The 57,671-nt window shown below is 57.9% G+C and carries 45 protein-coding genes and 1 riboswitch (2 of these 46 cut by a window edge); of the genes, 31 read left to right on the top strand and 14 right to left on the bottom strand.

The genetic code is table 11. The features are described 5' to 3' along the window. On the bottom strand, positions 1-2,599 hold the 5' portion of the coding sequence (aceE, locus tag G3M63_RS19260; RefSeq protein ID WP_150299566.1) for a pyruvate dehydrogenase (acetyl-transferring), homodimeric type. The gene continues 59 nt to the left of window position 1, outside the view; only the first 2,599 of its 2,658 coding nucleotides appear in the window; the start codon lies at positions 2,597-2,599; the stop codon falls past the left edge of the window. A 233-nt stretch (positions 2,600-2,832) separates the two neighbouring features. Here aceE and glnE point away from each other — a divergent pair, with 233 nt between their 5' ends. From glnE to G3M63_RS19190, 14 genes are all read left to right on the top strand, one after another. Next, the gene (glnE, locus tag G3M63_RS19255) at positions 2,833-5,775 is read left to right on the top strand and encodes a bifunctional [glutamate--ammonia ligase]-adenylyl-L-tyrosine phosphorylase/[glutamate--ammonia-ligase] adenylyltransferase (RefSeq protein ID WP_150299567.1); all 2,943 of its coding nucleotides are present in this window, start codon (positions 2,833-2,835) and stop codon (positions 5,773-5,775) included. Between the two features lie 90 nt (positions 5,776-5,865). Continuing rightward, positions 5,866-6,795 (top strand): branched-chain amino acid transaminase, encoded by a 930-nt coding sequence (locus G3M63_RS19250; RefSeq protein WP_150299751.1) that lies wholly within the window; start codon positions 5,866-5,868, stop codon positions 6,793-6,795. Positions 6,796-6,874: 79 nt separating this feature from the next. Further along, the gene (gene waaF, locus G3M63_RS19245; protein ID WP_163984125.1) at positions 6,875-7,921 is read left to right on the top strand and encodes a lipopolysaccharide heptosyltransferase II; all 1,047 of its coding nucleotides are present in this window, start codon (positions 6,875-6,877) and stop codon (positions 7,919-7,921) included. 3 nt (positions 7,922-7,924) lie between these two features. Beyond that, positions 7,925-8,986, top strand: a complete 1,062-nt coding sequence (waaC, locus tag G3M63_RS19240; RefSeq protein WP_163984124.1) for a lipopolysaccharide heptosyltransferase I — start codon at positions 7,925-7,927, stop codon at positions 8,984-8,986. After that, positions 8,986-10,107, top strand: a complete 1,122-nt coding sequence (locus tag G3M63_RS19235) for a glycosyltransferase family 4 protein (protein ID WP_150299570.1) — start codon at positions 8,986-8,988, stop codon at positions 10,105-10,107. Before waaC ends, G3M63_RS19235 begins: the two co-directional genes overlap by 1 nt. Further along, positions 10,104-10,919 carry a lipopolysaccharide core heptose(I) kinase RfaP gene (gene rfaP, locus G3M63_RS19230; protein WP_163984123.1) on the top strand — a complete coding sequence of 272 codons (816 nt, stop codon included), beginning with the start codon at positions 10,104-10,106 and terminating at the stop codon, positions 10,917-10,919. The genes G3M63_RS19235 and rfaP overlap by 4 nt, the downstream gene beginning before the upstream one ends. Then, entirely contained in the window at positions 10,916-11,662 is a 747-nt protein-coding gene (locus G3M63_RS19225) for a lipopolysaccharide kinase InaA family protein (protein WP_150299572.1), read from the top strand. Before rfaP ends, G3M63_RS19225 begins: the two co-directional genes overlap by 4 nt. Beyond that, positions 11,659-12,423, top strand: a complete 765-nt coding sequence (locus G3M63_RS19220; protein WP_163984122.1) for a lipopolysaccharide kinase InaA family protein — start codon at positions 11,659-11,661, stop codon at positions 12,421-12,423. The genes G3M63_RS19225 and G3M63_RS19220 overlap by 4 nt, the downstream gene beginning before the upstream one ends. Positions 12,424-12,430: 7 nt before the next feature. Then, positions 12,431-13,870 (top strand): lipopolysaccharide kinase InaA family protein, encoded by a 1,440-nt coding sequence (locus tag G3M63_RS19215; RefSeq protein ID WP_163984121.1) that lies wholly within the window; start codon positions 12,431-12,433, stop codon positions 13,868-13,870. 133 nt (positions 13,871-14,003) lie between these two features. Continuing rightward, a complete protein-coding gene (locus G3M63_RS19210; protein WP_163984339.1) occupies positions 14,004-15,128 on the top strand; it encodes a glycosyltransferase in 1,125 nt (374 codons plus the stop codon). A 256-nt stretch (positions 15,129-15,384) separates the two neighbouring features. Beyond that, the gene (locus tag G3M63_RS19205; RefSeq protein ID WP_163984120.1) at positions 15,385-16,545 is read left to right on the top strand and encodes a glycosyltransferase; all 1,161 of its coding nucleotides are present in this window, start codon (positions 15,385-15,387) and stop codon (positions 16,543-16,545) included. Next, positions 16,542-17,552 (top strand): glycosyltransferase family 9 protein, encoded by a 1,011-nt coding sequence (locus G3M63_RS19200; protein ID WP_163984119.1) that lies wholly within the window; start codon positions 16,542-16,544, stop codon positions 17,550-17,552. Before G3M63_RS19205 ends, G3M63_RS19200 begins: the two co-directional genes overlap by 4 nt. Further along, positions 17,552-18,694 carry a glycosyltransferase family 4 protein gene (locus tag G3M63_RS19195; RefSeq protein WP_163984118.1) on the top strand — a complete coding sequence of 381 codons (1,143 nt, stop codon included), beginning with the start codon at positions 17,552-17,554 and terminating at the stop codon, positions 18,692-18,694. The genes G3M63_RS19200 and G3M63_RS19195 overlap by 1 nt, the downstream gene beginning before the upstream one ends. Positions 18,695-18,707: 13 nt before the next feature. After that, positions 18,708-19,916 (top strand): O-antigen ligase, encoded by a 1,209-nt coding sequence (locus G3M63_RS19190; protein ID WP_163984117.1) that lies wholly within the window; start codon positions 18,708-18,710, stop codon positions 19,914-19,916. Here the strand turns inward: G3M63_RS19190 and G3M63_RS19185 are convergent. Further along, entirely contained in the window at positions 19,894-20,487 is a 594-nt protein-coding gene (locus G3M63_RS19185; RefSeq protein WP_163984116.1) for a lipopolysaccharide kinase InaA family protein, read from the bottom strand. The genes G3M63_RS19190 and G3M63_RS19185 overlap by 23 nt on opposite strands. A 92-nt stretch (positions 20,488-20,579) precedes the next feature. Here G3M63_RS19185 and msbA point away from each other — a divergent pair, with 92 nt between their 5' ends. After that, a complete protein-coding gene (msbA, locus tag G3M63_RS19180) occupies positions 20,580-22,370 on the top strand; it encodes a lipid A export permease/ATP-binding protein MsbA (RefSeq protein ID WP_371923493.1) in 1,791 nt (596 codons plus the stop codon). A gap of 33 nt (positions 22,371-22,403) precedes the next feature. Next, entirely contained in the window at positions 22,404-23,834 is a 1,431-nt protein-coding gene (hldE, locus tag G3M63_RS19175; RefSeq protein WP_163984114.1) for a bifunctional D-glycero-beta-D-manno-heptose-7-phosphate kinase/D-glycero-beta-D-manno-heptose 1-phosphate adenylyltransferase HldE, read from the top strand. A gap of 25 nt (positions 23,835-23,859) precedes the next feature. Here the strand turns inward: hldE and G3M63_RS19170 are convergent, their stop codons facing one another. From G3M63_RS19170 to G3M63_RS19160, 3 genes are read right to left on the bottom strand one after another with little or no spacing between them, the layout of a single operon-like run. Continuing rightward, a complete protein-coding gene (locus G3M63_RS19170) occupies positions 23,860-24,735 on the bottom strand; it encodes a metal ABC transporter ATPase (RefSeq protein WP_163984113.1) in 876 nt (291 codons plus the stop codon). A gap of 14 nt (positions 24,736-24,749) precedes the next feature. Beyond that, positions 24,750-25,562, bottom strand: coding sequence for an aldo/keto reductase (locus G3M63_RS19165; protein ID WP_163984112.1), 813 nt, complete (start codon positions 25,560-25,562; stop codon positions 24,750-24,752). Continuing rightward, positions 25,559-26,734: an FAD-dependent oxidoreductase gene (locus G3M63_RS19160; protein WP_163984111.1), complete on the bottom strand. Its 1,176-nt coding sequence runs from the start codon at positions 26,732-26,734 to the stop codon at positions 25,559-25,561. The genes G3M63_RS19165 and G3M63_RS19160 overlap by 4 nt, the downstream gene beginning before the upstream one ends. A gap of 100 nt (positions 26,735-26,834) precedes the next feature. Here G3M63_RS19160 and waaA point away from each other — a divergent pair, with 100 nt between their 5' ends. Then, positions 26,835-28,100: a lipid IV(A) 3-deoxy-D-manno-octulosonic acid transferase gene (gene waaA / locus G3M63_RS19155; RefSeq protein ID WP_163984110.1), complete on the top strand. Its 1,266-nt coding sequence runs from the start codon at positions 26,835-26,837 to the stop codon at positions 28,098-28,100. A 166-nt stretch (positions 28,101-28,266) separates the two neighbouring features. Here waaA and G3M63_RS19150 read toward each other — a convergent pair whose 3' ends face one another. Further along, positions 28,267-29,712, bottom strand: a complete 1,446-nt coding sequence (locus G3M63_RS19150; RefSeq protein ID WP_163984109.1) for a TolC family outer membrane protein — start codon at positions 29,710-29,712, stop codon at positions 28,267-28,269. A 182-nt stretch (positions 29,713-29,894) separates the two neighbouring features. Further along, positions 29,895-29,995, top strand: a riboswitch (TPP riboswitch). Positions 29,996-30,078: 83 nt separating this feature from the next. Here G3M63_RS19150 and thiC point away from each other — a divergent pair. From thiC to parC, 7 genes are all read left to right on the top strand, one after another. Beyond that, positions 30,079-31,962, top strand: a complete 1,884-nt coding sequence (gene thiC, locus G3M63_RS19145; protein WP_163984108.1) for a phosphomethylpyrimidine synthase ThiC — start codon at positions 30,079-30,081, stop codon at positions 31,960-31,962. 84 nt (positions 31,963-32,046) lie between these two features. After that, positions 32,047-32,664 carry an NUDIX domain-containing protein gene (locus G3M63_RS19140; protein WP_223824958.1) on the top strand — a complete coding sequence of 206 codons (618 nt, stop codon included), beginning with the start codon at positions 32,047-32,049 and terminating at the stop codon, positions 32,662-32,664. Continuing rightward, on the top strand, positions 32,664-33,116 hold the full coding sequence (locus tag G3M63_RS19135; protein ID WP_163984107.1) for a DUF1249 domain-containing protein: 453 nt from the start codon (positions 32,664-32,666) through the stop codon (positions 33,114-33,116). The genes G3M63_RS19140 and G3M63_RS19135 overlap by 1 nt, the downstream gene beginning before the upstream one ends. Before the next feature lie 89 nt (positions 33,117-33,205). Continuing rightward, entirely contained in the window at positions 33,206-34,018 is an 813-nt protein-coding gene (gene cpdA, locus G3M63_RS19130; protein ID WP_163984106.1) for a 3',5'-cyclic-AMP phosphodiesterase, read from the top strand. Between the two features lie 480 nt (positions 34,019-34,498). Further along, positions 34,499-36,394, top strand: coding sequence for a DNA topoisomerase IV subunit B (gene parE, locus G3M63_RS19125; RefSeq protein WP_163984105.1), 1,896 nt, complete (start codon positions 34,499-34,501; stop codon positions 36,392-36,394). Positions 36,395-36,433: 39 nt separating this feature from the next. Further along, positions 36,434-36,952 (top strand): TIGR02281 family clan AA aspartic protease, encoded by a 519-nt coding sequence (locus tag G3M63_RS19120; protein WP_371923492.1) that lies wholly within the window; start codon positions 36,434-36,436, stop codon positions 36,950-36,952. Between the two features lie 12 nt (positions 36,953-36,964). Then, the gene (gene parC, locus G3M63_RS19115) at positions 36,965-39,214 is read left to right on the top strand and encodes a DNA topoisomerase IV subunit A (protein WP_163984104.1); all 2,250 of its coding nucleotides are present in this window, start codon (positions 36,965-36,967) and stop codon (positions 39,212-39,214) included. Positions 39,215-39,270: 56 nt separating this feature from the next. Here parC and G3M63_RS19110 read toward each other — a convergent pair whose 3' ends face one another. Then, on the bottom strand, positions 39,271-40,821 hold the full coding sequence (locus tag G3M63_RS19110; protein ID WP_150299596.1) for a hypothetical protein: 1,551 nt from the start codon (positions 40,819-40,821) through the stop codon (positions 39,271-39,273). A gap of 325 nt (positions 40,822-41,146) precedes the next feature. Between G3M63_RS19110 and serB the strand changes: the two genes are divergently transcribed. Then, entirely contained in the window at positions 41,147-42,358 is a 1,212-nt protein-coding gene (gene serB, locus G3M63_RS19105; RefSeq protein WP_150299597.1) for a phosphoserine phosphatase SerB, read from the top strand. A 75-nt stretch (positions 42,359-42,433) separates the two neighbouring features. Here serB and G3M63_RS19100 read toward each other — a convergent pair whose 3' ends face one another. The 3 genes from G3M63_RS19100 to epmB form a co-directional block, all read right to left on the bottom strand. After that, positions 42,434-44,500: an EAL domain-containing protein gene (locus G3M63_RS19100; protein ID WP_163984103.1), complete on the bottom strand. Its 2,067-nt coding sequence runs from the start codon at positions 44,498-44,500 to the stop codon at positions 42,434-42,436. Positions 44,501-44,551: 51 nt separating this feature from the next. After that, positions 44,552-46,348 (bottom strand): molecular chaperone, encoded by a 1,797-nt coding sequence (locus G3M63_RS19095; RefSeq protein WP_163984102.1) that lies wholly within the window; start codon positions 46,346-46,348, stop codon positions 44,552-44,554. 206 nt (positions 46,349-46,554) lie between these two features. Beyond that, positions 46,555-47,577 (bottom strand): EF-P beta-lysylation protein EpmB, encoded by a 1,023-nt coding sequence (epmB, locus tag G3M63_RS19090; RefSeq protein WP_163984101.1) that lies wholly within the window; start codon positions 47,575-47,577, stop codon positions 46,555-46,557. A gap of 118 nt (positions 47,578-47,695) precedes the next feature. On the opposite strand from epmB, the gene efp reads away from it, so the two are divergent. Beyond that, on the top strand, positions 47,696-48,262 hold the full coding sequence (gene efp / locus G3M63_RS19085; protein WP_150299603.1) for an elongation factor P: 567 nt from the start codon (positions 47,696-47,698) through the stop codon (positions 48,260-48,262). Between the two features lie 113 nt (positions 48,263-48,375). Beyond that, positions 48,376-49,335 (top strand): EF-P lysine aminoacylase EpmA, encoded by a 960-nt coding sequence (gene epmA, locus G3M63_RS19080; RefSeq protein ID WP_163984100.1) that lies wholly within the window; start codon positions 48,376-48,378, stop codon positions 49,333-49,335. A gap of 361 nt (positions 49,336-49,696) precedes the next feature. Here the strand turns inward: epmA and asd are convergent, their stop codons facing one another. Both asd and G3M63_RS19070 read right to left on the bottom strand, forming a co-directional pair. Beyond that, complete coding sequence (gene asd, locus G3M63_RS19075) at positions 49,697-50,545, bottom strand: archaetidylserine decarboxylase (RefSeq protein WP_163984099.1); 849 nt, start codon at positions 50,543-50,545, stop codon at positions 49,697-49,699. Between the two features lie 10 nt (positions 50,546-50,555). Then, positions 50,556-51,365 carry a rhodanese-like domain-containing protein gene (locus G3M63_RS19070; protein WP_163984098.1) on the bottom strand — a complete coding sequence of 270 codons (810 nt, stop codon included), beginning with the start codon at positions 51,363-51,365 and terminating at the stop codon, positions 50,556-50,558. A 284-nt stretch (positions 51,366-51,649) separates the two neighbouring features. Between G3M63_RS19070 and motA the strand changes: the two genes are divergently transcribed. Both motA and motB read left to right on the top strand, forming a co-directional pair. Continuing rightward, positions 51,650-52,504, top strand: a complete 855-nt coding sequence (gene motA, locus G3M63_RS19065) for a flagellar motor stator protein MotA (protein ID WP_150299607.1) — start codon at positions 51,650-51,652, stop codon at positions 52,502-52,504. Between the two features lies 1 nt (position 52,505). Further along, the gene (gene motB, locus G3M63_RS19060; protein ID WP_163984097.1) at positions 52,506-53,549 is read left to right on the top strand and encodes a flagellar motor protein MotB; all 1,044 of its coding nucleotides are present in this window, start codon (positions 52,506-52,508) and stop codon (positions 53,547-53,549) included. A 38-nt stretch (positions 53,550-53,587) separates the two neighbouring features. On the opposite strand, the gene rsgA is transcribed toward motB, so the two are convergent. After that, positions 53,588-54,613: a small ribosomal subunit biogenesis GTPase RsgA gene (gene rsgA / locus G3M63_RS19055; RefSeq protein ID WP_163984096.1), complete on the bottom strand. Its 1,026-nt coding sequence runs from the start codon at positions 54,611-54,613 to the stop codon at positions 53,588-53,590. A gap of 84 nt (positions 54,614-54,697) precedes the next feature. Here rsgA and orn point away from each other — a divergent pair, with 84 nt between their 5' ends. Beyond that, on the top strand, positions 54,698-55,240 hold the full coding sequence (orn, locus tag G3M63_RS19050) for an oligoribonuclease (protein WP_150299610.1): 543 nt from the start codon (positions 54,698-54,700) through the stop codon (positions 55,238-55,240). On the opposite strand, the gene queG is transcribed toward orn, so the two are convergent. Beyond that, positions 55,230-56,297, bottom strand: coding sequence for a tRNA epoxyqueuosine(34) reductase QueG (gene queG / locus G3M63_RS19045; protein ID WP_163984095.1), 1,068 nt, complete (start codon positions 56,295-56,297; stop codon positions 55,230-55,232). The two genes, orn and queG, sit on opposite strands and share 11 nt — an antisense overlap. A 75-nt stretch (positions 56,298-56,372) precedes the next feature. Between queG and G3M63_RS19040 the strand changes: the two genes are divergently transcribed. Further along, positions 56,373-57,671, top strand: the 5' portion of a protein-coding gene (locus tag G3M63_RS19040) for an NAD(P)H-hydrate dehydratase (protein WP_163984094.1). It continues 207 nt past the right edge of the window; 1,299 of the gene's 1,506 nt are visible here — the first part of the coding sequence; it begins with the start codon at positions 56,373-56,375; its stop codon lies off the right edge, out of view.

The following is a 57,671-nucleotide window of genomic DNA, read 5'->3' as shown; positions in this document are numbered from 1 at the left end:
CCAGTACCTTGCGTTCCAGTGCGCCGGACTCCACCAGCGCGGTGAGCGCGCTGTAGGCGACCCAGTTGCGGTCCACCTCGAAGAAATAGCGCAGCTTGCGCCGGGTGTCGCTGCGACCAAAGCCGTCCGTGCCGAGCACCTTGAATGGACCCGGCACCCATTGGCGGATCTGCTCTGCGTAGAGCTTCATGTAATCGGTGGCCGCAATGATCGGTCCCTTGCGGCCGGCCAGATTCTGTTCGACAAAGCTGGTACGCGGTTCCTGGTCAGGGTGGAGGCGGTTCCAGCGCTCCACGTCCAGGCCGTCACGGCGCAGCTCGTTGAAGCTGGTGGCGCTCCAGATATCGGCGCTGACGCCGTATTGCTCCTGCAGAATCTTCGCTGCTTCGCGTACTTCACGCAGAATAGTGCCGCTGCCCATCAGCTGGACGTGTAGCTCGCCCGGTTGCTTGGCTTCCTCCAGCAGGTACATGCCACGCATGATCCCTTCCTGGATGTGCTCGCCTTCGGGCAGCGCTGGCTGCGTATAGGCCTCGTTCATGACCGTGAGGTAGTAGTAGACGTTCTCCTGCTCCTCCATCATTCGCCGTGCACCCTCGCGAATGATCACCGCCAGCTCGTAGCCATAGCTCGGATCGTAGCTGCGGCAGTTGGGTACGGTTGAAGCCAGGATGTGGCTGTGGCCATCTTCGTGCTGCAGGCCCTCGCCGTTGAGCGTGGTACGCCCGGCGGTGCCCCCAATGAGGAAGCCCTTGGTGCGGCTGTCGCCCGCAGCCCAGGCCAGATCACCGATGCGCTGGAAGCCGAACATCGAGTAAAAGATGTAGAACGGCAGCATCGGCTGGTTATAGGTGCTATAGGCGGTACCTGCCGCAATCCAGCTCGACATCGCGCCGGCTTCGGTGATGCCTTCCTCAAGGATCTGACCCTGCTTGTCCTCGCGGTAGAACATCACCTGATTCTTGTCGACAGGCTCGTACAGCTGACCGACCGAGGAGTAGATCCCCAGCTGGCGGAACATGCCCTCCATACCGAAGGTGCGTGCTTCATCCGGCACGATGGGGACGATACGTTGCCCCAGCTCCTTGTCTTTCACCAGTTGCGACAGCACGCGGACGAAGGCCATGGTGGTGGAGATCTCGCGGTCACCGCTGCCGTCAAGTATTGACTTGAGCGTTTCCAGAGGCGGCACCGGCACCTTGAAGCTTTCCGCCCGGCGCGTGGGCATGTAGCCGCCGAGCGCTTCGCGGCGCGAATGCAGGTATTTGTACTCGGCGCTGCCTTCTTCCGGCTTGTAAAAGGGCAGTTTCTCGAGATCTTCGTCGTTGACCGGAATATCGAAGCGATCGCGGAAGGTCTTGAGACTTTCAACATCGACTTTTTTGGTGTTGTGCGCGGTATTCTGCCCCTGGCCAGCGCCGGTACCGTAGCCCTTGATGGTCTTGGCTAGAATGACGCTCGGTTGGCCAGTGTGGTTGACCGCAGCGTGATACGCGGCATACACCTTGTAGGGATCATGACCGCCACGGTTGAGTTTCCACACCTGGTCATCCGAAAGGTCCTTGACCATTTCCTCCAGCTCCGGACGCGCGCCGAAGAAGTGCTCGCGGACATAGGCCCCGTCGTTGGCCTTGTAGTTCTGATAATCGCCATCGACTGCTTCATCCATACGCTGTTGCAGCAGGCCGTCTTCATCCTTGGCAAACAGCGGATCCCACAAACGCCCCCAGATAACCTTGATCACGTTCCAGTCGGCGCCGCGGAAGTTGCCCTCCAGCTCCTGGATGATCTTGCCGTTGCCACGCACCGGGCCGTCCAGACGCTGCAAGTTGCAGTTGACCACGAAGATCAGGTTGTCGAGCTTTTCACGGCCAGCCAGGGAGATCGCGCCCAGGGATTCGGGCTCGTCGGTCTCGCCGTCACCGAGGAAACACCAGACCTTCTGCTTGCCCGGCTCGATGAATCCGCGGTGCTCCAAGTACTTCATGAAGCGCGCCTGATAGATCGCCTGAATCGGCCCGAGACCCATGGATACCGTGGGGAATTGCCAGAAATCGGGCATCAACCAGGGGTGCGGATAGGAAGACAATCCATTGCCGTCTACTTCCTGACGGAAATTGTCAAGCTGGTCCTCGCTGATGCGGCCCTCGAGATAGGCGCGTGCGTAGACGCCTGGCGACGCGTGGCCTTGGAAAAACACCAGGTCGCCGCCGTGTTCATCGGTCGGGGCCTTGAAGAAATAGTTGAAACCAATGTCGTAGAGCGTGGCGCTGGAGGCGAAAGTGGAAATATGGCCGCCGAGATCGGGATCCTGCTGGTTGGTCCGCATGACCATTGCAAGCGCGTTCCAGCGCACCATCGAACGGATGCGCCGTTCCATGAACAGGTCGCCGGGCATACGCGCTTCGTGGGTAACCGGGATGGTGTTGCGGTAGGGCGTAGTGATCGAATAGGGCAGCAGCGTGCCGCTGCGGGTAGCCAATTCTTCCATGCGCGTAATCAGGTAGTGCGCGCGGTCTTCGCCTTCGGCATCCAGAACGGATTCCAGCGAGTCAAGCCATTCCTGGGTTTCGAGGGGATCGATGTCTTGCGGCTTCATATTGTCTCCAGACCTTGTGGGCCCAATCAGCCGTATGAGCGGTTGGCCCCTTGCCGGCTGATGCGGTGTTGGTGTTGTGTTTGTAGTTTTACTACAAAAACGGGAGCCATTCCAGCTCGCAGAGAATATTTTTGTAGTGAAACTACAGGCGGTGCGGCTCCAATTCAATGGGGACTTTTCCCTCTGGGCTGCACGTGTCAAGCTGCCTGAATAGTCTTCGTACAGGATAGACCATGCCTTCTTTCTTACCGCGTCCGCTACCTGCGTCGTTGCAGCCAATGGTCGATCATCATCTGCAACAATGGCGCACGGCGCTGCAACACGAAGCGCTCGAAGAGCGCCTCGGTGAGCTGGGCGAGGACTTTGAATCCGCCTTGCCGACGGTGTTGGCCGGCAGTGACTTTGTGGCTGAGCAGCTGCGACGTGACCCGCAGATAGCCTGGCGCCTGACAGAGGCGGGGTTGCTGAGCCGCGATTTGCGAGCCGGTGAAATGTCCGAGCTATTGATAGAAGCGCTGGCCTCGGTGGGGAGCGAAGACGAACTGGGCCAGGCGCTGCGCAAATTCCGCCAGCAGCATCAGGTGCGTATCATCTGGCGCGACCTGACGCGGCAGGCGGCGACCATGCGCACGACGCGTGAACTGTCCGATATGGCAGATGCCTGCATCGAGCAAGCCTATCAATGGTTGTATAAACAGGCCTGCGAAACCCTCGGCACGCCTACTGCCCCGACGGGAGAACCGCAACATATGGTTGTGCTGGGGATGGGCAAGCTGGGCGCACAGGAGCTCAATCTATCCTCCGATATTGATCTGATATTTGCCTACCCCGACGCAGGAGAGACCCGCGGTGGCCGCCGTAGCTTATCCAACCAAGAATTTTTCATTCGCGTCGGTCAGCGGCTGATCCGTGCGCTGGATACTATTACCGTTGATGGATTTGTGTTCCGCGTAGACATGCGCCTGCGCCCCTATGGCGATAGCGGCGCGCTGGTGTTCAGTTTTGATGCCCTGGAGCAGTACTACCAGAGCCAGGGCCGCGACTGGGAACGCTACGCAATGATCAAGGCACGCGTCGTGGCGGGTGATCAACAGGCGGGCGCCGAACTCCTGTCAATGCTCAAGCCATTTGTGTTCCGGCGCTATCTTGATTTTGCTGCGATCGAGGCGTTGCGTAACTTGAAGCTAATGATCCAGCGGGAGGTCAAGCGCAAAGGGCTGCAGGATAACGTCAAGCTCGGCTCGGGAGGCATCAGGGAGGTCGAGTTTATTGGTCAGGCATACCAGTTGATCCATGGCGGTCGTGATCGCGCCCTGCAACAAAAGCCCATCCTGGCGGTGCTCGAGGTGCTGGCGGAAAACGATTACATGCCAGACCCGGCTATTGATGAGCTCAAGCGTGCCTATCTGTTCTTGCGCGATGCTGAACATGCGTTGCAGGCGCTGGACGACCGGCAGACCCAAATGCTGCCCACTGATCAGGAATCGCGAACGCGCGTGGCTTTTGTAATGGGCTTCGAAGACTGGGACAGTTTCCGTGCCACGCTGGATACGCACCGGCAACGAGTGGAAACGCATTTCGCCTATGTCATTGCCGATCCGGATGATGAAACCGACGATGAAGCCCCGTTGCACGCCGAGTGGCTGCCGTTGTGGGAGGGCGCTCTTGAGTCAGAGCAGGCACTCGAACAGCTGGGCGAAGGTGGCTTTCGCCAGCCCGATCAGGCCTGGCGACTACTGCAGGGCCTGTTGAATTCTGGCCGTGTCAGAGGAATGCAGCGTGTCGGTCGTGACCGTCTGGATGTGTTCATGCCGCGCCTGTTAGGTATGGCGGCTGAGCAGGACAATCCCGATCTCGCGCTGGAACGGGTGATGCCCCTGGTCGAAGCGGTAGCACGACGCTCGGCCTATCTGCTGTTGCTGACCGAAAACCCCGGCGCGCTGCACGAGTTATTGGTGTTATGCAGCGCCAGCCCCTGGATCGCTGAACAGATAACCCGTTACCCGGTTGTGCTGGACGAGCTGCTGAACGCGGGTCGCCTGTATCGCCCGCCGGAAACCGAAGAGTTGGTTGACGAACTGCGTCAACAGCTGACCCGCATTCCCGAGGACGATCTTGAGCAGCAGATGGAAGTGCTACGGTATTTCAAGCGCGCGCATGTCCTGCGAGTGGCCGCATCCGAGTTGGCAGGTACCTTGCCCTTGATGAAGGTCAGCGATTATCTGACCTGGATTGCCGAGGCGATTTTGCAACAGGTGTTGCGTCTTGCCTGGCGCGAACTCACCCAGCGCCATGGCGCACCGAAGCGTCGCGACGGCTCAGACTGCGAGCTGGATTTCGTGATAGTCGGCTACGGCAAGGTGGGCGGGATCGAGCTGGGACACGGTTCGGATCTGGATCTGGTATTCATCCATGACGGCGACACCGAGGCGGAAACTGACGGAGCCAAGCCGATCGAAGGCAGCCGCTTTTTTACCCGTCTGGGCCAGCGCATCATTCATATCCTCAACGCGCAAACCACCTCCGGCGCGCTTTACGATGTCGATATGCGTTTGCGACCTTCGGGCGAATCCGGATTATTGGTCAGCTCCCTCGAGTCCTTCTCCCGCTACCAGCGCGAGGGTGCCTGGACCTGGGAGCATCAGGCGCTGGTGCGGGCCAGAGTGTTGGCAGGATGCAAGCGTCTGAATCACCGGTTCCAGAATCTGCGTGCAGAGGTGCTCGGTCGGGAGCGCGATGAAGCCAGCCTGCGAAAAGAGGTGCTGGCGATGCGTGCCAGGATGCGCGACAACCTGGCCACCCGCACCACCAACGCGGGATTCGCTCCGGCTGCGTTTACCACCGAGGCTCAGTTTGATCTCAAGCAGGACGCCGGAGGTATCGTCGATATCGAATTTATGGTGCAATATGCGGTTCTGGCCTGGTCGTGCCGATACCCCGAGTTACTGCGCTATACCGATAACATCAGAATTCTAGACGGGCTGCGCGACGCCGGGTTGATAGCCGGTGACGACGTTCTACGTTTGCAGGAGGCTTACAAAGCCTACCGCGCAGCAGCCCATCGCCTGGCCCTGCAGAAACAGCCGGGCAAAGTGAGTGGCGACCAGTTTCATGATTTCCGACGCGGAGTCATCGCACTCTGGCAGCAATGGCTGCCGGACGACCGAGACGAATGACGGCTTGCAGCCGTGTACACGCGGGCACACCTGGCCAGACCAAGAACCGAATGAATATTAGACAAAGATCAATGAATGGAGCTGGCTGCTATGTCGATGGCCGATCGTGATGGTGTTATCTGGTTTGATGGTGAAATGCTGCCCTGGCGTGACGCTAACGTCCATGTGCTGACGCACTCGCTGCACTACGGTATGGCTGTATTCGAAGGTGTGCGCGCCTACAATACGCCGGACGGAACCGCAATTTTCCGTCTGGATGCGCATACCGACCGCCTGTTCGATTCCGCCCACATCATGGGCATGAAAATTCCCTACACCAAAGAGCAGATCAACGATGCGATCTGTGCCACGGTGCGTGACAACAAGCTTGAAACGGCCTATATCCGCCCGCTGGTATTCTACGGCTCCGAAGGCATGGGTATTCGCGCTGATAACCTGAAGGTGCACGTGACCATTGCAGCCTGGCATTGGGGCGCCTACATGGGTGAGGCGGCGTTGGAGCAGGGTATCAAGATCCGCACTAGCTCCTTTACCCGTCATCACGTCAACATCACCATGACTCGCGCCAAATCCAGCGGTGCCTACATGAACTCCATGCTGGCGCTGCAGGAAGCTGTTTCCGGCGGTGCTGAAGAAGCCCTGTTGCTGGATCCGGAAGGCTATGTCGCAGAGGGTTCCGGCGAGAACATCTTCATCGTCAAGGGCGGCGTTATCTATACACCGGAAGTCACGGCCTGCCTGAACGGCATCACCCGTAGCACGGTGTTGACACTGGCCGGGGAAATGAACATCCCGGTTGTAGAAAAGCGCATCACCCGTGATGAAGTCTATATCGCCGATGAAGCATTCTTTACCGGTACGGCGGCTGAGGTCACCCCGATCCGCGAGCTGGATAACCGTCAGATCGGCGAAGGCCGTCGCGGTCCCATCACCGGCAAGCTGCAGAAGGCTTACTTCGACCTGGTCAACGGTCAGAGCGGCGCCCACGCCGAATGGCGTACGTTGGTGCACAAGCTTTGAGCCGGAAGCTGGAAGAAAGAAGGAGCCGCATTGCTCGGATTGTTCTGGCTTCCAGCTCCAAGCTTCAGGCTTCAAGCTTATGAGAATATTGGTTATCGGTCCCAGCTGGGTCGGCGACATGGTGATGGCGCAGACGCTGTTTGCCTGCCTCAAGCTGCGCCACGGCCCCGATTGCGAGATAGATGTGCTGGCTCCCGAGTGGAGCCGGCCGATTCTCGAGCGCATGCCGGAAGTACGCAATGCGCTGAGCTTTCCGCTGGGGCATGGGGTGCTGGACCTCAAGACCCGTCGCACGATCGGCAAGGGCCTGGCCGGTCAGTATGACCAGGCGATCCTGCTGCCCAATTCCCTGAAATCTGCCCTGGTGCCTTTTTTTGCCGGCATTCCCAAGCGCACCGGATGGCGCGGCGAAATGCGCTACGGCTTGCTCAACGATATCCGCAAGCTGGACAAGGATCGTTATCCGCTGATGATCGAGCGGTTCATGGCGCTGGCCTTTGAGCGGGATCATGAGCTCAGCAAGCCCTATCCGCGTCCGACCCTGCAAATCGATCCTGCCACGCGCGATGCCGCGCTGGCGCGTTTCGGGCTGGAGCTCGACCGTCCCGTGCTGGCGTTGTGCCCGGGCGCCGAGTTCGGCGAGTCCAAGCGCTGGCCCGTTGAGCATTACGCCAGTGTTGCTGATCAGAAGGTTCGCCAGGGTTGGCAGGTGTGGTTATTTGGTTCGAAGAACGATCACCCCGTAGCGGAGGATATCCGCTTGCGATTGATTCCGGGACTGCGCGAGGAAGCGACCAATCTGGCTGGCGAAACCAGCCTGGCTGACGCGATAGACCTGATGTCCTGTGCGTCTGCGGTTGTCAGCAATGATTCGGGACTTATGCATGTCGCGGCGGCGCTGGATCGGCCGCTGGTCGCTGTCTATGGCTCCACCTCGCCGGGCTTTACCCCGCCGCTTGCTTCGCATGTCGAGTCGGTGCGCCTGGGGTTGGATTGCAGTCCGTGTTTTGATCGCGCTTGTCGGTTCGGGCACTACAACTGCCTGCGTGATCTGAAGCCGGCGCTGGTGGTCGATGCTTTGGACCGCCTGGTCGGTGATCCGCTGGCCGACCCGCTGGATGTGTAATTAATGCGTGTACTGCTGATCAAGACGTCGTCCATGGGCGATGTCATCCATACGCTGCCGGCCTTGACTGACGCGCAGCGGGCCATCCCGGGTGTTACTTTTGACTGGGTTGTCGAAGAAGGCTTCGCAGAAATCCCCGCCTGGCATCCGGCGGTCGCTGAAATCATTCCGGTGGCCATCAGGCGCTGGCGCAAAAGTCCGTTGCAAACATTGCGCAGCGGTGAATGGTCACGCTTCAAGGCACGACTGCGTACCACTCCGTATGATCTGGTAATCGATGCCCAGGGCTTGCTGAAAAGCGCCTTGCTAACGCGTTACGTCAAGGCACCGGTCGTCGGCCTGAACAAGGCTTCCGCACGGGAACCGCTGGCCAGCCGTTTTTATACTGACGCTATGGATGTGCCCTGGGGGCAGCATGCAGTGGAGCGGGTGCGCCAGCTGTTCGCAGCGGCGCTGGGCTACAGCGTGCCTGAGCAGACCGGAGATTACGGCCTCGATCGTCGGAGTCTGGCCGGAAACAAGTCTGACCTGCGCTATGTGATGTTTCTGCATGGCACTACCTGGGACAGCAAGCACTGGCCGGAGAGCTACTGGCGCCAGTTGGCTGAGTGGGCGGTGTCGATGGGTATCCAGGTCCGTTTGCCCTGGGGCAACGATGTGGAGAAAGCACGTGCGGAGTTCATAGCCTCTGATTTGTCAGGCGTCGACGTACTGCCTCGCATGTCGCTGGCGGGCATGGCGAGCATGCTCGCCGGCGCTTCTGCCTGCGTCGCGGTCGATACAGGACTGGGTCATCTGGCAGCAGCGCTCGATGTGCCTACGCTTTCGCTCTTCGGTCCGACTAACCCCGGTTTTACCGGCGCTTACGGCGCGTCACAGCGTCATCTGGCCGCTGATTACCCGGCCTGTGTGCCCTGTATGCAGAAGCAATGCACCTACAAGCCCACCGCTGAAGAAGCCCACCAGTTTGATCTGCAGCGCGAACAGCCCTTCTGCTTTACCCGGCTGAAGCCGCAGCGCATTCAGGCCGAACTGCTAACACTGCTGAAACAGGGCGCGAACTGATGCAGTTGGCTTTTGTTCTTTATAAGTACTTCCCCTACGGCGGACTGCAACGTGACTTCATGCGTATCGCGCAGGTTTGTCAGGCCCGTGGGCATGCGGTGCGGGTATATGTTCTGTCGTGGGATGGCGAGGTGCCTGAAGGTTTTGATGTGCAGCTGGTGCCGGTCAAGGCATGGACCAACCATCGTCGCAACGAGCGTTTTGCTGCCTGGGTGCGGGCAGATCTGGCCCGGCGGCCAGTGGATCGGGTGATCGGGTTCAACAAGATGCCCGGGCTGGATGTGTACTATGCCGCTGATCCCTGCTATGAGCACAAGGCGAGGACGCAACGCGGCCCGTTGTACCGGCTGGGTGCACGATACAAGCATTACTCGGCATTCGAAAAAGCGGTATTTTCTCCTGCCACGCGTGCCGAGATATTGATGATCTCCGAGGTGCAGCAGCCGCTGTTCATGCAGCACTATCGCACCCCGGCGGAGCGGTTTCATCTGCTGCCACCGGGTATCGCACCGGATCGCCGGGCGCCTGCCAATGCAGCGCAGATCCGTAGCGCGTTTCGTCGCGAGTTCGAACTTGGCGATACTGAATTGCTGATCGTGCAGATCGGCTCGGGCTTCAAGACCAAAGGCCTGGACCGCTCGATACGCGCGTTGGCGTCGCTACCTGCTGCCCTGCGAGCGCGGACGCGCCTGATGGTGGTCGGGCAGGACGACGCACGCCGCTTTCGTGCGCAGGCCAAGGCGGACGGAGTGGCCAATCGCGTAGAATTCCTTCAGGGTCGTGATGATGTCCCGCGTTTTTTGCTGGGGGCTGATTTGCTGATTCATCCGGCCTATAACGAGAACACCGGCACTGTCTTGCTTGAAGCGTTGGTCGCCGGTCTGCCAGTGCTGACAACCGACGTGTGCGGCTATGCGCATTACATCGAAGAGGCCGACTGTGGCCTGGTGGTGCCGAGCCCGTTCAGCCAGGATCGATTGAACAGTATGCTGGCGCGCATGTTGGAAGATGACGAGGCACGAGGTCGCTGGCATAACCAGGCTCTGGAGTTTGCCGATCAGGCAGATTTGTATAGCCTGCCGGAGAAAGCCGCCGATGTGATTCTGGGAGACATGGATTGAAGCTGATACTGGCCGAACCCTTCAAAACGCTCTGGAGCGGGCGCGATGCCTTTGTTGAAGTTGAAAAGCTTCAGGGTGAAGTGTTCCGCGAGCTGGAGGCCCGGCGTACCTTGCGCACCGTGGTCGATGGCCGAGGCTATTTCGTCAAGATTCATCGGGGTGTCGGTTGGCGGGAGATCTTCAAGAACTGGCTAACCCTGAAAGCGCCGGTATTAGGCGCAGGTCAGGAATGGCATGCGATTCAGGCACTGACGGCTGCGGGCGTTCCAACCATGACTGCCGTGGCCTTTGGTGAGCGTGGTGCCAACCCGGCGGACCAGCATTCCTTCATTATCACCGAAGAGCTGGCACCGACCGTCAGCCTCGAGGATTTTGCTCACAACTGGCGCAGCAATCCGCCTGATCTGGCCCTCAAGCATGCCTTGATCAACGAAGTGGCAACGATGACGCGACGGATGCACGAAGCGGGAGTCAACCATCGTGACTGTTACATCTGCCATTTCCTGTTGCACACCGATACTGAGCCGACGGCAAACAATCTGCGGTTGTCATTGATTGATTTGCACCGGGCGCAGATTCGTCCAAGCGTTCCGCGGCGCTGGCGGGACAAGGACCTGGCCGGCCTGTATTTTTCGGCGTTGAATATCGGGCTGACGGAGCGCGACAAACTGCGCTTTCTACGAGTGTATTTTGATCGGCCGCTGCGTCAGATTCTTACGGAAGAAGCTGTACTGCTGAGCATGCTGGAGCGCAAGGCGGCGCGGCTGCAGACGCGATTCGAGCGCAAATACGCCCCGGGCAGTGATGCATGACCGGCTGGACGCTCAATCCTGAATACGCAACCGGCGTCAGTGGCCGACTGTTCGCTGATCTGGACACGGTTTTCGCCCTGGAAGGGGAGTTGATAACGACAGACCCTATCAGTACGGTTCATCGGGTCTGGGTCGGTAACCGATACTATTACGTAAAGCGTTATACGGGCGCGGGCAAGAATCTGCGGCGCTACATCGGACGACCGCGGATCCAGGCGGAGTGGGAAAACCTTCTGCATTTTCATGCCTGGGGCATTCCCTCAGCTACTGTGGTTGGCTTCGGACTGGAACGGCGGGAGGGCGCTTTTCATCGGGGCGCGCTCATAACCCAGGATCTGCAGGGCACATCGGACATGGCGAATATTGCCAAGAACGGTGATCCTCGTTTTTTATGCAAGCGATGGGTTGCTCACGTGTCCAGGCAAATCGCCCATGCGACGCGCATGATGCATGACCAAAACTTTGCGCATAACGATCTGAAATGGCGCAATATTCTGGTCGATGAGAAGCCCTTTCCAGACGTGTACATGATCGATTGCCCCGGTGGGAATTTCTGGGTGGGGCCCATGTTGAAATATCGAATCATCAAGGATCTGGCCTGTCTCGACAAACTGGGTAAGCGCGTGCTGAGCAGAACGCAGCGGCTGCGTTTTTACCTGGACTATATCGAGAAGCCGAGACTGTCTCCGGCGGACAAGAAGCAGGCTCGGGCAGTATTGAATTTCTTCAAGGGGCGAGAATGAGCGAGTCGCCATTCATTGCAGTCAATGCTCGCGAGGTGCTGGCGCGGCATGGCCTTGATAATTTCGAAGGGCTATGGAATAGCCGATGCAACGCCAGCAGTAAGAGGGTAATGCGCCGCGGCGGCTGGAATACCGTGGTGCGGCTTGAGCTGGAAGACATCAACGGCCATCTGCAGACCTTTTATCTCAAGCGCCAGGAAAACCAGCTGGTTCGCAGCCGATTGCATCCCCTGGGTGAGCCAATCTATGCCCGCGAATTCCGTTTCATCCAGCGCTTCGCCCATCTCGGCATCCCGTCGCTTGAAACCGCATTCTTCGCCCAGCGTCGCGTGGAGGGTAAACACCAGGCCATTCTGCTGACCCGTGCACTGGATGAGTACCGCTCACTGGATATCTGGTTCGAACGCTGGCCAGAGCTGGAATGGCAGGGCAGACAAGACCTGATCATGGCGGCCGCTGCGCTGGTGCGCGCATTACACAACGCCGGTAAAATGCATAACAGCCTGTATCCCAAGCAGATCTTTCTCAAGCTGGACGGGGATGGCGCTGGCGCACGGCTGATCGATCTGGAAGAGACCCGTAGAGCCTGGTTCGGCGAGCGGGACCGTGTGAGAGACTTGAGCAGCCTGCATCGGCGTACCCAGGTTGCCAGCAACAGCCAGCAACTGCGTTTCTTTCTGGCATACATGGGCCGGTCGCGTCTGGATGTTGAAGCGCGCCAGCTGTTGATACGCATACTCAGTCGTCGCTCGCCGGAATAATCAAACGATGAATATCACCGAGCAGTTACGTCGCGCCGAACGCAACCCGCCAGCACCGTTCAGCGTGCCACTTGCGGACGGAGGCGAACTGACCCTCCAGCGCTGGCTGCGGATTTTGCCGGCCAAGCGGCTGGTGGCGCAGGGCGAGTTGGCAGGCAGGACAGTCCTGGCGAAGCTCTTTATCGCACCGGCTGCAGTACGGCATTGTGTTCGGGAGCTGGAAGGCATCAAGGCGGTGCTTGGGGCGGGAATCGCCACTCCAGCCATCATCAGCCAGGGCGCGCTTCCGGGTGGTGGTCAATATTTGCTAACCGATTTCCTCGAAGAGGCAGAAAGCCTGGAAGCGCAGTGGGAAGCGCTGAGCCATGAGCCCGCAGGCAGTGAACCTGCAATGCGTTTGCTGCGCCTGGCTTTGACAGGCATCGCTACAATGCACGCCAAAGGCCTGGTTCAGCGCGATCTGCATCTGGGTAATTTTCTCCTGCACAAGGGTGTGCTGCAGGTCATCGACGGCGACGCGGTGGAGGTTCTCGACCAGTGCCAGCCGATAACCGCCCAGCAGGCTGAAGAAAACCTGGCGGTATTCTTCGCACAGCTGAAACCCGACTGGGACGAGTGGGTGGAACAGTTGCTGCTCGCCTATCTCGAAGCCAACCCCCACCACGCTATTCATCCCGACAATCTGGCAAAGCTGATAAGCGCCAAGCGCCAACTGCGCCTGGAGCACTACCTCGATAAGTCACTGCGTGATTGCACAGAGTTTGCGGTGAAGCGAGGGTGGGGGCGGTTTGAGGTCGTCCAGCGCAACCATGCTGCCGAGCTGGAAGACCTGCTTGAATCGCCAGACGAATGCTTCCGCCGTCATCCGTTGCTCAAGGATGGCGGCAGCAGCACAGTCGTCCTGGCTCCAACCGTTGTCCGAAAGGTTGTAGTTAAACGCTACAACATCAAAGGTGTGGCACACTGGCTTAAGCGCTTTTGGCGGCCAAGCAGGGCATGGCACTGCTGGCTCTCAGCACATCGGCTTCGATTTCTCGGCATCACCACGCCGGCTCCTTTGGCGATGGTGGAACAACGTATCGGTCCGCTCCGCAGCACTGCCTGGTTAGTTACCGAATACTGCGCTGGCGTTAATCTACTGGAACACTTCGGGAAAGAGGGCGACAGGACGCCAACGGCACAAGAGGCTGTAGCTCTGCTCCGATTGTTCGGTCAGCTTTTTCATGCGCGTATCAGTCATGGCGATTGCAAAGCGACAAATCTCTTGTGGCGCTTGAACGAGATCGTTCTGATTGATCTGGACGGGATGCGATTCTACGAAGCTGAGAGTCCGGCCTGGCTCAGAGCGTGGGAGGAGGACCGAGCGCGTTTCCTGCGCAACTGGCCTGCAGGAAGTCCGCTGCGGATGTGGCTTGATTCGCAACTTCCGCGCCCGGTCGCTGGTTGAAATCACTTTTCGCTATTGGTGTGAACCAAAAAGGTCGATTGGGTACTAATGACTCTAGGATTTAAGGCATAGTCTGCTCATGGTGTTCGCCATGGTTTCTGACTCGCAAGCCGAACAAGATCATGGAGAAATCATGAACAATCGACCACAACAGCGCCATATCCTGCAAATTTGCCATGGATACGGGGGCCCCTTTCTGGACTATGCTCGACAATACGCGAGCTTGTTTGCGGACACGCCTTATAGAGTAACGACAATATTTCTTTCGGGTGAACCGAGTGATGAGGTCGTTGCGGCATGTCAGTCTGACGAGGTTATCTTTCTCGAGTACAGATCCAAAGCGTTAAGAGGATTCAAGCTGCGTGCGATTCGCGAAATCCGCCGCATAGTCAAGACCAAAGATTTCTCACTATGCATCGCACACAGGTCCAAACCAGCATATATAGCCTGTCTCGCCACTCGGTTGCCCATCATCTGGGTACACCATGCTTATGGTGCCTACGATCGACTCGACCGGAGGTTATTCGCCCAGGCTTACCGCAAGCGTATCCAGGCACTGGCCGTGTCGGATTCAGTCCGCGACACTATCAGGGCTCGCCTTCCGAACTGGCCAAATGAGCGCATTCAGACGCTCTACTATCACATCGATATTCCTGCGGTACAGGCTCAACAGTTTGATCGTGCGGAGGCCAGACAGCAGCTCAAACTTCCACAGAACGCCTGGATCGTCGGCAATGTAGGAAGGCTGCATCCAGACAAGGATCAAGCGACGCTTATTAAAGGGTTTGCAGCGGCTTTGACTGACCTGCCAAAGAACAGTTGTCTGGCAATTCTCGGCCGGGGACGGCTAGAGAAAGAGCTGAAATCGTTGGCTATACAGCTGAATATCTCCAAGCGTGTTTTCTTCGTGGGTGAAGTCCCCGACGCACGTCGGTATTTCAAGGCGTTCGACGTTTTTGTGTTGAGCTCCGACCACGAGCCATTCGGCATGGTACTGCTTGAAGCCATGGCAGCTGGCGTTCCGGTAGTCTCCAGTGATTGTGGTGGTGCCAGGGAAGTGGTAGACGGCGCAGGACAATTGTTTCGGCAGGGCGATGGGCTAGCGTTATCGGGTTGCCTGGTAAAAGCGTCGGAGACTGGCGACTCGGCCGTTGAGGAACAGCAGCAGGCCATGCGCAAAAAACTGATCAACGAATTCTCTGATGCGGCTGGTAAGAAGCGGTTTTGGGGATTGTCGATGGTCGCAGCTACTGCGTAGAAGACACCGGCCAGAAGTCGGACAACTCGCGACGGCGGTTCCATCCGGATCGCTTAGCAGGATATACTCGCCCTTTTTTCAAGGGCAACGTTGTGATTTCGAGCATTGCGCGACAGGCCTGCGCCCTTAAGTCCTTTCTGAGTAGTTCATGTCACAACAAGTGTTTCCGGAGCCGTAGCGCTCCCGGAAATCGGTTGTCTGTGCGCTGCGTTCGACAAGCATCCCCTATGAGGTTATATCCGCAATGGAGGGTCTCATGATCGCCAGTGACTCAGGTGCGGACGGCGCTCAATGGGTTTTGCAGTTGTGTCATGGATATGACGGACCTTTCATGGATTGCGCGAGGCAGTATGCGGCTTTGTTCAAAGACACTGAATATAAAGTCTGCACGGTTTATCTCACTGGCGCTGCTAGCGAGGAGGTCAGGCGCGGCTCGGCGTCCGATGACGTCGTGTTCCTCGACTATTCCAGTCGTCAACTGAGAGGGCTTAAGCTGGGCGCGATCACCGCTGTCAGAAGACTCGCAGCGGCGCGTGCGTATCAGCTGTGCATAGCCCATCGTTTCAAGCCAACATACGTTGCGCTTCTGGCGACGTCCCTGCCGGTGATAGGGATCCAGCATGCGTTTGATGTTTATCGAAAACGGTCGCGACAACTACTGGCTAACCTTTTTCGAGAAAGGTTATTTCTTCTCTGCGTTTCTGATGCCGTGCGCGATGACGTACGCAGCTGCCTTCGCTCATGGTCATCGCGCAGAATCGAAACACTCTACAATCGCATCGATGTCAGAGCCGTGCAGGCTGATCAGCTTGAGCGCTCGGAAGCCAGAGCCGTTCTCGGGCTACGCGAAGACGGCTGGATTGTAGGTAATGTCGGACGTCTACATTCCGACAAGGACCAAGCTACACTAATCAACGGATTCGCCCTAGCTCTCCCGGCACTTCCATCGCAGAGCCTATTGGTCATCATAGGCACTGGTAAGCTTGAGGCGGACCTCAAACGCCTCGCAATTTGCCTGGGAATAGCTGAGCGGGTTGTGTTCCTGGGGCAGGTTCCGCAGGCACGTCGTTACTTCAAGGCGTTCGACGCGTTTGCTTTGACTTCCGATAATGAGCCTTTTGGAATGGTGCTCTTGGAGGCTATGGCGGCTGACTTGCATTTGATCTGCAGCGATTGTGGCGGGGCGCCAGAGGTGATGGGCGATTGTGGCCAGCTATTCTCCTTCGGTGACGAAGCCGCGTTAGCCTCCTGTTTGATCGAGGCGGCTCGTATCTCGGGTCAAGAATTGAAGATATACCAACGGGACATGCGCCGAAAACTCGATGCGGTGTTTAGCGATCAGGCTGTACGAGAAACGTTTTGGGCGATGCGTGAGTGTTGGGGTTCGGTACATAGCCAGGTAAACAAGAATCGATGAGCTTCGTGAACGCACGCGTTGTTATTATCCCCCTGTCAGCATTAGGCGATTTGACTATTTATATCCATCTCGCTTGGCGTTTCCATTGCGCTGGTGCGAATGTGGATCTATATAGCGATCCGCTTTATTCTGCAAAAGAACACTTTCCTTGGCTGAGCGTGAAAGCTAAAAGGAGAAAAGAGCTGGAAAAGCTGGCTGTCGAAGCGGATCTCGTAATAGCTTGTTTTGAAGAATGCTATGCAGAAGTTAAAAAAACGCAGACGAGTTACTTGCCGGGCAACATCGCTTTCGTGTCGGCAAAGAAAATTCCTCCCAGCTCCGGGATCGTTGGTCGGGAAGTAGTTGTTCGTGGTAAGCGCTATCAAGGAGCAACACGCGCTTTTTGTTTGGACACCCGAGCAGGCCGAAGCATGGCCGAATGGGTAGACCAATACGTTAACTTGGTTTACATGATTGACGTCAACTGTGCGCTTAAGCCATTCATGCGCTCTGAAGCTAGCCGGGCAAGCTCGCTGGTGCTTATCTTTCCTACAACGCCAGTACTAACGAAAAATTATTGGTTGCTTGGCTTTCGTGCGCTCGCTGCCGCCTTAGAAAGGCGAGGCTGGAAAGTGCAGTTCGTGTGCATGCCTCAAGAAACGGTCAAGTTAACGACGGCATTGCCTCGGAGTTCGGTCGTAAGCTGTGCGGATCTAGGGAAACTCATAGAGCTCGTGGCTAGAGCAGGTACGGTCGTTAGTAACGACTCGGGGGGAGGGCACCTTGCTTCCTTGTTGGGTTTGCCTACCTTCACAATAACTCGTCGCCGCAAGAAGTTTGTGTGGCGACCCGGTTTCAATGATTCAAACGTAGTGCTCCAACCCTTTTTCCGCTTCAAGCTATTCGGTAACTATGTATGGCGCCCATTTATACCTCTGTGGCGCATCTTGTTCTTGCTTGGAACGTGTCGGAGCGATGGTGGTGTTTCTGGCTCGCCTAGCATTGAAGAATCAAGAGGTCTCTCGTAATGAGGCGAATCAAAGTATTACAATTACAGCCCTCCTTTAATGTGAAAGCCCACGATTTTGCTGATCTCGCTGAGCAAATTGTTAAAGCGCTGCCAACGAGCCGGTTTCAAGTCGTGTCAGCTTATCTTACAGGGCGCCCCGACGAGAGCGGGCCGATGAGTGTTGCGGAAGAGTCAATGTATTTCAATTTTTCCGAAAGAGATTTGAAGGGGCTTCGCCTGAAAGCTCTTTGGAAGATCTATTGGTACTGTAAAGAGAACTCTTTTGACGTGGTAATCTGCAACCGGTTCAAACCAATTAGTGTTTTCTTAATACTTAACCGGTTACTGAGTATTCCTTTATGCATCGGCATCGTTCACGGGTTTGGCGACTTTGATCGATCCTATCGGCAACGTCAGATCAAACGTCTTGCGGGGAGGGAGTGGTGCTTCGTTGGCGTCTCTGGGGCGGTTCGTCAACACCTGTTGGACTATCGGTGCGGGTTCACCAAAAAAAATACCTTCGAAATCACAAATGCATTAGATATTAATAAGGCCGTAGCGCTGCAATACACTCGCGCAGAGGCCCGCAAACGGCTAGGGTTGAAGGCAGATAGAACGTATATTGGTGCGGTTGGGCGACTAGTTCCTGTGAAGGGTCATGCATATTTAATTCGTGCGTTCGCTCTTCTCAAAGATGAGTATCCTGAGGCTGAGTTAGTTATTGTCGGGGAAGGCCGGGACCGGAAAATTCTCGAACATGAAATGGAGGTTCACGGATTGGAAGGCCGAGTCCATCTCTTAGGTTTCCGCCCGGACGCGTTGCGATTTGTACGTGCTTTCGACATTTGGACCATGCCATCTATTTCTGAAGGCTTGGGGTTGGCGTTATTAGAAGGGATGAGCGGCAAGCTTCCGATAATAGCCTCCGATATACCAGCCATGCGGCCTCTGATAGAAGGAGCGCAAGGGTTGGCTATTCCCCCGCGTGACGTTCAACGCTTGAAGGCAGCTCTAGATAATTATTTGGGGATATCGTCTGCCGAACGCGAAAGACTAGGTCTAAAAGCCTTTGAGTATTTACTACGGAAACATGATATTAACGCATACCGGTCTCGCTATTTGAAATTAATAGAAGATGGTCTAGCCGAGCGTGCAGTCTAAGATGGAGTAGGTCTTGTCAAATTCGATTCGCGAGTGTGATTGCTTGAGCGAAGAGCTTCCCGGTAAAACGCTAAAGCGATATTTCACCGTTGCAATGTTGGTTTTTCTGGCTGCTTTTCTATTTTTGCCTAATAGTAAACTGGTGAACACTTTTTACTACGGATTTATAGCTCTTCCTGCTCTTGTCGTGCTTGTTTTAGGGCGCGTAGGTCGTTTGGAATTCAGAGGCGTTACTCGTCTCTGGCTCGCTTTGTTCGTATGGATCGCTGCGTCAGGCTCGTTCGCGGGCCATGCGAAGTTTTATAAGGATCTAGGTTATGTGGTGCTATTTTGCCTGGTGATCTGGCGATTAGTTGAGCCTCGGGTATTCGATAATCCCCTCGTGCTCCGCTCATTTTTTTGGGGGTTGGCTTCATATGTAGTTATGTCAGTAGTATATTTTTGGGTGCTTGGCCAGTTTTCGTTTGGTCAAAGAATATTGGATTTGCCCGGCCGACTTTCGGGGCCGATTTTTACTAGTATGTTATTGGTAGTTTGTTATGCGCGTCTACTTCCGCTGTGGTGGGAAAGCAGGAAGTGGTTAGAGGGTGTCGCTGGTCTAGCATTCCTTTTGCTTTGCGTTGGGCTCGTTTTACAAAGCCGTTCTGGATTAGTAGGCATAGTTGCGTTGTTTGGATTCGTCGGGCTTTTTTTGATCTCTTACGGCAGCTCTCGGGCGCGTGCTGTGTTTTTTGGAGGCGCGAGTCTGTTGCTGTTGACAAGCGCTTGGTTTTTGAACAGTACTCCACTGGGCGAGAGCCTTGTCACAAGAGCCGATTCTCACCGGCTTGAGCTCTGGTCTGCTTATTTACGAGAATGGGATGATTGCGGCTGGCTGTTGGGGTGCGGATATAGCCATGCGGGCGCGGTAATCGATATCGGTGGTGAGATGATTCTGCATCCTCATAATATTTTCTTAACCATGGGATTTTATGGAGGCTTGTTGGCGTTAGGATTATTTATCGTGGCCTTATTCTCTACGCTTATGGTTGCACTGCGCCAACGTAACCCTTGGGGCGGAGTTTTGCTTTTGTCTCTTGTTATGCTTAATTTCGACGGTCAAAAAATAATAGCTAGTCCCGACGAGCTTTGGTTGCTAGTTTGGTTGCCAGCAATGCTAATTGTCGCGCGCGTGCATCAGGAGCGGAACGATCGAACCGCTAAGATGCTGGCAGCTGATTGAGTAGAAGTTTTCGGTCATGCTCGGGCCAGTCCTTTGAATACCTCAGTAGGTGTTGGATGTTCCGTTGCCTTAGTCGCTGGCTAAGCGATCGCCCAATGCACCGCATGTCAGAAATATCGATCAGCCCTAGATTTCCATCAGGGCACAATACGATGTTTCCAAGGTGCAAGGAGCGAAAGTACACACCCAGGACATGCAGATGATTAACGAAGCGAGCTAGTTTTGTAATCTCTTCGCTTGTCCAAAGCTCAGGCTCTTTGCGTCTGATTTCTCGTAAAGTGGTTCCTGCAAGTGGCATATAGTGCACACAAGAGCGATGAGGTAATGTAAGACGAAAAACATTTATTACCTGAGGGCACGGAATGCCCAGCAGTTGAAGCGATTTTGCGTTGGCGGCAAATCGCTTCGCAGGGGGAACAAGGGTTGATTTAGATAACCAGCTCTTGCGCCTGAAGAGCTTTATATACGTCCCATCATCAAGAAGTAATACTTTTTCTCCGTACCCGTCCTGCTCCACCACGATCGCCCCTTTACGTAAGGCGTCGTACTCATCGCGATACATCAGCTGCATGACTCTTCTCCGCCAAAAATGTCATTTTAACCTATCTACCTTAGCGAACGTTGGTCTGTGATAAACTCCCCGGCCAGTTTCCTTAACGCACGATGCCTATGCCAGATTCTCAAAACGAAAGCTTTACCCGCTCAAGCGTACGCATCTACCTCCGTCTGTTGGGCTACGTCAGACCCTACTGGATCCCGTTTGCCGTCAGCATCCTGGGTTTTATGATCTTCGCCTCCAGCCAGCCGGCGATGGCCTGGATGCTGAAATATTTCGTTGATGGTCTAACCGCCGGGTCAGGTGGGGAGTTTCTTGGCTATCCACTGATCTGGGGCTTCCCGCTGTTCATTGTCCTGGTCGCGCTTTATCAGGGCGTGGGCTCCTTCCTGGGTAATTACTACATCGCCAAGGTGTCCTTGGGCATCGTGCATGATCTGCGCACCGCGCTGTTCGATAATTTTCTGACGCTGCCCAATCGGTATTTTGACAATCATAACTCGGGGCACCTGGTTTCTCGGGTGACCTTCAATGTCACGATGGTCACCGGCGCGGCGACCGATGCCATCAAGGTTGTGTTCCGGGAAGGGCTGACGGTGATATTCCTGTTTGGCTATCTGCTTTGGATGAACTGGCAGCTCACGCTGGTGTTGATGGGGATCCTGCCGGTCATTGGCGTGATGGTGTCGAGCACCAGCAAGAAATTTCGCAAGCAGAGCAAGAAGATTCAGACGGCGATGGGCGATGTGACCCATGTAACCTCCGAAACCATTACAGGTTATCGGGTGGTACGCAGTTTCGGCGGTGAGCAGTATGAATCCGAACGGTTTCACAAGGCCAGTGAGGCAAATCGTGAGCGGGGCTTGAAAATGACCCGCACGGGCGCGGTATTTACTCCCAGCCTTCAGCTGGTCACTTACGGTTCGATGGCGTTTGTCATGTTCCTGGTGCTGTTGCTGCGCGGCGATGCCACCGCGGGTGATCTGGTTGCCTACATCACGGCTGCCGGTATGCTGCCCAAACCTGTCCGGCAGCTGTCCGAAGTCAGCGCCAATATCCAGAAGGGTATTGCTGCGGCGGAAAGCATCTTCGAGCAGCTCGATGAAGAGCCGGAGATTGATACCGGTACCTACGAGCAGGAGCGGGTGACTGGCCGGGTTGAGGTGCGTGACCTGCACTTCAGCTACCCGGAGACCGACAAGGCGGTGCTGGAGGACATCAACTTCTCTGTTGAACCGGGCCAGATGGTGGCATTGGTTGGCCGTTCCGGCAGTGGTAAGTCGACCCTGATCAGTCTGATTCCACGTTTTTATCAGCATAGCCAAGGGCAGATACTTATCGATGGGGTCGAGGTGTCCGAGTATCGGTTGCGGAATCTTCGCCGACATATCGCCCTGGTCACGCAGCATGTGACTCTTTTCAACGACACCATCGCTAACAATATTGCCTACGGTGATCTGGCGGGCGCACCGCGCGCCGATATCGAGCGCGCTGCCGAGGCTGCGTACGCGAAAGAGTTCATCGACAAGCTGCCGAACGGCCTGGATACCATGGTGGGAGAGAACGGCGTGTTGCTTTCGGGGGGGCAGCGGCAACGGCTGGCGATTGCGCGGGCGCTGTTGAAGAACGCACCGCTGCTGATTCTCGATGAGGCGACGTCGGCCCTTGATACCGAGTCGGAGCGGCATATTCAGAGCGCGCTTGATCATGTGATGGAGGGGCGTACCACGTTAGTGATCGCGCACCGGCTGTCCACCATCGAGAAGGCTGACATTATCCTGGTGATGGATCAGGGCAAGATTGTTGAGCGTGGCAGTCATGCTGAACTGCTGACCCAGAACGGCTATTATGCGCGGCTGCACAGCATGCAATTCCAGGACGACGCACCTCGCACTTAACACGGCCTCAGGCCTGACTGAACGGGAATTTTTATGAAGTTGACCATGCCACGTTTTGATTCCGCGCCGGTGCTGGTGGTAGGCGATGTGATGCTCGACCGTTACTGGCATGGGCCAACCCATCGGATCTCTCCAGAGGCGCCGGTCCCTGTAGTCAAGGTTGACCAGATAGAAGACCGCCCTGGTGGTGCGGGTAACGTGGCGCTGAATATTGCAGCGCTCGGCGCGCCTGCCTGGCTTGTCGGAGTAACCGGCGAGGATGAAGCGGCGGTAAGTCTGCGGCAGACATTGAACGCCGCGGGCGTTTATTGCGATTTCCAGGCGCATGCGTCGAGCCCGACTATCACCAAGCTGCGCGTGCTGAGCCGTCATCAGCAATTGATCCGGCTGGATTTTGAAGAACCCTTCGCAACGGATGGAGCGGCAATACTTGAATCTGTCCGCGGCTTGCTCGACAAGGCGAAGGTCATGGTGCTGTCGGACTATGGCAAGGGTGCGCTGGTCAACCATCAGGAATTGATTGCCCTCGCTCGTGCGAAAAACATTCCGGTATTGGCTGACCCCAAGGGTGCAGATTTTTCCATCTATCGGGGCGCGACGCTGATTACACCAAACCTGTCCGAGTTCGAGGCAGTAGTCGGGCATTGCGCGAGCGAGCAGGAGTTGGTGGACAAGGGCATGGCATTGATCGAGCAGCTCGAGCTGGACGCTATGTTGGTAACCCGCAGCGAGCAGGGCATGACATTATTGAGCAAGGGGCAGCCACCTCTGCATCTGCCCGCCCGGGCGCGTGAAGTCTTCGATGTGACAGGCGCGGGCGACACGGTTATCTCGACACTTGCCACGGCGTTGGCCGCTGGCGAGTCGCTGCCGCATGCGGTCGCGCTGTCCAACCTGGCCGCCGGCATTGTCATCGGCAAACTGGGTACTGCAGCCATCAGCGCGCCTGAATTGCGCCGCGCGGTTCAGCGCGAGCAGGGCAGTGAGCGCGGCGTATTGGGTATCGAACAATTGCTGGTAGCAATCGAAGATGCCCGCGCGCATGGCGAACGGGTCGTGTTCACCAATGGCTGCTTCGACATTATTCATGCCGGACACGTAGGCTACCTTGAGGAAGCCCGGAGCCTGGGCGACCGGCTGGTTGTGGCCATCAATGATGACGCCTCCGTCACACGTCTCAAGGGTCCCGGTCGGCCCATCAATGCGGTGGATCGACGCATGGCCGTGCTGGCTGGGTTGGGCGCAGTTGACTGGGTGACCTGTTTCGCAGACGACACGCCCGAGGAGCTGCTGAAACAGATCAAGCCAGACGTGCTGGTCAAGGGCGGCGATTACAGCATGGATCAGGTTGTGGGTGCGCCTATTGTCCAGGAATACGGCGGCGACGTTCGCGTGCTGAACTTTGTGGAAAGCTGTTCTACTACTTCGATCGTCGAACGTATCCGCGAGAAACCAGGTAACTGAGAGCTCTCAGCTTCAAGCTTCCCAGCTACAGCCTGGCCAAACCCTCCGGCCAGGCTGAACGCTCCGCTTCAATCACCCAGCCAACTTGCTCGGCCATCGCTTCACTCAGCTGAAGCTGACCGGGTTTCTCAGCGACCAGAACGCCTTTCTTCAGCATGTAAATCTGACCTGGTAGCCTATCGTTCCTCAGTTCGCATAAATATAGATCGGGTAGCTCGTAATCCAGGTGGGCTCGCAGTTCGCCACTTTGGCTGTCGAGCACCTCGTCTGCATGCAGAGCTGTAAGCTTGTCGCATCCCTCGGGTAGCGTCAGCCGCATCGAGTAAACCAGTTGCAATGAGTTGCTGGGCAGGTGGATATAGGCGCGTGGCCGTTCGAGCAGCGGCTGGTTGCCGCAACAAACGGGGCGCGTATGTCCGCGGTCAGGAGTGAGATCGAACGCGAGATTGGTATCGACTGGCAGGTCGCTGGCATAGGGTGTTGGCAGCCAGGTTTGCTGATAACGCCCCTGGAGCCAGCCGTGCGGTCCTTCCAGCAAAAGCTCCTCGGCAATCTCGGTCATGGCCGTCAACAACGGCACCCGTAACTCGTGTGCGGGCACGTAGCCAGAGATCAGCTTGAGCACTTCGTCGCCATGGCCGGGCCGCTCCTGACGAACCAGCAATCTGAAACTCCGCCCTTGCCATTCAAGCGTCAAGTCCACGGATACGCCCAAGTTGGCGACTGTAACGTCGAACTGCTGTGGGTTGTCGATGGTGATCGGCACACGCAGCGCCTGCATCTGGGCAAAGCTGAGCGGACTGCCCACCGGTGTATATCGAAGGGTTTCTGGACTCGCTTGCACCCGCAGTGCCTGGGTTTTGAAAACCACCGGGTTTTTCCGTGCGATGATCCGAGGCATCTGGCTTACCGGGGTTAGGGTTGGCTGGTGATTGAATCCAGTACGCTGGCTGCGGCCGCGACGTTGTGTTTCAGGTGCTCGGGGTTAATGGTGCCGATGATTGCGGCGGCAACGGCCGGGTGTTCAAAAATCAGCCGTAGCCCAGCGGTGACCGGATCATCGCCGGCCAGACACAAATGGCCGCTTGCAAGAGCCTTTTTGATCAGGATGCCCTTGCCATGCGTCTGAGCATAGTCGAGAACCGGACGTTCGCTTTGTTCGTTGGCATTAAAGGTAACCATTGCACAGTCACCGCGTTCCAGAGCCTTGATCCCGCCCTCTACTGTTTTGCCGGAGAAGCCGAAGGCTCGGATCAATCCGTCGCGCTGACAGGCCTCAAGTTCGGCGTAGGTATCCTGGGCCAGGACGTCAAGATCGTTGCCATTCGAATGCACCAGCACCAGATCCAGGTAGTCCGTTCTGAGCCGTTTGAGCGAGCGCTCTATGGAATAACGCGTATGCGCAGCGCTGAAATCAAAGCTGGAAATACCGTTCACAAATTCTTCGCCGACCTTGCTGCAGATAACCCAATCCTGGCGTTGGCCTGCCAGCAGCGTGCCCAGACGGCTTTCGCTGCAGCCATAGGCAGGCGCGGTATCGATCAGGTTGATTCCAAGTTCACCGGCCAGCGCGAGCAGATCGAGCGCCTGGGCGTCGCTGGGCAAGTCAAATGCGCTGGGGTATTTAACCCCTTGATTGCGACCAAACTTCACTGTGCCCAATCCCAGGGGGGAAACCGTTATCCCGGTGCTGCCGAGCTGTCTGCGGTGGCTGTGCAAGCTGCTCATGGGAAACAGATATCCCAGACCGGGGTGGCTACATGAGGCCGTGGAAGCGTGACATCAGGTTGTGGCTTGGCCGGGCGAACAGTCTGGCGTTTGAGCTCGGCGAGCATCTGATCGCTCAGGTTCGGGGTTAACGCTAGCTTGGTGGGCCAGCACACCAGGACGTTGTGCACTGCTTGCATATATGCGGTATCCGGTCGTACCAGTCCGCTCTGTGCCGGCTCGGCACGATTGATTGGCAGGGTCGTCCAGCGCGTCTGGCTCAGATCGACCCAGGGCAGCAAATCTGCCAACTCGTTCCTCGCCTTGGCGATCAGCTCGTCAGGCGCCAGGCCGACGCCTTGTTCAGCCAGCTCGCCACCGAGGTACCAGCACCATTGGCCATCAGCGCAGGGATGAGTGGTTATGGTGACGCGCGGTTTGGGACTGCTGCCCAGGCAGTGCGCATACAGAGCCGGCAGTTTCGGTCCTTTGATCAATACCATGTGTAGCGGACGTCGTTGCATGGCTGGCTGATCAACGCCCCAGCTGTTCAGCAAGCCTTCGTTGCCTTCTCCGGCGGTCAGTACATAACGCTGCGCTTTGATCAGGTGATCATGTATGGCGATGCCTTCGATGCTGCCGTCCGGCCTGCGTTCCACATGCGGTGAGGCGTCGACTACCAGACTGTCGCCTGATAGCTCTGCGAGACGGCGAATGGCATCGGGAACATCGAGCACCAGTTCGGCCAATCGATATACCTTGCCCTTGAAAGAAGGGTTATCGAATATCTCGGGGCGCTCGGCACCTTTGACCGTATCGACCCGGCCGCGTAGCGCCTTGCTGGCAAAAAAGCCCGCCATATTGCTGATGAGACTGCCCGGAGACCACAGGTAATGATGCGCGGATAGCAGCCTGACGCCAGTCAAATCCAGTTCCCCCGAGCCGTCCAGACAGGCTCGCCAGCGTTCAGGCATGCCGCCGATGGCTTCTGCGGCCAGGCTCAGTTTTCCGTGCAACGCGTACTTGGTGCCGCCATGAATGATGCCCTGCGACTTACTGCTTTGGCCGCCTCCCAGGGCGCCTCGCTCGATCAAAAGGGTGCTGTATCCGAGCTGCTGCAGCCGAGCATTCAACCATAAACCGGCGATGCCACCGCCGAGGATGCAGATGTCGGTTTCCAGGGTTGTGCTCATAAATTTCGCAGGTGTCCTAAAAAGGTTCCTAGTATAGACACTGCCGGTGCCTCGGGTCACATCTGCTACTCTATGCCCCATTTCGAATAGGGACATTGTCATGGTTCGCCTGATTTACAGTCTTGTTTTCACGCTGCTGTTGCCAGTCATACTGGGCCGGCTGCTATATCGAGCCTGGCGTGCGCCTGCCTATGCCCGGCGTTGGCATGAACGTTTTGCCCTGAAAGGTGATATCCGGCCCGGTGGTATCTGGGTTCATGCTGTTTCAGTCGGTGAATCGATCGCATCGGCTCCCATGGTCAAGGAATTGATGCAGCGTTATCCGGAATTACCGATGACCGTCACCTGCATGACGCCCACCGGCTCGGCACAGATTCGCAAGCTGTTCGGCGACACGGTAGGGCATACTTATCTACCGTACGACTTGCCATGGTTGCAGCGCCGCTTTATCAGGCGGCTTGCGCCTCGCGTCTGCATCATCATGGAGACCGAGTTGTGGCCGAACCTGGTTGCTGGCTGCAGGTCCGGCGGCGTGCCGGTGGTCCTTGCCAATGCGCGTTTGTCCGAGCGCTCAGCCCGTGGCTACCAACGGGTCATAGCGCTGGCTCGGCCGATGTTCGCGTCGCTGGATTGGGTGGCGGTGCAAAGCCAGGTCGAAGCACGACGTTTCGCAGCGCTGGGCGTACCAGAGCAGGCAATGAGCGTTACCGGTAGCATCAAGTTTGATTTGGAACCCGATCCGGGCAAGCAGGCGCAGGCTGCGCAGTGGCGCGCTGATTGGAGCGGGCGACCGGTGTGGATTGCAGCCAGCACCCATGCCGGAGAGGATGAACAGATCCTTGCAGCGCACCAAAGCATACTGCGCCAACATCCGCAGGCTCTGTTGATTCTGGTTCCGCGGCATCCCGAGCGCTTTGATAGCGTCGCGCGGCTGATTGGCGATTCGGGGTTACAGGCGGTACGGCGCAGCGCTGGTAGTATGCCGTCATTGCAGGATCAGGTGTTTCTGGGCGACACAATGGGTGAGTTGATGCAGTTTTTTGGGTGCGCAGATGTCGCCTTTGTCGGCGGATCGCTGGTACCCAATGGCGGGCACAACTACCTGGAACCCGCGGCGCTGGGTTTGCCGGTGTTATCCGGCCCACACCGGTTCAACTTCGCTGAGGTCAGTGATTTGTTGGAGAAGGCTGGAGCGCTGGCAATCGTGCAGAACGCGGAACAGCTAGCTGAACGGGTTTGCTGTTATCTGGCGAATCCTGCCGAGCGCAACAAGGCAGGTGGTGCAGGACAGAACGTGGTGTTGGAAAACCAGGGCGCCCTGGCCCGGCTACTCGACGGTATAGCAGGATTCATCGAGAAGCGGTAACAGACTGCTCGGCCATGGGCTGAGCTATTTAGCTCAAGCTTCAGCAATGGGCTGGGTTCGCTGAAAACCAAATCCCCCTAGCCCCCCCCCTTAAGGGGGAATGGTTCGTGATGCTATCTGCGCTGCTTATAGTTTGCAGCAATGTCGCGCCCAACCAATCAAGCAGTTAGAAGCTGCGGCGCATCCGCGACTGGTCGGAGGACTCGGGCGGCTGACCTCCCATTGACATGCGCTCGACTTCCTCATCAGTGAAAGGCGGGATGAAGTCGCGATTCGGGTCGTAGTCGGGGTTGAGCCAGCGAGACAGCTCTCTGAGATCCTGCGGGCTGAGGGTGCCGGCAGCCTGCTTCAGGTCCAGGTTGTCGATGATGTAGTTGTAACGCACGTCGTTGTAGTCACGTACCGCGCGGTACAGGTTGCGTTGTGCTTCCAGGACGTCGACGACATTACGCGTGCCGACTTCGTAGCCAGTCTGGGTCGCGTCCAGGGCAGCGTTGGCGGATATGATCGCCTGGCGCCGCGCTTCTACTTCCTCAACGCTGGACGTGACGGTGCGGAACAGGTTGCGTGTGCTCTCAACGACACGGCGCAGCTGCGCTTCACTCAGGCGTTCAGCCTGGGTCAGGCGATAGTTGGATTCCCGCACACGGGAGCTAGTGCCTCCGCCGGTGAATAGCGGCAGATTGAGCTCCACGCCTATCGACGTCGTATCTGTATCTGTGCTGCCGGTGCGCCCCGTCGTGCTGCTGGCCGAGGCGCGGCCGCCAAAATTACTGCTATGTCGAACAAAGGCATCCACAGTGGGCGCATAACCAGCGCGACTGCTGCGCAGGGTTTCTGCTGCGCTATCGATAGCCAGTCGCGAAGCCTGCAACTCCAGATTCTGCACCGCAGCGGTATCTACCCATTGCTGCAGGTTGCCAGGCGTTGGCGGCAGGATAGGTAGATCGTGACTGATGCCGATCAGCTCTTCATATTGATGGCCAGTAAGGCGCGTCAAGACCTGAAAGCTGATATCCAGATTGGTTTGTGCGCTGAGCCGGGCGGCGCGCGCAGTATCGAAGCCGGCAAGCGCTTCGAGTACATCGGTGCGTGCGGATAGACCTACTTCAAATCGTTCCCGTGCCTGCTCCAGCTGACGCTCGAAGGCCGCTTCCTCGGAGCGGGCTGATGCGAGATTGTCCGAGGCCCGCAGAACGTTGAAGTAGGCAACGGCTACCTCGAGAATCAGGTCCTGCTGCGTTGCGGAAAACTCCACCCGGGCCTGCTCGCTCAACGATTTCGCCGCCTGGTAATTGAACCAGCTTTCAGCGCGAAACAATGGCTGGGTCAGACTTGCTTGATAATAGTGGGTGGAATAACGGTCGCTGCCCACGCCCTCGATCTCGAGACGTTCGCGAGCCGTGCCGGCTGCTGCGCCGATGTTGGGCAACAACAGTGCTCGCGCCTGGGGTAGGGCTTCCTGACGGGCCAGGGTGTCCGCTTCGGCTGCAGCCAGATCGGCGCTGTTAGTTACAGCTTCCCGGTAGATAGTCAATAAATCCGTTTTGGCCAATGCCTGGCCGGATGATAGACCCACCATCAGAACAGCGACATAAAGGGGGCGGAGCATGCAGACTTCCTTCGCATGGATAGAATAATCCGCCAAGGCTAATGAGCGCATGGGCGCTGGTCAAGGACGAAGCGAGGCGGGGCAGATGCTGCGCCCACTGATCGCCACCCTTTCGCTAAATAAGGAAAGCAGTTAAACGTCCGATTCCTTGCAGCATTTCGCTCGCGACTCTATGCTGTCGGCTCATCTTGACGGGGTGCCTTCTGCGTTGCAGTTGGCTGAGATAACACCCGTTGAACCTGAACCGGTTAATACCGGCGTAGGAATCGAGATGCGGCATTCTGTTGCTTCGTGCTGGACGGCAATCGTCCGGATGAGCCTACCGCTCCGGTTCCCTGCGCGTTTTCAACGCAGTGGAGCACAATAATGAATAGCAAATTATCTGACAACGCCATCACCGATTCTGGAGTCGATGGCGCAGCCACCCGGCCTTTCCCGAACTCCCGCAAGATCTATGTGACCGGCTCACGCCCGGACATCCGCGTGCCCATGCGGGAAATCAGCCTGGCGGACACAGCGACCGAGCTGGGCGGGGAGAAAAATGCACCGGTATTGGTATATGACACCTCCGGCCCTTATAGCGACCCCGACGTGGCGATCGATCTGCGTTCCGGTCTGGCCGATGTGCGAGGCAACTGGATTGATGAGCGTGGCGATACCGAGGTATTGCCAGGCCTGACTTCCGAATTCGGGCAGGCGCGGCTGGCCGATCCGTCGCTGGACAGCATGCGCTTTGCCCATGTGCGTACCCCACGTCGCGCCAAGGCTGGGTGTAACGTCTCGCAAATGCACTATGCCCGTCGAGGCATCATCACCCCTGAAATGGAATACATCGCGATACGCGAGAACATGAAGCTGCAGGAAGCGCGTGATGCCGGTCTGCTTGATCAGCAGCATCCCGGGCAGAGTTTTGGCGCGGCGATTCCGCAGCAGATTACCGCTGAGTTCGTACGCGAAGAAGTCGCCCGGGGGCGCGCGGTGATCCCGGCCAATATCAACCACCCGGAACTGGAGCCGATGATCATCGGCCGCAACTTCCTGGTGAAGATCAACGGCAATATCGGCAACTCGGCGCTGGGTTCATCCATTGATGAAGAAGTGGAGAAGATGACCTGGGGCATCCGCTGGGGCTCGGATACGGTGATGGATCTGTCCACGGGCAAGAATATCCACGAAACCCGGGAATGGATCATCCGCAATTCGCCGGTGCCGATTGGCACCGTGCCGATCTATCAGGCCCTGGAGAAAGTGAACGGTGTGGCTGAAGATCTCACCTGGGAGATCTTCCGTGACACCCTGATCGAGCAGGCAGAGCAAGGTGTGGATTATTTCACCATCCATGCTGGCGTGCTGCTGCGTTATGTTCCAATGACGGCAAAGCGGGTTACCGGAATCGTCAGTCGTGGCGGGTCCATCATGGCCAAGTGGTGCCTGGCGCACCATAAAGAGAGCTTCCTCTATACCCATTTCGAAGACATCTGCGAAATCATGAAGGCCTATGATGTGTCCTTCTCGCTGGGCGATGGTTTGCGGCCGGGTTCGATCGCCGATGCGAATGATGAAGCGCAGTTCGGTGAGCTCGAAACGCTTGGTGAACTGACCAGGCTGGCCTGGAAGCATGATGTGCAGGTGATGATCGAGGGGCCCGGGCATGTGCCGATGCACCTGATCAAGGAAAATATGGATAAACAGCTCGAATGCTGTGACGAGGCGCCCTTCTATACACTCGGCCCGCTGACCACGGATATCGCCCCGGGCTACGATCACATCACCTCAGGCATTGGCGCGGCGATGATCGGCTGGTTCGGCTGCGCGATGCTGTGTTATGTGACGCCCAAGGAGCATCTTGGTCTGCCCAACCGTGATGACGTGAAAACCGGCATCATTACCTACAAGATTGCAGCGCACGCAGCGGATCTGGCCAAGGGGCACCCCGGTGCGCAAATTCGCGATAACGCTCTGAGCAAGGCGCGTTTCGAATTTCGCTGGGAAGATCAGTTCAATCTCGGGCTTGATCCGGATACCGCCCGTCTGTATCACGATGAAACCCTGCCCAAGGACTCGGCCAAAGTGGCGCATTTCTGCTCCATGTGCGGCCCGAAATTCTGCTCCATGAAGATCACCCAGGAAGTCAGGGATTACGCGGCGGCGCAGCGTATAGAGGTGATCGATTCGGCGATGGAGGATGGCATGAAAGCCAAGTCGCAGGAGTTTCGCTCCACCGGCTCGCAGCTGTACCAGAAGGTCTGAAGTATTGCCGTACGGCCTGAAGGTATGCGAGTTTAGCTAGGGTCTGTTGACGCTGAATAAACCGCAACGCCTTTGGGGATGATATTGAAGACTTTTACCCGCGACGATGTCGAGATAGTCAGCCGAGAATCCGGTTTCGAGGGATTCTATAGGCTGGATATTCTGACTGTACGGCATCGTCTGTTTCGCGGCGGCTGGGGGCCAAATCTGCGCCGTGAGCTGTTCGTACGACACGATGCCGTCTGTGTGCTGCCTTATGACCCCTGGCTCGACTCGGTGGTATTGATCGAGCAGGTGCGTATCGGCGCGCTGGAGAAAACCGATCACCCCTGGCTGCTGGAGCTGGTGGCCGGGCTCATCGACAAGGACGAATCGCCCGAAGAAGTGGCTCATCGTGAAGCAAAGGAAGAAGCAGGCCTGGAGCTGCTCGATCTTGTGCCAATCACCCGCTATTTCCCGTCACCGGGGGGCAGCGACGAAAAGGTTTATCTGTACTGCGCGACGGTAGATAGTCGGGGTGCCGGTGGCATTCATGGTCTGGAAGAAGAGGGCGAGGACATCCGCGTCAGTGTCTGGCCCCGTGCTCAGGCGCTTGCCGCCGTTGAGGACGGACGAATTGATAACGCCGCGAGCATCATCGGACTACAATGGCTCGAACTACATGCTGAACGCCTTCAACAAGCAGCGGGGACGCAGCCTTGATGGTCGCCCTGAGATCGCGCTACCACATTGATCTTTCCCAGTTGCAGGCAATCTGCGAAGAGAATTATCTGCGCCTGAACAAGCTGATGCCGGCGATGGCCGTGCAGGATGAGCAGCGGATTGTGATCGATGCCGGCGATGGCCCCGATCAGGCTCTGGTCATGCGCGTACTTGAACGCTGTCGCTACACAACCATCTTGCAACTGGTGTATGAGCGCAGTCACGACTGGCTTGCTCCGCCGCGCATGGAGATCCGCCTTTACCACGACGCGAGCATGGCTGAGGTAGTGGCTGCGTATAATCGCCGCCGCTTCATGGGCGTGTATCCCTATCCCAACGAGCAAATGCTCCAGCCGGACGAAAAATCCCAGCTTAACCGCTTCCTCGGCGAATGGTTGGGTCATTGTCAGCGCTTCGGCCAGAGCGCGCAGCCGGTGGCGCTGGACCGCTGAGAACAGTTCGGCTGTGAACCAGTCACTGGATTAGTTGCCTGGGAATTGTCATCATTTCCCTTGGGAAAGGGATCAGGAGCAGGCCGTCGATGCCGCCAGTCATTACAACCGAAGCTGGATACGTCAGTATCGTTCAGCTTACGGACAGTCATTTGTTTGCCGACCATAGCGCCAGGCTGCTTGGTCTCGATACGTTCGCCAGCCTCAATGCGGTTATTGATCAGGTGCTTGATGAAGTCGATCAGATGGATCTTGTACTTGCTACTGGCGATATCACTCAGGACGGCTCTGAAGGCGGATATCAGCGGTTCATGGATGCTGTCAAACGCTTGCCCGCCGAATGTCGCTGGCTGCCGGGGAACCATGATGACGCGCAGTTAATGCGTACTCTCGGTGATGAGTCCGGATTCAACGCCGAATGGGTTGATCTTTCCAGCTGGCGCATCGTGCTGCTGGATTCAAGTATTCCCGGGGCTGTGCCAGGCCACCTTGACGAGCAACAACTGGATAGACTTGATCGCGCCCTGGCCACCGCAGGCGGGCGTCACCTGCTGGTGAGTCTCCACCACCACCCAGTGGATATCCAGAGTGACTGGATGAACCCCCTGGGGTTGCAGAACGCCGACCGGCTGCTGCAATGCATTGATGACAGCGGCAGTGTTCGGGCCCTGCTGTGGGGCCATATTCACCAGCATCTGGACTTGATGCGTGGGAATGTCCGCTTGCTCGCCACGCCGTCGACATGCATCCAGTTTGACGCACACAGCGCAGATTTCGCTACTGATACGCAGTCGCCCGGATACCGCTGGCTGCGGCTGTATGATGATGGCTCAATCGAGACACAGGTGTCGCGCTTGCCTGACGGCCTCTTCGTAGCCGATCCGGGCGCGAGTGGTTACTGATTCACCTTCCGATAGCGCCGTTCGGCTAGTGCTTGAGTGCCCGCCGGCCCGCTAGGGTCTGTTGCCGTTTCATCGCGGCCGCGACGGAGACCCGTTTGGCGCAGAACAAGGCGCGAGGAGTGAAACTTGGTTGTTCCAAGTGAGCGACGAGTAACGCAGTGCTGCGCTAAACGGGCCCTGTCCCTTCGGGTTGCGTGTCAAATGCCGCCATGCGGCGTTGCGGGACTTGGCAAGGGAACAACCATTACCTGCATCCCGCGCCTTGCGGATCGCCGCCCGGCCTTGCGCCATTTGACACAGCAACGCGGCTCGCGATGAAACGGCAACAGACCCTAGGGCATCAGGCATTGGCACGTCGTCCCCCGGGCGGATACTATGCATGCAGTTTCCAATCGATGCCGCCCGGTCATTGTCGCCTGTGCCTGTTCGATACAGGCGGTCGCCGGGCCTGCATACTTGTCAAGGATAGCCAGACCGTCTATGTCGCAATCGACTTATAACGCCGACGCACTTGAAGTACTCAGCGGCCTTGATCCGGTACGACGTCGACCGGGCATGTACACCGACACCACGCGCCCAAACCACCTCGCCCAGGAAGTCATCGATAACAGCGTTGACGAGGCGCTCGCCGGCCATGCGCGGACCATCAGCGTCATTCTGTATGAAGACAATGCACTCGAAGTGACCGATGACGGTCGAGGCATGCCGGTAGACATGCACGCGGAAGAGGGCGTATCCGGGGTTGAGCTGATCCTGACGCGTCTGCATGCCGGCGGGAAGTTCTCCAGCAAGAATTATCAGTTCTCCGGCGGTCTGCACGGGGTGGGAATATCGGTGGTCAATGCGCTCTCGCTGCGGGTTGAGGCGCGGGTGAAACGGGATGGCCAGGAATATGCGATCGCCTTCGAAAATGGCGAAAAGGTCAGCGAGCTTGAAGTAGTCGGCAGCGTCGGCAAGCGCAATACCGGTACCTCGGTCAAGTTCTGGGCCAATCCTGGCTATTTCGATACGCCGAAGTACAGCATCAGTCGGCTGAAACACTTGCTCAAGGCCAAGGCGGTTCTCTGTCCGGGCCTGAAGGTGGATTTCGACGATCGTCAGTCCAGGGAGCAGACTTCCTGGTACTACGAAGATGGGCTGCGCGATTATCTGGTCGATTCCTGTCTCCAGTGGCCGCGATTGCCGGAGGAGCCTTTCACCGGCAATTTATCCTCGCGTCAGGAGGCGGTGGAATGGGCCATGTTCTGGCTACCTGAAGGCGGCGAACTGGTACAGGAAAGCTACGTCAACCTGATCCCCACGGCCCAGGGCGGGACCCACGTCAACGGGCTGCGCACCGGAGTACTCGAGGCGGTCCGGGAGTTCTGCGAATTCCGCAATCTGCTGCCGCGGGGCGTCAAGCTGGCGCCCGAGGACGTGTGGGAGCGGGTCAGTTACGTGCTGTCCCTGAAGATGGGTGATCCGCAATTCTCCGGGCAGACCAAGGAGCGGCTGTCGTCCCGTGAGTCGGCCGCTTTTGTGTCAGGTGTGATCAAGGATGCCTTCAGCCTGTGGCTGAACCAGCATGCCGATATTGGCCAGCAGTTGGCCGAAATGGCCATCAATCACGCCAGCCGACGCTTAAAGGCTGGCAAGAAGATCGAGCGCAAGCGGATTACCCAGGGCCCGGCGTTACCGGGCAAACTGGCTGATTGTGCGGGACAGGATCCCCGCCGGGCCGAGCTGTTCCTGGTAGAGGGCGACTCGGCCGGTGGCAGCGCCAAGCAGGCGCGTGACAAGGAATTTCAGGCGGTGATGCCGCTACGAGGCAAGATCCTGAATACCTGGGAGGTCGATCCCGGTCAGGTGCTGGGTTCGCAGGAAGTACATGACATCGCGGTGGCGATCGGCGTTGATCCGGGCTCGCCGGATCTGGCGCAACTGCGCTATGGCAAGATTTGCATCCTGGCCGACGCGGACTCCGATGGTCTGCATATCGCCACCTTGTTGTGCGCCTTGTTCGTCAAACACTTCCAGCCCCTGGTCGAAGCCGGTCATGTTTTTGTGGCGATGCCGCCACTGTACCGGGTGGATGTCGGCAAAGAGCTTTTCTACGCCCTCGATGATGCGGAAAAGCAGGGCATCCTCGACCGAATCGAGGCAGAAGGTAAGCGCGGCAAGATCCAGGTCACGCGCTTCAAGGGGCTCGGCGAAATGAACCCCCTGCAGCTGCGTGAAACCACCATGGCGCCGGATACGCGTCGGCTGGTCCAGTTAACCATCGACGATATGCCGCAGACCGAAGCGCTGATGGACATGCTTCTGGCCAAGAAGCGCTCACCGGATCGCAAGAGCTGGCTCGAGAGCAAAGGGAATCTGGCCGAGGTGCTGCTTTGATTCGAGCAGCCGCTCTTTGGATGGGACAGAGATTTGGCTGTGGCTGAAAAGCCTTCTTCCCGTCGCTTCGGTACCGCCATGCTGGTGCTGGCCTGGATTGCCGGTTTAGCCTTGGCGGCCAACTGGTTCGCCGGTATCGAAGAGCGTCAACGCAACCCCAACCAGCAGCCGGAGTCGCTTCATACGGAATCCGTGGTTGAGGTGCGCCTGGATAGCAACCGGCAAGGTCACTATCTGGTTGGCGGGCAGATAAATGGGGTGGACGTTACCTTCCTGCTCGATACTGGCGCGACCTTTGTTGCCATACCAGCGCAGGTGGCTGACGAGCTTGGCCTGGCGCGTGGCCGACCGGTCATGGTCAATACCGCGAACGGTTTGGCTGAGAGTTACAGCACAAATATTGAAAGCCTTGCGCTGGGCGATATCCGCCTGCGGGATGTCGCCGCCGGCATCGTTCCCGGCATGTCGGGTGACGAGATTCTACTGGGTATGAGCGCTCTGCGGCAGCTGGATTTCAGCCAGCAGGGCGGACAACTGATTTTGCGGCAGAACCGCTAATAGAGGGTGAGTATGAGTGACAGCCTGGATCTGAGCATGGAAGGCGTGGAACGCCGTGCACTGTCGTCGTTTACCGAGGAGGCGTACCTCAATTACTCGATGTACGTGATCATGGACCGGGCCCTGCCGAACATTGGTGACGGCCTGAAGCCGGTACAGCGCCGCATCGTTTATGCAATGAGCGAGCTGGGACTCTCTGCCACGTCCAAGCACAAGAAATCGGCAAGGACGGTCGGTGATGTGCTGGGTAAGTATCATCCCCACGGTGATTCCGCGTGCTACGAGGCGATGGTTCTGATGGCCCAGCCGTTTTCCTATCGCTACCCTTTAGTGGATGGGCAGGGCAACTGGGGCGCGCCGGACGACCCCAAGTCCTTTGCGGCGATGCGTTACACCGAAGCACGCCTGGCTCGCTACAGCGAAGTGCTGCTGACTGAGCTGGGGCAGGGCACGGTAGACTGGCAACCCAATTTCGACGGCACCATGGAAGAACCCATGGTCCTGCCTGCGCGCTTGCCCAACCTGTTATTGAACGGCACGACAGGCATCGCCGTGGGTATGGCGACGGATATTCCGCCGCACAACTTGCGCGAAGTGGCCGCTGCCTGCGTACGTTTGCTGGATGAACCGGGCGCTGGCGTCGATGAGCTGATGGAACATGTCCAGGGGCCTGACTACCCGACCGAGGCGGAAATCATCACGCCGCGTAGCGAGCTGGCCAAACTCTACTCCACCGGCCGCGGCTCCGTACGTGCCCGCGCGGTCTGGGAGCGTGAAGATACCGACATAGTCGTCACTTCGCTGCCGCACCAGGTGTCAGGTTCGCGAATTCTTGAGCAGATCGCCGCGCAAATGCAGGCGAAAAAACTGCCTATGGTCGCGGACCTGCGCGATGAATCTGATCACGAGAATCCGACCCGTATCGTCATTGTGCCGCGTTCCAATCGCGTGGATGCCGAAGAGCTGATGCAACACCTGTTCGCCACTACTGACCTGGAGCACAGCTATCGGGTCAACATGAATGTGATCGGGACCGATGGCCGACCCGCTGTCAAAGACCTGCGCAGCATGATCAGCGAATGGTTGGGTTTCCGGATCACTACGGTGCGTCGTCGTCTGCAGTACCGCCTGGACAAGGTTCTCAATCGACTGCATTTGTTGGACGGCTTGCTGGTTGCGTTTCTCAACCTGGACGAAGTCATTCACATCATTCGCACCGAAGATCAGCCACGCGCCGAATTAATGGCCCGCTTTGGCCTCAGCGAGCTCCAGGCTGACTATATTCTGGATACCCGGTTGCGCCAGTTGGCGCGCCTCGAGGAGATGAAGATCCGCGGCGAACAGGATGCGTTGGCTGCTGAACGTGACCAGCTACAGAAGCTGCTGGGTAGCGAGAAGCGCCTGCGCAACAAAGTCCGCGATGAATTGATTGCCGATGCCGAGACCTATGGGGATGACCGTCGTTCGCCGCTGATCGAGCGCCGCGAAGCCCGCGCGCTATCCGAAACCGAACTGGTGCCCGCCGAACCTGTAACAGTGGTGCTGTCCGAAAAAGGCTGGGTGCGCTGCGCCAAGGGCCACGAAGTAGACGGCCCGGCGCTGTCCTATCGTTCGGGTGACAACTTCCTCGCCCAGGCAGCAGGCAGGTCTAATCAGCCTGCAGTGTTTATCGATTCCACCGGGCGAAGTTACTCGGTGGCAGCGCATACCTTGCCGTCGGCACGGGGGCAGGGCGAGCCCCTGACTGGACGCCTCAGTCCGCCGCCAGGCGCAGCATTTGAAGCGGTACTGATGCCTGATGACCAGGCGCTATATCTTGTTGCGTCGGATGCTGGTTATGGCTACGTGGCACAGGGCTCAGATCTCCACGCCAAGAACAAGAACGGCAAGGCGCTGCTCAGCGTTCCGGCCGGAGGAAAGGTGATTGCTCCGGTGCTCGTCTCTGATCAGGCAAGCGATTCGGTGGTAGCTGTCTCCAATGAAGGGCGCTTGCTGGTGTTCCCGGTTGCGGAGCTGCCTCAGCTGGCGAAGGGAAAAGGCAACCGGATCCTGTCCATTCCCTCGGCACGCGTTAAGTCGCGGGATGAATTTCTTGCCGGGCTAACGGTGTTGTCCGCCAATGCCAATCTGGTGCTGGTCGCGGGCAAGCGGACGCTGACGCTTAAACCTGCAGATCTGGAACATTATCGCGGTGAACGCGGACGGCGTGGTAACAAGTTGCCGCGCGGGTTCCAGAAGATCGATTCTATTGCCGTAGGCTAAACTTGTCGCCGTCTCGTTGGGCAAGCAACGGGGCGGCGATAGCGCCGGCTTGCTGATCAGTTGCGCCGTTGGGTGTACAAGGCGTTCAGCTGCCGCTCCAGCAAGGTTTGGTGCGGTTCTTTGAGTCGTTCAACGCAATACACGCCGGACTGGCTTGCCAGGCGTCTTACCACCGCACGCTGGCCGAGAATCCCGGTGGTAGCAAGCGACGCATCCAATAGCACCAGATTGCGGCTGAACTGCAGCCGCTCCAGCATCTGCTTGCAGTCGGGTTGCTCTGTATACGCGTCGTCCTCCAGCTCATCAATATTCTCGGTACGGCAGGCAGCCAACTGCAGGTGCAAGGCAATACCCGTGTCAGCAATCTCGATCTGCAGGTCATGCCCTAGAACCCTCAGCAATTCGCCGCAGCTGAGGACCCTGGTGAGTTCTTCAGCATCATCCTTGCCCGCGTCGTCAGCGAAGGAGATCACGCTGGTGCCATCGTGCAGCGTTTGCAATTTTCCCTGGTAAATCTCAGCCGCCTGGCTTACATGTTCCCGATAGCGTTCGAGCAGCGATAGCAAGCGCGGGCGGGCGAGGCGACGTAGCGCCTCCTGATTACCGAGCCGAACTGCCAGGACAGCGCCTGGTATTGCCGGGGCAGGAGGAGGGGCTACAGGTTCCGTAACGGCTTCGGTCTCGTTCGACGACACATCCCGGGATGATCCTGCTATATCGGGTCGGAGAGCCTGGTCACGCGATTCTTCCTCAAAGGTTTCGTCATCACCATCGGAAATCTCTGCTTCGCTCCGGACGGTGAAGGCGTCGGCGTCAGCATTTTCATCGACCGGCTCCTGTTCTACCGGGCCGAACACGGTATCCGGGTCCGGAACGGAGTCGAGCGAAGCAGGCGCTTGTGCGGTGTTGGGCTGGTTTGCTAACTCCATGGTTGCTGGTTCCAGCGAATCTGAACCGAACGCGTCTTCCGGCTCGTCCAGCTCTTCCGGCTCGGCAGGAGCCGGCATGTCGACAATACGCCGCTCGGTTAACCGTCGGGCAAGGTCGCCCAGTTCATCGGCGCGATCCAGACCCGCCGGTGGCGAATCGGTATCGCCATGCCAGTCAGCGAGCTCATTCAGCACCTTGCGCATTCCGGCAGCCATGCGCCAGGCCAGCAGCGCGCCCAGGAGAGTGAGCCCAAGCAGGCTCCATAGCAGATGGCGGACCAGGGCTTGCCCTGGCGCGCTGAACGGCTCAGCTGCCAGGCTCAACCGCAACTGGCCGGCCAGTACGTCCTGAACATGTACAGCCGTGACGAAGCGGCCCTGTCCAGGTGCCAACTGTGCGGCCGAGACCTTGCCTCCTGCCTCGGCCACGATGCGGTTATCAGGGGTGGTCAGGCTCGTGTGTGCAATCAGCGGGTTCTGATTCCACTGCGCAAGCAGAATGTTCAGGCTCAAATGGTCATCCGCGGCCAGAGGGTCCGCGACGGAGGCGGCAACCTGGCGCGCGAGCTCGGCGCCGACCGCGTCAGCCTGAGCCGCCGTGTCGCGCTGGAGCTGATACTGGCCAAACCAGATGAGTAACAGGAGAGCCCCGAACAAGGGCGTCAGGACGAGCAGCATCAAACTGCCCCGCAACTTGATGCTCTGGTCGCGCCAGGCGGCATAGCAGCGGAGGAAAACATTGTCGGAGTGCGATGAGCGATTCAAGATAAAACTCGATATGGCAGGTGAAAGATCCGGCGAGCGAAGGGGCAGTCCGGTGTGATTGAACTTCGCGCCCTTCGGAAGCGATTGAGTATAGCCATTCCGCCATGGGGTAAAAAGCGGCCATCCAATAAGTCGTCGCCTAGGGCCTGTTGCCGTATCATCGCGGCCGCGATGATACGGCAACAGGCCCTGATTACGGTTAGAATGGCGGCCCAGTCTTTTCAGCGGAGCGGCTACCTTGAACGAAATTGTCCTGATCAATATTACCGGGCCTGATCGGCCGGGTCTGACCGCTGCGATAACCGGCATTCTGGCGCGGCAGAACGTTCGGATTCTGGATATCGGTCAAGCAGTGATCCACGATACGTTGTCATTTGGCATTCTGGTCGAGATGGCGGGCGATACCGGAATGTCTGATGTATTAAAGGACGTTTTGTTCCGCGGTTACGAGCTTGATCAGCAGGTCCGTTTCACGCCGGTCAGCGCTGAAGAATATAGCCGCTGGGTCACTGGCCAGGGCAAGCCCCGGCACATCGTAACCTTGCTGGCGCGGCGCATTACTGCCGAGCACATCGCCCGGGTCAGCGAGATCACCGCACGTTTCAATTTGAACATAGACCATATCGACAGACTGTCCGGCCGTATCCCTGAGGGCCTGCCGGCCGATCAGGGCAAGGGCTGTATAGAATTTTCTGTGCGCGGTGAGCCCGACGATCCCGCCGCTCTGCGTAGTGAGTTCCTGGCCATCGCCCAGGAGCTGAATGTCGACATCGCCTTTCAGCAGGACAGCATCTTTCGCAGGAACCGTCGGCTGGTCGTCTTCGACATGGATTCCACCTTGATCGATGCTGAAGTAATTGATGAGCTGGCCAAGGCAGCAGGCGTCGGCGATCTGGTAGCAGAAATCACCGAACGGGCAATGCGTGGCGAACTGGATTTCAAGGCCAGCTTTCGGGAGCGTATGGCGCTGCTCAAAGGGCTGCCTGTGTCAGTGCTGGAAGAGATCGGCGCTGGCCTGCGGCTGACCGAGGGCGCGGAAACGCTGATAGCCCAACTGCGGCGTCTGGGCTACAAAACCGCAATACTCTCGGGCGGCTTCAGCTATTTTGCAGAACAATTGCAGCAGCGCCTCGGCATCGATTATGTCTATGCCAACGCCTTGCCAGTCGAGAGCGGCCTGGTTACAGGCGAGGTGCAGGAGCCGATCGTCGATGGACAACGTAAGGCGGATCTTCTTCGCGAACTGACTGAGCGCGAGGGGATAAGCCTTGAACAGACCATCGCGGTGGGCGATGGAGCCAATGATCTGCCGATGCTCGCGATTGCCGGTCTGGGCGTGGCATTCCGTGCCAAGCCGCTGGTCAAGCAGTCAGCCAAACAGGCCATTTCTACCCTTGGGCTGGACGGCATTCTGTATCTGCTGGGCTTTAGAGACAGGGACGGGTACTAATCAATAGTGTGACGGAGGCGGCGCTACACCTCTCGCAGCATAACTCGCGAATCGGCGCCGTTTCGGCGCCATCCATCACTCTGCAGAGAAATCGTAGTTCATCGTCTCGCTGGGTGCCTGGAGATAGAACCCCTGAATGTAATTGACCCCGGCCTGCCACAAGGTCGGCATCATGGTCGCGCTATCGACGAAGGAAACGATGGTCAGCTTACCCTTGCTGTGCAAGGTGGTGACGATTTCCTTGAGCGCTTCCACTGATTCAGGCGTGGAAAGATCCCGGCTGAACGAGCCATCCAGCTTTACGTAATCAACATGGACATGTTTCAACGCTGCATAGGGGTTCAAGGCGCAGCCGAAGTGGCTCAGCGAAACCTTGCAATGGATTCCACGTAGCGCCTCGGTGAATGCCCGGGCCTGCTTCAGATAGGTATTGACGTCCGCATCGTTGAACTGGAACACCAGCGCATCCATGGGCAAGCGTGATTCCTTGAGCAGCTGCGAAATCCACGGCACCAGATCCAGGTCCTGCAGGCTGGCGCTGTTCAGGTTAAGGATCAACCGCGTATCGGTGCCCTTGCTACGCTGTGCCACAAGCATTCGGACTGCCTTGCCGATCATCCAGCGGTCGAGTTCGCCGGCTAACCCCGAATCGATCGCCGCCTCGAGATACTCGCCAGCAGGCACTTCCTCACCCTGGCTATTGAGCAAGCGAAGGTAGGTTTCATACAGCTCGGAGCTGTCTCCGCGCAGGCTGATCACCGGCTGGAACTCTAGTTTGACCGCATCGGTTTCGATGCTATGGCGAATCAGTGCGATAAGATTTCCACGATTGGCCTGATGCGCCAGTTCGTCCAGCGGATTGAATACCTTCACCGCGTTACCGCCGTCCTGGCTGATCTGGTCGCACAGGCGATGGGCGCGATCCACGGCCTGGACCGGGTCTGGACTGGTCTCGCTGATGGTAGAGACGCCCATGCTTGCCGTGATCTGTACGGTGCGTCCGTTGGCTTCGAACAGGTTGCCTTCGATTTGCCGGCGAAGCGAGTCGAGCGAGTCGAGAACGCTTTCAGGCTCCTGCGCATCCAGCACGAGGCTACAGGCATCATCGCTGAATCGCGCCATCAGCGTCTCGTCCGGAAAAAACTGCCGGAGAATCTGTGCAATATCGGCCAGTACCAGATCTGCACCGCCGATGCCGACATCGGCCTGGAGCGCATGGAAATTGTCGATACCGAGATAGACCAGCGTGCTTGGTTTGCCCTGACGAACAGCCTGTTCACTGATATTTTCAAGCTGTTCCTGGAAGTAGGCACGGTTGAACAGACCGGTCACCAGATCCTGGCGGGCCATGCTCTTGAGTTTTTCCTCGAACTCTGCGCTCGCGGTTTCGGCGCGGATGACGACCTGAGTGCAGGGTTCGTTGTCATAGCTGGCCGGGGAAAAAGTCAGCATGACGGGGAATTCCTTGCCGTCAACGTCCACACCGCTGCAGCGCATTTCGTTCTGGTCACCGCGGTCAATGTAGTGCCGCAGGAAATCCTTGAACACCGCCTGATCCTTCGCCGCGATCAGCCCGACCATCGGTTCGGCAGCAAGATCATCGACATCGTCATAACCGAACAACCGGGCGTAGGAGCGGTTGGCATAGATATGCATACCGTCGTGCACGTAGGCGATAGCGTCAACAGAGCTGTCGAGCAGCAGCTGGCAACGCTTCTCGGCTTCGCGCAGCGATTGCTCAGCGATACGCTGGTGCCTTCGCGCCGCCAGGCTGGCCAATTCGCGTTGTGCCACCAGCGTCAGCAGTGCATCGGAGTCGACGGAAATGGCGTCCTTCATGCCGCTGCGAAGGGCTTCCACCAGGGTTTCGGTGTCTGGCTCAGCCAGGCGGAGAATGAACGGGACATCACGGTCCGAGCCGATCAGGCTGAACGCTTGCCGAGCGGACATGAAGCTCGTTTCCGGGGCCGCAATACACAGGTCCCAGGTCTGTTGAAGGCATTCGTGCAGGTCTTCTGCCGAGGTAATGCGATGAGCGCGGGTGGCGTGACCGGCGTTGCGTAAAACGCTGACGATGCGCTCGGCATTGTTCTGCGAATCATCAAGTATTAACAGCCGTATAGCCTGCGTTTCGGTGCCCATAGTCTTCCATGTGTACGGGCCGGAGAAAGGCAGCCCTGACGTCACTGGAATCTACAACGTCTTCCACAGAGAGTCAAAATCATCCTCGCCGCCACCTGGCGTGCCTGGGCGCTCTCCAGCGCGACGGTCAGTGCCTGACATCGGGTCGAGGAACCGGTGTTCGAACTGACTGAAGCTGCCGGTAGCGGTAATGCGATCGACCAGTTGTGCCCGCGCTTCCTTGTGGCCCTGATGTATCACGACCTTGCTACCGACCTGAAAAGGCAGGCGTGGGGTAATGATGGTGGGTGGGCGATCGATCGCTGCTATCGCTGGAACCGTCAGCGCACGCAAATATTGGCTGGGTTGCTCGGATTTGCGGATCAGCTTGATAGCGCACGGCGTACAGTGCGGAGCGACCAGTTCGATACCCATTTGCGTGCCGCCACCGCGCACTTGTCGGATCCAGCGAACCACAGCGAGACTCCAGTCCTGACCATTGACCTCCTGCACGCCGAGCAGCTCGCCTGCCTGAAGTTGCTTTGGAACATCCCTTGGCCAGGTGAGGCAAAATCCGCCTGGGCTGTGATTAACGATATTCAGGGTATGGACCGGATACTGGTCGTCTTCGCTTTGCCGGTTGGCTGGCGTATCGGGCGCAGTGGCCGTGGTGTAATCGATCATCTCCATGTTCGACGGTGCCCAGTCGATACTCTTGTCCGTGTCGAAAGCGCTGTCCCAACCTTCCTTTCGGGCCCGCCTGGCCGCGTCGGAGAAGGGATTGAGTTCGGCTTCGTCAGTGGCGACAAATTTCGAGAAGCTCATGCCGGAAATCCGGTAATGGGTGGCGCTCATACCGATGCTCAACCGCATCGCGCCGTTACCCGGAACGCGGTTGAAGGTGCGTTCTGCCAGGTCGCCCCAGGACTGACTGACATGCTGCAACAGCTCTACGCCGAAGTCGTCAGGGATCTTCAGTGAGCTGCCGGCCTCGGCTCCATTGAGCATGAAATACTTGATCTCTTCGACCAGCCCCCGGGTCGCCAGTCCAGCGCTTGCGCTGATATCTTCGTCACGAATCAGCGATCGGTATCGCGGTGCGCAGTCCATGTCGGGATTGATGATGAATAGCGCGTCCGGATCGCCGGGGTCTACCAGGTGGACCCGCCTGCTCCAGTCCTCCAGCGTAGCGAACAGCTTACCCATGGCACTCTGGCGCATCTGATTGGGACGGGCCGCGCCCATCAGCAGCGCCATGGTATAGCAGTGCCTGATACTCAAGGCATGCCCGGCCGAGTTCTCGGCATCAGGGATAGGTTGCTTGTGCAGGCGTCGCCTGCGTGCAAGCTGATAGAGCTGATGCATCTCGAGCCAGACACCGTCGGCAACCGGGCAGTAGAGCTGGTATGCACGAAGCAGGGGGCCGCAAAGGCCGCGGATGGCGCGCTCAAGCGCTAGCGCCATGACGGTAGCATGCTCCTTGGGGCGGATGCTTTGCTCCTGCGCGACGATGATCTTGTAGCCGTTGGCCAGATGATTCTGCAGGGACTGCGACAGATTGGCGACTTTGCGCGGCTTGTCTTCAAGGACGATGGACTGGCCCAGGTAGTATTTCGATAGCGCAACGCAGACGTAGCGTACTTCAGGACGGATGAGCTCAAGCAACGCCAGACGCTTCTCGGGCGCGATGATCAGCTGATTCAGCTCGATCAATCCTTTGTAAAGCTGACGGGCGGTTTCTCCAATATTGGCTTTAGGCAAATTTCCCAGCCACTGGGAGATTCCTTTCTCCGTCGCTTCAGCGAAGCTGAGTGTTTCCAGCGTCTGCAGCGGTACTCGCAAATTGAGCTTATGCGTTGTGCTATTCATGTAGTTCCCAGTATCGAGGTCCCGCTGTCGCCTCGTCAAAATGACCGAACGTCAACAGCACTGCACGGTTTAGGCCATCCTCGACAATAACCGGTACCAAGGCGATCAGCTGGACCCTATTCAGAACCTGTGCCCTCACTCTAGCAGCTTATGTTCGTGCAGCTTATACCGGCGGCCATGAGTCCGATGAGACCTCAAGACAACCGTCATTCAACAGGCTGCACAACCAGCGGCACCTTGCTGCGTTCGCCCGCGATTTCACGAACCAGGCGCGGGACAAGAAAGCCCGGCAAGCGCGTCAGCATCTGTCCAACCAGTCGGATTGCCTGGTCATCTCCGACAAGAAAATGACGTGCACCTTTTACATGGTCAAGAATATGGAGATAGTAGGGCATTATGCCACTATCGGCTAGCCTTTCACTCAAGGCGATCTGATCTTCGAGTTGGTCATTCACGCCGCGCAGCAGAACCGCCTGGTTGAGCATCATGATTCCGGCGCTGCGTAGGGTGTGTACTGCTTGCTCCAGGCTAGGGTCCAGTTCGTTGGCATGATTGCAATGGAGCACCATGGTGACGGGCAGGCGGGTACCGCATAACGCGTCAATCAGGCCGGCCGTTACCCTTTGAGGAATAACCACCGGTAGACGAGTGTGAACCCGCAGACGCATCACATGCGGAATGTTCGCGATTTCCCGGGTCAGCCAGGCCAGGCGCTTGTCATTGGCTGCTAGTGGATCGCCTCCGCTGTATATCACTTCGCGAATACTTGCATCGGCACGGATGTAATCCAGCGCCTCCTGCCATTCAGCGGTGCTCAGGTTGTTGTCGTCGTAGGGGAAATGGCGCCGGAAACAGTAGCGACAATTCACTGCGCATCCTGCGCTGACAACGAGCAAAAGCCGGCCGTGGTACTTGTGAATGATGCCTGGCCGGGCGTTGGCGTGTTGTTCGCCCAGGGGGTCGGTCACGTAACCGGGCTGATCCAGGAGCTCTTCTCCGATGGGCAATACCTGTCTGAGCAGGGGATCGTCCGGATCGCCGCGGCGCATTCTGGCTATGTAGGGTTCGGGCACGCGCAACGGAAAATCCTGTGCGGCACCCCTCGCCGGATCAAGCAAAGAGTCGTGCAATTGGAGCCGGTCGAGAAGCGCTGCGGGGTCGGTAACACTGCGCGCCAGTAGAGTTTGCCAAGTGTCAGACTCAACAGGCGCTGAAGATCCATGTATCATTGCGTTTTTCCGCGCATGGGTGGCAGGGCATCCGTCGGGCGTTGCTGACAACGCCGGGCTGAAACCATCGGTCAGCGCGCTCTCGGATGATTCCGTTCAAACTGTAAGTGGGAAATGTATGGCCAATTATTCTACCAATGAATTCAAGCCGGGTCTTAAGGTGATGCTGGACGGCGATCCCTGCGCGATCCTGGAAAACGAATACGTCAAACCTGGCAAGGGACAGGCGTTCAACCGGGTCAAGGTGCGCAACCTGAAAAACGGCCGGGTTAACGAAAGGACGTTCAAATCGGGCGATAGCCTTGAAGGCGCTGACGTCATGGACCGTGAAATGGAATACCTGTACGCCGATGGCGAGTTCTGGCATTTCATGGCCACCGATGGTTCTTTTGAGCAGGTTGGTGCTGATGAAAAGGCTGTCGCTGACACCAAGAACTGGCTCAAGGAGCAGGTGATCTATCAGGTCACCTTGTACAATGGCGCGCCGATTGCCGTGACGCCTCCGAACTTCGTTGAGCTGGAAGTCGTCGAGACTGATCCCGGTGTGCGTGGCGATACCTCCGGCGGCGGCACCAAGCCGGCCAAGCTGGTAACTGGCGCAGTGGTCAAGGTTCCTTTGTTTATCAACGTTGGGGACACCCTCAAGGTTGACACCCGTACCAACGATTACGTCGGCCGCGCGTAAACCCTGTTTCGGCAGAAACCGGGGCCCTGGTCCCGGTTTTTTGTGTCTGTAATTTGGCGTCGCTGCATGCTTGGCACGTCAGATTCGCCAATTAACCTTTGAGTGGCCACCGAATGCACGATTGGCAACCCACCGCTTCAATCGACAATCTTCGACGCCGTGCCGGCATAATCAACCAGATCCGGCGCTTCTTTGCCGAACGTGATGTGCTGGAGGTCGAGACACCTGCATTATCTGGCGCTGCAGTGAGCGACCCGCACCTGTTTCCCTTCATAACCGATCTCGTACCGGAAGGCGGCGGCCCCACGCGCGTCCTTTATCTGCATACGTCTCCGGAGTATCCGATGAAGCGCCTGCTGGCGGCGGGCAGCGGCTCGATCTGGCAGCAGTGTAAGGTTTACCGTAACGGTGAAAGCGGATCGCGGCATAACCCCGAGTTCACCATGCTCGAATGGTACCGGGTAGGGTTTGATCATCATCAGCTGATGGAGGAAGTCGATCAGCTGGTGCGCTCTGTGCTCGGCTGCACCCCTGCGCGCCGAGTCACCTACGCTGATCTCTTCAGGGATCTGCTGGTAACGGATATTCATGGTTGCGATACGTCGGAGCTGGCGCGGCTGGGGTGGGAGCGCTGCGGTTTTACCGGCGAGCTGGATCGCGACGGCTGGCTCAACCTGTTGTTTTCCCATCTCATCGAACCTCAGTTGGTCGAGCCCACGATGGTCTACGCCTTTCCTGCGTCCCAGGCTGCTCTGGCAAGGATTGTAGGCTCTGACGACAGGGTGCCAAGCGCGGCGCGTTTTGAGTTGTTCATCAACGGCATGGAATTGGCTAACGGTTACTTCGAGCTGACCGATGCTATGGAGCAAGCTCGACGCTTCGAGACTGATCAGCAATTGCGCGCGGCATTGAACCGTCCTGTGCTCCCTGTGGATGAGCATCTGGTGCACGCACTGCATAGTGGTTTACCCGAGTGTGCAGGCGTGGCGTTAGGAGTGGATCGTCTCGTTATGCTGGCGATGGGGGCGCGCAGTATTGATGAGGTTATAGCCTTTCCCATTACTCGCGCTTGATAGCTCCCCGATCCGGCAGTATTGGTGGGCTGTAATTCGGGGCCAGCTGTCGCGAGGCGACAGGGCTGCGCCGACACGCTGCAAGTACGTCCCTGTAAGCTCGTCGATGACTTCCCTGTCATCGCACGGTCGGCTCAACCCTGTCGCCTTGCTTCGCATACACATTGGAGCGGCCTGATAGGAAAATCTGAAAAACGGTTTTAATCTCTGCCTCACGCCGATGCGCGACCAAGCCCGCCGGCTGTCAGGGTGGAGCAAGTGTTGAAAACAGGGATGTTTTCGTCAAGCCCCCAGGGACGGGTTCACGGCGTCTTGCGCAGTCCTGACGGCTGGTGGGCGACCGGCTCAGTTTTCCATTCCTCTAGCGTTGCTTGCCGAGCTTCTGACCCATTTGCACAAAATCTCCAGCGCCCAGGCCCTTGTCCCAGTCAGCCTTGTCCGGGCCGAAGAGTACGATCACAGTCGAGCCAAGTTTGAATCGACCCATCTCTGCACCGCGATCCAGCGACGGAGCCGCTTCGTTGTAATCGCGCGCGTGAAGCTGGCGTCGGTGGGGGGCAACCAGGCCGGCCCAGACGGTTTCCACTGAGGCAACGATCATCGCACCTACCAGCACCAGGCCCATCGGTCCGGCTGGCGTGTCAAAGATACAGACCACACGCTCATTGCGGGAGAAAAGCCTCGGCACGTTCTCCGCCGTGACGCGGTTAACCGAGAACAAGTCGCCGGGGACGTAGATCATCTCGCGCAGGGTGCCGCCCAATGGCATGTGGACCCGGTGATAGTCGCGCGGCGACAAGTAGACGGTGGCGAACTGCCCGCCCTGGAACAACCTGGCGTGCTCGGTATTTCCGCCGACCAACTCCTGCACGCTATAGCTTTGACCTTTTGCCTGGAATATCCGGCCGTGCTCTATCGCTCCGAGTTGACTGATCACGCCATCGGCGGGACTCAGAACCGAGTCGGATGCAGGGTCGAGTGGACGGGCATCGGGCGTGAGTGCGCGTGTGAAAAAATCATTGAAGCAGGCGTAAGCAGTGGGTTCGGGTTCTACGGCCTGGCGCATATCTACCTGATACCGCTTGACGAACCAGGTGATAAACGGATTTTTGACCCACGGCCAGGTGCAATTGGCCAGGCCGCCGGCAGCGCGTGATAGCAAGTGCTGAGGCAGCAGGTACTGCAGAATGATGAAAAGACGATCTTGCATTGATAAGTCCTTAGCTTTCGATAGGGGCGTTGGGATGATTGCCCCATTCCGACCACGAACCTGCGTAGGCTTTGACTCGCGGATAACCGAGAATCTTGGCCGCCAGGTAAGTGAATCCGGAGCGGTGATGGGTTTGGCAGTGAGTGACAATCTCCTTGTCGGGGGTAATACCCAGCTCGGCGAGTTTGTCCGCGAGATCGGTGCGTAGCCTCAGTCCGCGCTGCGGATCCATCCCCGCAGTCCATTCAAAATTGATCGCGCCAGGGATATGTCCGCCGCGGGCGGCAAGTACTTTCTGGCCCCGGTGTTCTTCAGGCGAACGCGCGTCCCAGATTATTCGGTCAGAGCCTTGCTGCTCCCGGACGAGTGTTGCCAGATCGATAGTGTGATCGTGGTTGAGCCTGATCCGTGGCTGGGTGGGCTCGGGGGCTTCCGAGGTGCTAACCAGTGGTCTGTCTTCTGCGGTCCAGGCCTTCAGGCCACCGTTGAGGTAGGAATAATGCTTATGACCGATCGAATCGAGCAACCAGATGAAGCGGCCAGCCCAGCCGCCGCCTTCATCGTCATAGACGATATAGTGCAGATCCGGATGGTGGCCTAGCCGGCCGAACAATTGTTCCAGTCGCTCCTGAGCAGGTAGTAAGCCGGGTGTCGGCGGCGGAGCGGTTATTTCTGACGGCACCACCGGGACTGCTCCAGCTATATGGCCGGCCTGGTACTCCTCTAGCTTACGTAGGTCGACGAGGCGGTACGCCGCCGGATTCAGTTGTGCCGGGAGCTGATCCGGTTCGATCAGCAAGGGTAAACAGGGGTGCGACATGTATGATTCCTGATCGATATTCATCCAGGGTGTCTATTGTGCCGGTTCGCGGGCACTGTTCAATCGAAGCGGACCGAGGGGCGTTACAAAATTCGAGCATCATTGTACTCAGGGTTTGAGCCGCGTTGCCGATAAAGTCTTCGTGGCAACCAGCGCTTCGTTTGCACTTGCTCATCGTAACCTGAAGGTCCGAATGGTCGTCACTATAACCTGATCACTAGAGTAGTGCCGCCCAAAGGCGGCTGCCAAGCACGTCCATTTTCTTGTCCGGGTCTCACGCGTTTATGTTGAAAATTGCAGGGTTTCTTGTCGTTATCGTCAGTGTCTTGGGCGGGTTCGTGTTGTCCGACGGGCAGGTGGCGGCGCTGTGGCATCCGTTTGAAATCCTGATTATTGGCGGGGCGGCGCTGGGCGCTTTCCTCGTTGCCAACAGTATGGCGACGGTCCGCAATACCTTCGCCAAGGTGCCGCAGATTCTGTTTGGGCACCGCTTCGGCAAACCTTACTTTCTTGATGTACTCGGGTTGCTGTATGAAATTCTCAACAAGTCCCGTCGGGAGGGGATGATGGCCATCGAGGCGGATATTGAGGAGCCGCACGAGAGTCCGATATTCACCAAATATCCGGCAATCCTGAAGGATGACCGCATGATTGCTTTCATCTGTGACTATTTACGCATCATGTCCACCGGCAATATGGCTCCGCATGAGCTTGAAGCCCTGTTCGACGTCGAGATTTCCAGCCTCACCGAAGAGCTGCAGACGCCATCCCATGCAGTGACTCGCGTGGCGGACGCCTTGCCGGGTTTCGGTATCGTGGCTGCAGTGTTGGGCATCGTGGTCACCATGGGCATTCTTGGAGATGCGGACAATGCGCAGATCGGAGAAAAGGTAGCCACGGCGCTGGTCGGCACCTTCCTGGGGATCCTGGCCGCCTATGGCTTCGTTGGCCCTTTCGCCGCGGCAATGGAACACGACGCTACCGAAGAGGCTAACACCTACGAGGCGGTGAAAATGTGCCTGGTCGCCAGTGCCCAGGGTTTGCCGCCCGCGTTGGCGGTGGAATTTGGCCGCAAGTCCTTGCTGTCCGAGCACCGGCCGAGTTTCCTTGAGCTGGAAGAGTCGGTGAAGGGCCGCTGAGATGGCTAACGATCAACCGATTATTGTCAAACGTATCAGCCGCAAGGCAGCAGCTCATCATGGCGGATCCTGGAAAATAGCTTTCGCCGATTTTGCGGTAGCGATGATGGCGTTCTTTCTGGTTATGTGGCTGGTCACGGTGGCGACGCCGGGCCAACGGGCGATGGTGTCAGGTTACTTCAACGATCCGATCGGTTTCTCGGAGGGCGGCAGTCCGTACGCGATTGACCTGGGCGGGTCGCCGACTGTGGCCCCGCAGAAGACCTTGAATGATTTGCCTGAGCAGGTTGAAGCGCCCCTGCAACTGGATAACGAAACCATCGCTGACCTGGCCGAGATGGCTGAACAGCAAGAGCTGGATGTTCTGCTGCAGGAGCTGCAAAACAAGATCGATGCTGAGCCGGTGCTTCAGCGCTTCAAGGATCAGATCTTGCTGGAGATCACTCAGGATGGATTACGCATCCAGATTGTCGATGCGGAAAATAGGCCCATGTTTGCCAGCGGCAGCCCGCAGTTACAGTCCTATTTTGAAGACATTCTGCTGGCGCTGGCTGACACCATTTCCAGCGTGCCGAAGAAAATCAGTATCGGCGGGCATACCGACGCCAAACCTTTCAGCGGTCGCCTGAGCTACGGCAACTGGGAGCTGTCCGCCGAGCGGGCCAACGCAGCGCGTCGCACGCTGGTCGTGGCAGGGTATCCTGAAAGTCAGGTCGCGCGCGTAGTGGGTTACGCTGACTCGGCACTGTTCGATCGGAACGATCCAACCAATCCGATCAATCGCAGGATCGATATCGTGGTGCTCAATAAGCGGGCTGAAGCGCAGCTGCTCGAAGGCACAACCGATCAGGCTGAGCCTGACGCTGTCCCTAACGATGCGCCCTTGATCAACGCTGTGCCAAGCGTGCCAGGGCGGTTCGAGGATGTTAGCGAGGGGCAGGGAACCGTCGCGCCGGCGCCCGCCCAGCCGGAATCAGCGCCGCAGACGCGACCTGCCAATTTATTCGACGATCCCGGTTCGCTCAGAAGACTGGGTGAGCCCTAGAAACTGCAGGCGTTTCCCGAAGGAAGCGCCAGCGGTGCTCACGGATTGGTGATGCCCGAAAGGATGTAGCGGTAACTGCGCATGCGTGTTGATGAAATCTCCCCGCGCTCGACCGCGGCAAGCAAGGCGCAGCCGGGCTCGTGCAGATGCTGACAATCGCGGAATTTGCAATGGCCGAGAAACGGTCGGAATTCGATAAAGCCTTCCAGTAGCTCGTCGTGGGAAATATGCGTAAGGCCGAATTCGCGGATGCCGGGGGAATCCACCAGATCGCCGCCCTCGGGGAAGTGGAAGAGCTTGGCGGTGGTCGTGGTGTGCATACCCTTGTTTGTTGCGTCCGAGAGGGCGCCTACGCGCAGGTCTTCGCCGGGCAGCAATACGTTGATCAATGAGGATTTGCCGACCCCGGACTGACCAACAAATACGTTGATGCGCCCCTTCAGTTCACCCCGCAGTTCATCCAGGCCATCACCGGAATCTGCGGACAGGCAGAGCGTGCGATATCCCAGCCGGGCGTACTCGTCGAGCCAGCCGCGTAGATAGGCAAATTCCGCCTGATTCAGCAGGTCCGCCTTGTTGAGAACCAGCAATGGCTCGAGCCCTGCCTGTTCAGCAGCCACCAGATAGCGATCGATGAGATTGCTGTGAGGTGTAGGCAGCGGGGCAAATACGATGATCAGGCGGTCGATATTCGCCGCTACCGGCTTCAGCTGGCCGCGGTGATCGGGGCGAAACAGCTCGGTGCGGCGCGGCAGTTGGGCAACGATCACGCCGCCGTTCTGGTTGTCAGCGCGCCACACCACCTTGTCGCCGGTAACCAGCGCTGGCAGGTTGGCGCGCATGTGGCAGCGTCTGACAAGCCCCGCCTGCTCGCCGCTGGTGGCCTCGACATCGACCTGAACGCCAAAATGCGCAATAACCAGACCTTCCTGCTCCGGGCCTAGATCGCCCCCGAGCAAGCTCTCTTCGGCGAGGTCGGCACGTTTGCCGGCGCGCACGCTGCGCTCGTCCTGAATTTTCTGAATGCGCCAGTTCTGACGTCGAGTAAGGTGTCGCTTGGCCATAGATTACACATCTTGGGAACCAGCCGCAGTGTAGCATGCAGGCGTATACTCTATTCATCCACTTACTCAGACACAGGACCTTGCATGCAGAACCCCGATAACCTGATCTGGATCGATCTGGAAATGACCGGTCTCGATTCCGATAACGACGTCATTATCGAAATCGCCACAGTGGTAACCGATGCCCAGCTGAATGCGTTGGCAGAAGGACCGGTACTGGCGATCAAGCAGCCGGACGCCTTGTTAGACGGGATGGACGAATGGAATACCCGTCAACACGGGCAGTCCGGGCTGACGCAGCGTGTGAAAGACAGTGCGATCGATCTGGCTGAAGCCGAGCGTCAGACACTGGCTTTTCTGCGTGAGTGGGTGCCGGAAGGACGATCACCCATGTGTGGCAACAGCATCTGCCAGGACCGGCGTTTCCTCTATCGCGGAATGCCCGAGCTTGAGCGTTACTTTCACTATCGAAATCTGGACGTATCGACGTTAAAAGAGCTGGCCGCGCGCTGGGCGCCGGAGGTAAAGAACAGCTTCAAGAAGCAGAGCAGTCACCTGGCCTTGGACGATGTGTACGACTCGATTGCGGAACTCAAGCACTACCGCGAACACTTCATCAAGTATTGATCGAGTGCCGCGAGAGGGCCCAGCGGACATGTTCGCTGACCAATTCAGACGGGTGCTGCGCACGCGCCTGCAGGGCCTGGATCACCGGCAAGCTCGAGGTGGCGTTACCCAGACCTATCGCCAGGTTGCGAAGCCAGCGTTCGTAACCTACCCGGCGAATGGGTGACCCCTCGGTATTTTTCAGGAAGGTTTGCTCATCCCAGCGGAACAGGTCGATCAGATCGGCCTGGTCGAGACTGTGTCGTGGCGTGAAATCCGCCTCGGAGGTGTCCTTGGCGAAGCGGTTCCAGGGGCATACCAGCTGGCAATCATCGCAGCCGAACACGCGGTTGCCCATCAAGGGTCGCAGCTCCTCCGGAATCGCTCCCTTCAGTTCGATGGTCAGATACGAGATGCAGCGGCGTGCGTCCAGCACGTGCTCTCCGACGAAGGCACCGGTCGGGCATTTGTCCAGGCAGGCGCTGCAGCGGCCACAATGATCTTCAGTATATGGCTGGTCGACGGGTAGAGGCAGATCGGTATACAGCTCGCCTAGAAAGAAGAAGCTGCCCGCCTTGCGGTTCAGCAGCATGGTGTTCTTGCCGATCCAGCCGAGACCTGAGCGACTGGCCAGCGCACGCTCCATTACCGGGGCGCTGTCGACGAAGGCGCGGTAGCCAAAGGGGCCGGCCAGTTCCTGTACCCGATCGGCCAGCTGTTGCAGTCGGCGCCGGATCAACTTGTGGTAATCCCGGCCGAGTGCATAGCGCGAGATATAGGCAGCGTCAGGATTCGCCAATCGTTTGGCCATGCTGGTATCAGTCGGCAGATAATCCATGCGCACCGAAATGACCCGACGGGTTCCTGGAACCAGTTCAGCCGGCTGGGTTCGCTTGCTACCGTGACTGGCCATCCATTCCATTTCCCCGTGATAACCCGCGCGCAGCCAGCTATCCAGCCAGGCTTCGTGCTGACCTATATCCGGCTCGCTGATACCGGTTTGCTGAAAGCCCAGTTCGCTGGCGATCAGGCGAATGTTGTCCGCCAGCTCGGCGTAATCGATAGTGGAATCAGGCATGAATAAAAGGAGGGTCTAGGGAGTGAGACAGCCAGGACGTATAATTCTGCCAGACATTCACGCCGGTAGCATGTCATGACGTCAGAAATGCCATTCGGGATATGTACAGCAGCCCAGACCCGCGAACTTGATGCGCGCATTATCGCGGCGGGAACGCCGGGTATTGAGCTCATGCACCGAGCAGCGGAGGCCGTCTGGCGGGCGTTGAGTGCACGGTGGGCTGGCGCTGGTCAGCTCAGCGTGCTGACCGGCAGCGGGAACAACGCAGGCGATGGTTATCTCGTTGCCCGGTTAGCGCACATTGCTGGGTGGGAGGTCCAAGTGTATGCGGTGAAGCCGCCGGAACGCTTACAGAATGATGCCGCTCGGGCCTGGCAGATTGCGCTTGAGGCCGGCGTTGAAGTGACTGCCTGGCATCCTCAGGCTCGCCTGGAAGGCGTGATTGTCGACGCCATGCTAGGCACCGGCTTGAATGGTGAAGTGAGCGAGCCGTACTCAAGTGCCATCGACGCGGTCAACGCGCTCAGATTACCCGTAGTCGCGGTGGATGTGCCGAGCGGTCTGGATCCTGATCGGGGGGCTGTGCTCGGCCACGCCGTCCGGGCGGATCTGACGGTGACCTTCATTGCTCCCAAGCTAGGCCTGTTCACCGCCCAGGGGCCAGATCAGGCCGGCGACGTCGAGTTCGCCCAGCTTGAAAGGATTCCGGGCAAGCCGGTACAGCCCGTTGCAGAACGGCTTGTTCCGGAGCGACTTGCCTGCAGGCTCCCGCGGCGGGCAAGAGCTGCCCATAAAGGCATGTTCGGCCATGTACTGGTCATCGGCGGCGACCTGGGTATGGGTGGCGCGGTCATGCTGGCGGCTGAAACTGCGCTACGTAGCGGCGCCGGGCGCGTCAGTGTCGCCACACGCTCAGCGCATGTTGCGCCGTTGCTTGCGCGGTGTCCCGAGGTAATGGTGCATGCTGTCGACAACCCTGAAGCGCTTTCCCTGTTGTTGAAACAGGCTACAACGCTGGTCATTGGTCCAGGTCTCGGACGCGCTGAATGGGGCCGACGGATGCTTGAACAGGCGCTGGCGAGCGACCTGCCCAAAGTGCTGGACGCTGATGCGCTGAATGAAATCGCCGTGCAGCACCCTGATGGACTGATAATAGGGGAGCAATCGGTGATTACTCCGCATCCCGCAGAAGCCGGACGACTACTTGGCTGTTCGACGGCCGCCGTGCAGGCAGACCGTCTGCTGGCGGTCACAACCCTGGCGGACCGGTTTGGTTGCGCCGCAATACTCAAAGGGGTTGGTAGCCTGGTTGCCGGTCCGGCATGCTTCCCGGCCCCGGTGGGTCTGTGTACCGATGGCAACCCGGGGATGGGC

Source organism: Pseudomonas sp. OIL-1 (assembly GCF_010669185.1).
Classification (GTDB): domain Bacteria; phylum Pseudomonadota; class Gammaproteobacteria; order Pseudomonadales; family Pseudomonadaceae; genus Halopseudomonas; species Halopseudomonas profundi.
This window is presented reverse-complemented; position numbering and strand designations above follow the sequence as displayed.

Coding starts and splice junctions, on each gene's coding strand:
- glnE (WP_150299567.1), top strand. CDS start 2,833: ATGCCTTCTTTCTTACCGCGTCCGCTACCTGCGTCGTTGCAGCCAATG.
- G3M63_RS19250 (WP_150299751.1), top strand. CDS start 5,866: ATGTCGATGGCCGATCGTGATGGTGTTATCTGGTTTGATGGTGAAATG.
- waaF (WP_163984125.1), top strand. CDS start 6,875: ATGAGAATATTGGTTATCGGTCCCAGCTGGGTCGGCGACATGGTGATG.
- waaC (WP_163984124.1), top strand. CDS start 7,925: ATGCGTGTACTGCTGATCAAGACGTCGTCCATGGGCGATGTCATCCAT.
- G3M63_RS19235 (WP_150299570.1), top strand. CDS start 8,986: ATGCAGTTGGCTTTTGTTCTTTATAAGTACTTCCCCTACGGCGGACTG.
- G3M63_RS19225 (WP_150299572.1), top strand. CDS start 10,916: ATGACCGGCTGGACGCTCAATCCTGAATACGCAACCGGCGTCAGTGGC.
- G3M63_RS19220 (WP_163984122.1), top strand. CDS start 11,659: ATGAGCGAGTCGCCATTCATTGCAGTCAATGCTCGCGAGGTGCTGGCG.
- G3M63_RS19215 (WP_163984121.1), top strand. CDS start 12,431: ATGAATATCACCGAGCAGTTACGTCGCGCCGAACGCAACCCGCCAGCA.
- G3M63_RS19210 (WP_163984339.1), top strand. CDS start 14,004: ATGAACAATCGACCACAACAGCGCCATATCCTGCAAATTTGCCATGGA.
- G3M63_RS19205 (WP_163984120.1), top strand. CDS start 15,385: ATGATCGCCAGTGACTCAGGTGCGGACGGCGCTCAATGGGTTTTGCAG.
- G3M63_RS19200 (WP_163984119.1), top strand. CDS start 16,542: ATGAGCTTCGTGAACGCACGCGTTGTTATTATCCCCCTGTCAGCATTA.
- G3M63_RS19195 (WP_163984118.1), top strand. CDS start 17,552: ATGAGGCGAATCAAAGTATTACAATTACAGCCCTCCTTTAATGTGAAA.
- G3M63_RS19185 (WP_163984116.1), bottom strand. CDS start 20,487: ATGCAGCTGATGTATCGCGATGAGTACGACGCCTTACGTAAAGGGGCG.
- msbA (WP_371923493.1), top strand. CDS start 20,580: ATGCCTATGCCAGATTCTCAAAACGAAAGCTTTACCCGCTCAAGCGTA.
- hldE (WP_163984114.1), top strand. CDS start 22,404: ATGAAGTTGACCATGCCACGTTTTGATTCCGCGCCGGTGCTGGTGGTA.
- G3M63_RS19170 (WP_163984113.1), bottom strand. CDS start 24,735: ATGCCTCGGATCATCGCACGGAAAAACCCGGTGGTTTTCAAAACCCAG.
- G3M63_RS19165 (WP_163984112.1), bottom strand. CDS start 25,562: ATGAGCAGCTTGCACAGCCACCGCAGACAGCTCGGCAGCACCGGGATA.
- G3M63_RS19160 (WP_163984111.1), bottom strand. CDS start 26,734: ATGAGCACAACCCTGGAAACCGACATCTGCATCCTCGGCGGTGGCATC.
- waaA (WP_163984110.1), top strand. CDS start 26,835: ATGGTTCGCCTGATTTACAGTCTTGTTTTCACGCTGCTGTTGCCAGTC.
- G3M63_RS19150 (WP_163984109.1), bottom strand. CDS start 29,712: ATGCTCCGCCCCCTTTATGTCGCTGTTCTGATGGTGGGTCTATCATCC.
- thiC (WP_163984108.1), top strand. CDS start 30,079: ATGAATAGCAAATTATCTGACAACGCCATCACCGATTCTGGAGTCGAT.
- G3M63_RS19135 (WP_163984107.1), top strand. CDS start 32,664: ATGGTCGCCCTGAGATCGCGCTACCACATTGATCTTTCCCAGTTGCAG.
- cpdA (WP_163984106.1), top strand. CDS start 33,206: ATGCCGCCAGTCATTACAACCGAAGCTGGATACGTCAGTATCGTTCAG.
- parE (WP_163984105.1), top strand. CDS start 34,499: ATGTCGCAATCGACTTATAACGCCGACGCACTTGAAGTACTCAGCGGC.
- parC (WP_163984104.1), top strand. CDS start 36,965: ATGAGTGACAGCCTGGATCTGAGCATGGAAGGCGTGGAACGCCGTGCA.
- G3M63_RS19110 (WP_150299596.1), bottom strand. CDS start 40,821: ATGCTGCTCGTCCTGACGCCCTTGTTCGGGGCTCTCCTGTTACTCATC.
- G3M63_RS19100 (WP_163984103.1), bottom strand. CDS start 44,500: ATGGGCACCGAAACGCAGGCTATACGGCTGTTAATACTTGATGATTCG.
- G3M63_RS19095 (WP_163984102.1), bottom strand. CDS start 46,348: ATGAATAGCACAACGCATAAGCTCAATTTGCGAGTACCGCTGCAGACG.
- epmB (WP_163984101.1), bottom strand. CDS start 47,577: ATGATACATGGATCTTCAGCGCCTGTTGAGTCTGACACTTGGCAAACT.
- efp (WP_150299603.1), top strand. CDS start 47,696: ATGGCCAATTATTCTACCAATGAATTCAAGCCGGGTCTTAAGGTGATG.
- epmA (WP_163984100.1), top strand. CDS start 48,376: ATGCACGATTGGCAACCCACCGCTTCAATCGACAATCTTCGACGCCGT.
- asd (WP_163984099.1), bottom strand. CDS start 50,545: ATGCAAGATCGTCTTTTCATCATTCTGCAGTACCTGCTGCCTCAGCAC.
- G3M63_RS19070 (WP_163984098.1), bottom strand. CDS start 51,365: ATGTCGCACCCCTGTTTACCCTTGCTGATCGAACCGGATCAGCTCCCG.
- motA (WP_150299607.1), top strand. CDS start 51,650: ATGTTGAAAATTGCAGGGTTTCTTGTCGTTATCGTCAGTGTCTTGGGC.
- motB (WP_163984097.1), top strand. CDS start 52,506: ATGGCTAACGATCAACCGATTATTGTCAAACGTATCAGCCGCAAGGCA.
- rsgA (WP_163984096.1), bottom strand. CDS start 54,613: ATGGCCAAGCGACACCTTACTCGACGTCAGAACTGGCGCATTCAGAAA.
- orn (WP_150299610.1), top strand. CDS start 54,698: ATGCAGAACCCCGATAACCTGATCTGGATCGATCTGGAAATGACCGGT.
- queG (WP_163984095.1), bottom strand. CDS start 56,297: ATGCCTGATTCCACTATCGATTACGCCGAGCTGGCGGACAACATTCGC.